At 64.2% G+C, this 56,242-nt stretch carries 53 protein-coding genes, 1 tRNA gene and 2 pseudogenes; 15 read left to right on the forward strand and 41 right to left on the reverse strand.

Going from position 1 to position 56,242, the window contains the following annotated elements; translation table 11 throughout:
- Positions 1–305: pseudogene (locus KVT37_RS14135) on the forward strand (hypothetical protein); the annotation flags it as partial.
- An 8-nt stretch (positions 306–313) separates the two neighbouring features.
- On the opposite strand, the gene KVT37_RS14140 reads toward KVT37_RS14135, so the two are convergent.
- The 12 genes and pseudogenes from KVT37_RS14140 to KVT37_RS14195 all read right to left on the reverse strand — a co-directional run bounded on the left by KVT37_RS14140 (position 314) and on the right by KVT37_RS14195 (position 13,323).
- Entirely contained in the window at positions 314–760 is a 447-nt protein-coding gene (locus tag KVT37_RS14140) for a hypothetical protein (RefSeq protein WP_217573902.1), read from the reverse strand.
- Between the two features lie 165 nt (positions 761–925).
- Positions 926–1,669 carry a haloacid dehalogenase type II gene (locus KVT37_RS14145; RefSeq protein WP_308642623.1) on the reverse strand — a complete coding sequence of 248 codons (744 nt, stop codon included), beginning with the start codon at positions 1,667–1,669 and terminating at the stop codon, positions 926–928.
- A 53-nt stretch (positions 1,670–1,722) separates the two neighbouring features.
- A complete protein-coding gene (locus KVT37_RS14150) occupies positions 1,723–2,472 on the reverse strand; it encodes an AraC family transcriptional regulator (RefSeq protein WP_217573904.1) in 750 nt (249 codons plus the stop codon).
- A 69-nt stretch (positions 2,473–2,541) separates the two neighbouring features.
- The gene (locus tag KVT37_RS14155; protein ID WP_040991643.1) at positions 2,542–2,802 is read right to left on the reverse strand and encodes a DUF2312 domain-containing protein; all 261 of its coding nucleotides are present in this window, start codon (positions 2,800–2,802) and stop codon (positions 2,542–2,544) included.
- Between the two features lie 151 nt (positions 2,803–2,953).
- Positions 2,954–6,412 (reverse strand): pyruvate carboxylase, encoded by a 3,459-nt coding sequence (pyc, locus tag KVT37_RS14160; protein WP_217573906.1) that lies wholly within the window; start codon positions 6,410–6,412, stop codon positions 2,954–2,956.
- 270 nt (positions 6,413–6,682) lie between these two features.
- Entirely contained in the window at positions 6,683–7,804 is a 1,122-nt protein-coding gene (locus KVT37_RS14165) for a branched-chain amino acid ABC transporter substrate-binding protein (protein WP_217573908.1), read from the reverse strand.
- 136 nt (positions 7,805–7,940) lie between these two features.
- Complete coding sequence (locus KVT37_RS14170; RefSeq protein ID WP_217573910.1) at positions 7,941–8,288, reverse strand: DUF6867 family protein; 348 nt, start codon at positions 8,286–8,288, stop codon at positions 7,941–7,943.
- A gap of 14 nt (positions 8,289–8,302) precedes the next feature.
- Positions 8,303–9,031: an ABC transporter ATP-binding protein gene (locus tag KVT37_RS14175; RefSeq protein ID WP_217573912.1), complete on the reverse strand. Its 729-nt coding sequence runs from the start codon at positions 9,029–9,031 to the stop codon at positions 8,303–8,305.
- 65 nt (positions 9,032–9,096) lie between these two features.
- Positions 9,097–10,221, reverse strand: a pseudogene (locus tag KVT37_RS14180) (ABC transporter ATP-binding protein); the annotation flags it as partial.
- Entirely contained in the window at positions 10,221–11,612 is a 1,392-nt protein-coding gene (livM, locus tag KVT37_RS14185; RefSeq protein ID WP_217573916.1) for a high-affinity branched-chain amino acid ABC transporter permease LivM, read from the reverse strand. The gene livM and the pseudogene KVT37_RS14180, both read right to left, overlap by 1 nt.
- A 5-nt stretch (positions 11,613–11,617) precedes the next feature.
- Positions 11,618–12,520: a branched-chain amino acid ABC transporter permease gene (locus KVT37_RS14190; protein WP_217573918.1), complete on the reverse strand. Its 903-nt coding sequence runs from the start codon at positions 12,518–12,520 to the stop codon at positions 11,618–11,620.
- A gap of 416 nt (positions 12,521–12,936) precedes the next feature.
- Complete coding sequence (locus KVT37_RS14195; RefSeq protein WP_217573920.1) at positions 12,937–13,323, reverse strand: ectoine synthase; 387 nt, start codon at positions 13,321–13,323, stop codon at positions 12,937–12,939.
- A gap of 175 nt (positions 13,324–13,498) precedes the next feature.
- Here KVT37_RS14195 and KVT37_RS14200 point away from each other — a divergent pair, with 175 nt between their 5' ends.
- Complete coding sequence (locus tag KVT37_RS14200; RefSeq protein WP_217573922.1) at positions 13,499–14,380, forward strand: LysR substrate-binding domain-containing protein; 882 nt, start codon at positions 13,499–13,501, stop codon at positions 14,378–14,380.
- On the opposite strand, the gene KVT37_RS14205 is transcribed toward KVT37_RS14200, so the two are convergent.
- Genes KVT37_RS14205 through KVT37_RS14215 form a run of 3 tightly spaced genes read right to left on the reverse strand, consistent with a single transcriptional unit; the run spans position 14,373 to position 17,646 of the window.
- Positions 14,373–15,374: a 4-hydroxyproline epimerase gene (locus KVT37_RS14205; protein WP_217573924.1), complete on the reverse strand. Its 1,002-nt coding sequence runs from the start codon at positions 15,372–15,374 to the stop codon at positions 14,373–14,375. The genes KVT37_RS14200 and KVT37_RS14205 overlap by 8 nt on opposite strands.
- Before the next feature lie 15 nt (positions 15,375–15,389).
- Positions 15,390–16,697 (reverse strand): FAD-binding oxidoreductase, encoded by a 1,308-nt coding sequence (locus KVT37_RS14210; protein ID WP_308642624.1) that lies wholly within the window; start codon positions 16,695–16,697, stop codon positions 15,390–15,392.
- A gap of 13 nt (positions 16,698–16,710) precedes the next feature.
- On the reverse strand, positions 16,711–17,646 hold the full coding sequence (locus tag KVT37_RS14215; protein WP_217573928.1) for a dihydrodipicolinate synthase family protein: 936 nt from the start codon (positions 17,644–17,646) through the stop codon (positions 16,711–16,713).
- A gap of 69 nt (positions 17,647–17,715) precedes the next feature.
- On the opposite strand from KVT37_RS14215, the gene KVT37_RS14220 reads away from it, so the two are divergent.
- Complete coding sequence (locus tag KVT37_RS14220; protein ID WP_254634024.1) at positions 17,716–18,420, forward strand: GntR family transcriptional regulator; 705 nt, start codon at positions 17,716–17,718, stop codon at positions 18,418–18,420.
- A gap of 26 nt (positions 18,421–18,446) precedes the next feature.
- On the opposite strand, the gene KVT37_RS14225 is transcribed toward KVT37_RS14220, so the two are convergent.
- Both KVT37_RS14225 and KVT37_RS14230 read right to left on the reverse strand, forming a co-directional pair.
- Complete coding sequence (locus KVT37_RS14225) at positions 18,447–18,764, reverse strand: hypothetical protein (protein WP_217573930.1); 318 nt, start codon at positions 18,762–18,764, stop codon at positions 18,447–18,449.
- A 272-nt stretch (positions 18,765–19,036) separates the two neighbouring features.
- On the reverse strand, positions 19,037–19,360 hold the full coding sequence (locus tag KVT37_RS14230; protein ID WP_217574460.1) for a helix-turn-helix domain-containing protein: 324 nt from the start codon (positions 19,358–19,360) through the stop codon (positions 19,037–19,039).
- 126 nt (positions 19,361–19,486) lie between these two features.
- Here KVT37_RS14230 and KVT37_RS14235 point away from each other — a divergent pair, with 126 nt between their 5' ends.
- Together KVT37_RS14235 and KVT37_RS14240 are read left to right on the forward strand one after the other, a co-directional pair.
- Positions 19,487–19,816, forward strand: coding sequence for a nuclear transport factor 2 family protein (locus KVT37_RS14235; RefSeq protein ID WP_217573933.1), 330 nt, complete (start codon positions 19,487–19,489; stop codon positions 19,814–19,816).
- Complete coding sequence (locus tag KVT37_RS14240; RefSeq protein ID WP_217573935.1) at positions 19,813–20,613, forward strand: SDR family oxidoreductase; 801 nt, start codon at positions 19,813–19,815, stop codon at positions 20,611–20,613. Before KVT37_RS14235 ends, KVT37_RS14240 begins: the two co-directional genes overlap by 4 nt.
- A 20-nt stretch (positions 20,614–20,633) precedes the next feature.
- Here KVT37_RS14240 and KVT37_RS14245 read toward each other — a convergent pair whose 3' ends face one another.
- Both KVT37_RS14245 and KVT37_RS14250 read right to left on the reverse strand, forming a co-directional pair.
- Positions 20,634–20,939 (reverse strand): hypothetical protein, encoded by a 306-nt coding sequence (locus tag KVT37_RS14245; protein WP_217573937.1) that lies wholly within the window; start codon positions 20,937–20,939, stop codon positions 20,634–20,636.
- A gap of 308 nt (positions 20,940–21,247) precedes the next feature.
- Positions 21,248–22,744, reverse strand: coding sequence for a CoA-acylating methylmalonate-semialdehyde dehydrogenase (locus tag KVT37_RS14250; protein WP_217573939.1), 1,497 nt, complete (start codon positions 22,742–22,744; stop codon positions 21,248–21,250).
- Positions 22,745–23,105: 361 nt separating this feature from the next.
- Here KVT37_RS14250 and KVT37_RS14255 point away from each other — a divergent pair, with 361 nt between their 5' ends.
- Positions 23,106–23,987 (forward strand): LysR family transcriptional regulator, encoded by an 882-nt coding sequence (locus KVT37_RS14255; RefSeq protein ID WP_217573941.1) that lies wholly within the window; start codon positions 23,106–23,108, stop codon positions 23,985–23,987.
- Here KVT37_RS14255 and KVT37_RS14260 read toward each other — a convergent pair.
- On the reverse strand, positions 23,984–24,559 hold the full coding sequence (locus KVT37_RS14260) for a hypothetical protein (RefSeq protein ID WP_217573943.1): 576 nt from the start codon (positions 24,557–24,559) through the stop codon (positions 23,984–23,986). The two genes, KVT37_RS14255 and KVT37_RS14260, sit on opposite strands and share 4 nt — an antisense overlap.
- Before the next feature lie 144 nt (positions 24,560–24,703).
- On the opposite strand from KVT37_RS14260, the gene KVT37_RS14265 reads away from it, so the two are divergent.
- Positions 24,704–25,144: a hypothetical protein gene (locus KVT37_RS14265; protein WP_217573945.1), complete on the forward strand. Its 441-nt coding sequence runs from the start codon at positions 24,704–24,706 to the stop codon at positions 25,142–25,144.
- Positions 25,141–27,297 (forward strand): phosphatidylserine/phosphatidylglycerophosphate/cardiolipin synthase family protein, encoded by a 2,157-nt coding sequence (locus tag KVT37_RS14270; protein WP_217573947.1) that lies wholly within the window; start codon positions 25,141–25,143, stop codon positions 27,295–27,297. The genes KVT37_RS14265 and KVT37_RS14270 overlap by 4 nt, the downstream gene beginning before the upstream one ends.
- Positions 27,298–27,320: 23 nt before the next feature.
- On the opposite strand, the gene KVT37_RS14275 is transcribed toward KVT37_RS14270, so the two are convergent.
- From KVT37_RS14275 to KVT37_RS14285, 3 genes are all read right to left on the reverse strand, one after another.
- A complete protein-coding gene (locus tag KVT37_RS14275; protein ID WP_217573949.1) occupies positions 27,321–28,583 on the reverse strand; it encodes a D-amino acid dehydrogenase in 1,263 nt (420 codons plus the stop codon).
- An 88-nt stretch (positions 28,584–28,671) separates the two neighbouring features.
- Positions 28,672–29,814 carry an alanine racemase gene (alr, locus tag KVT37_RS14280; protein WP_217573952.1) on the reverse strand — a complete coding sequence of 381 codons (1,143 nt, stop codon included), beginning with the start codon at positions 29,812–29,814 and terminating at the stop codon, positions 28,672–28,674.
- Positions 29,815–30,015: 201 nt separating this feature from the next.
- The gene (locus KVT37_RS14285) at positions 30,016–30,534 is read right to left on the reverse strand and encodes an RNA pyrophosphohydrolase (RefSeq protein ID WP_217573954.1); all 519 of its coding nucleotides are present in this window, start codon (positions 30,532–30,534) and stop codon (positions 30,016–30,018) included.
- 188 nt (positions 30,535–30,722) lie between these two features.
- Here KVT37_RS14285 and KVT37_RS14290 point away from each other — a divergent pair, with 188 nt between their 5' ends.
- Positions 30,723–31,052: a hypothetical protein gene (locus KVT37_RS14290; protein ID WP_217573956.1), complete on the forward strand. Its 330-nt coding sequence runs from the start codon at positions 30,723–30,725 to the stop codon at positions 31,050–31,052.
- A gap of 29 nt (positions 31,053–31,081) precedes the next feature.
- Here KVT37_RS14290 and KVT37_RS14295 read toward each other — a convergent pair whose 3' ends face one another.
- From KVT37_RS14295 to rsfS, 5 genes are all read right to left on the reverse strand, one after another.
- Positions 31,082–32,272, reverse strand: coding sequence for a divergent polysaccharide deacetylase family protein (locus KVT37_RS14295; RefSeq protein WP_217573958.1), 1,191 nt, complete (start codon positions 32,270–32,272; stop codon positions 31,082–31,084).
- 192 nt (positions 32,273–32,464) lie between these two features.
- A complete protein-coding gene (locus KVT37_RS14300; protein ID WP_217573960.1) occupies positions 32,465–33,796 on the reverse strand; it encodes a S41 family peptidase in 1,332 nt (443 codons plus the stop codon).
- A 1-nt stretch (position 33,797) separates the two neighbouring features.
- Complete coding sequence (locus KVT37_RS14305; RefSeq protein ID WP_217573962.1) at positions 33,798–35,132, reverse strand: murein hydrolase activator EnvC; 1,335 nt, start codon at positions 35,130–35,132, stop codon at positions 33,798–33,800.
- 144 nt (positions 35,133–35,276) lie between these two features.
- Positions 35,277–35,759: a 23S rRNA (pseudouridine(1915)-N(3))-methyltransferase RlmH gene (gene rlmH / locus KVT37_RS14310; protein ID WP_217573964.1), complete on the reverse strand. Its 483-nt coding sequence runs from the start codon at positions 35,757–35,759 to the stop codon at positions 35,277–35,279.
- Between the two features lie 62 nt (positions 35,760–35,821).
- Positions 35,822–36,199: a ribosome silencing factor gene (gene rsfS / locus KVT37_RS14315; protein ID WP_217573974.1), complete on the reverse strand. Its 378-nt coding sequence runs from the start codon at positions 36,197–36,199 to the stop codon at positions 35,822–35,824.
- A gap of 244 nt (positions 36,200–36,443) precedes the next feature.
- Between rsfS and KVT37_RS14320 the strand changes: the two genes are divergently transcribed.
- Entirely contained in the window at positions 36,444–37,295 is an 852-nt protein-coding gene (locus KVT37_RS14320) for a mechanosensitive ion channel family protein (RefSeq protein WP_217573976.1), read from the forward strand.
- Between the two features lie 24 nt (positions 37,296–37,319).
- Here KVT37_RS14320 and KVT37_RS14325 read toward each other — a convergent pair whose 3' ends face one another.
- From KVT37_RS14325 to obgE, 6 genes are all read right to left on the reverse strand, one after another.
- Complete coding sequence (locus KVT37_RS14325) at positions 37,320–37,736, reverse strand: RidA family protein (protein WP_217573979.1); 417 nt, start codon at positions 37,734–37,736, stop codon at positions 37,320–37,322.
- A gap of 102 nt (positions 37,737–37,838) precedes the next feature.
- Complete coding sequence (locus KVT37_RS14330; RefSeq protein ID WP_217573980.1) at positions 37,839–39,131, reverse strand: MFS transporter; 1,293 nt, start codon at positions 39,129–39,131, stop codon at positions 37,839–37,841.
- A gap of 250 nt (positions 39,132–39,381) precedes the next feature.
- Positions 39,382–40,014, reverse strand: a complete 633-nt coding sequence (locus tag KVT37_RS14335; RefSeq protein WP_217573982.1) for a nicotinate-nucleotide adenylyltransferase — start codon at positions 40,012–40,014, stop codon at positions 39,382–39,384.
- 204 nt (positions 40,015–40,218) lie between these two features.
- Positions 40,219–41,505 carry a glutamate-5-semialdehyde dehydrogenase gene (locus KVT37_RS14340; protein ID WP_217573984.1) on the reverse strand — a complete coding sequence of 429 codons (1,287 nt, stop codon included), beginning with the start codon at positions 41,503–41,505 and terminating at the stop codon, positions 40,219–40,221.
- An 18-nt stretch (positions 41,506–41,523) separates the two neighbouring features.
- A complete protein-coding gene (gene proB, locus KVT37_RS14345; protein ID WP_217573986.1) occupies positions 41,524–42,663 on the reverse strand; it encodes a glutamate 5-kinase in 1,140 nt (379 codons plus the stop codon).
- 2 nt (positions 42,664–42,665) lie between these two features.
- Positions 42,666–43,697 carry a GTPase ObgE gene (gene obgE / locus KVT37_RS14350; RefSeq protein ID WP_217573988.1) on the reverse strand — a complete coding sequence of 344 codons (1,032 nt, stop codon included), beginning with the start codon at positions 43,695–43,697 and terminating at the stop codon, positions 42,666–42,668.
- Between the two features lie 151 nt (positions 43,698–43,848).
- Between obgE and KVT37_RS14355 the strand changes: the two genes are divergently transcribed.
- Complete coding sequence (locus KVT37_RS14355) at positions 43,849–44,712, forward strand: endonuclease/exonuclease/phosphatase family protein (RefSeq protein ID WP_217573990.1); 864 nt, start codon at positions 43,849–43,851, stop codon at positions 44,710–44,712.
- A gap of 164 nt (positions 44,713–44,876) precedes the next feature.
- Here the strand turns inward: KVT37_RS14355 and KVT37_RS14360 are convergent, their stop codons facing one another.
- The 3 genes from KVT37_RS14360 to KVT37_RS14370 all read right to left on the reverse strand — a co-directional run bounded on the left by KVT37_RS14360 (position 44,877) and on the right by KVT37_RS14370 (position 46,643).
- Positions 44,877–45,464, reverse strand: coding sequence for a GNAT family N-acetyltransferase (locus tag KVT37_RS14360; RefSeq protein ID WP_217573992.1), 588 nt, complete (start codon positions 45,462–45,464; stop codon positions 44,877–44,879).
- Positions 45,465–45,589: 125 nt separating this feature from the next.
- On the reverse strand, positions 45,590–45,859 hold the full coding sequence (rpmA, locus tag KVT37_RS14365; RefSeq protein ID WP_040991608.1) for a 50S ribosomal protein L27: 270 nt from the start codon (positions 45,857–45,859) through the stop codon (positions 45,590–45,592).
- Between the two features lie 100 nt (positions 45,860–45,959).
- Complete coding sequence (locus KVT37_RS14370; RefSeq protein ID WP_217573994.1) at positions 45,960–46,643, reverse strand: 50S ribosomal protein L21; 684 nt, start codon at positions 46,641–46,643, stop codon at positions 45,960–45,962.
- Positions 46,644–46,918: 275 nt separating this feature from the next.
- On the opposite strand from KVT37_RS14370, the gene KVT37_RS14375 reads away from it, so the two are divergent.
- The 3 genes from KVT37_RS14375 to KVT37_RS14385 all read left to right on the forward strand — a co-directional run bounded on the left by KVT37_RS14375 (position 46,919) and on the right by KVT37_RS14385 (position 48,924).
- Positions 46,919–48,073 carry a serine hydrolase gene (locus tag KVT37_RS14375; protein ID WP_217573996.1) on the forward strand — a complete coding sequence of 385 codons (1,155 nt, stop codon included), beginning with the start codon at positions 46,919–46,921 and terminating at the stop codon, positions 48,071–48,073.
- Positions 48,074–48,210: 137 nt separating this feature from the next.
- Positions 48,211–48,300: transfer RNA gene (locus tag KVT37_RS14380), tRNA-Ser, on the forward strand.
- Positions 48,301–48,501: 201 nt separating this feature from the next.
- Positions 48,502–48,924 (forward strand): hypothetical protein, encoded by a 423-nt coding sequence (locus KVT37_RS14385; RefSeq protein ID WP_217573998.1) that lies wholly within the window; start codon positions 48,502–48,504, stop codon positions 48,922–48,924.
- Between the two features lie 193 nt (positions 48,925–49,117).
- Here KVT37_RS14385 and hutH read toward each other — a convergent pair whose 3' ends face one another.
- Together hutH and recQ are read right to left on the reverse strand one after the other, a co-directional pair.
- Complete coding sequence (hutH, locus tag KVT37_RS14390; protein WP_217574000.1) at positions 49,118–50,605, reverse strand: histidine ammonia-lyase; 1,488 nt, start codon at positions 50,603–50,605, stop codon at positions 49,118–49,120.
- A 212-nt stretch (positions 50,606–50,817) separates the two neighbouring features.
- Positions 50,818–52,653, reverse strand: coding sequence for a DNA helicase RecQ (gene recQ, locus KVT37_RS14395; protein WP_217574002.1), 1,836 nt, complete (start codon positions 52,651–52,653; stop codon positions 50,818–50,820).
- Between the two features lie 313 nt (positions 52,654–52,966).
- On the opposite strand from recQ, the gene KVT37_RS14400 reads away from it, so the two are divergent.
- Entirely contained in the window at positions 52,967–53,593 is a 627-nt protein-coding gene (locus tag KVT37_RS14400; protein ID WP_217574004.1) for a LysE family translocator, read from the forward strand.
- 199 nt (positions 53,594–53,792) lie between these two features.
- On the opposite strand, the gene kduD is transcribed toward KVT37_RS14400, so the two are convergent.
- A complete protein-coding gene (gene kduD / locus KVT37_RS14405; RefSeq protein WP_254634025.1) occupies positions 53,793–54,560 on the reverse strand; it encodes a 2-dehydro-3-deoxy-D-gluconate 5-dehydrogenase KduD in 768 nt (255 codons plus the stop codon).
- Between the two features lie 64 nt (positions 54,561–54,624).
- A complete protein-coding gene (uxaC, locus tag KVT37_RS14410) occupies positions 54,625–56,034 on the reverse strand; it encodes a glucuronate isomerase (protein ID WP_217574009.1) in 1,410 nt (469 codons plus the stop codon).
- Between the last annotated feature and the right edge of the window lie 208 nt (positions 56,035–56,242).

Here is a 56,242-nt window from a genome sequence, read left to right on the forward strand (position 1 = left end):
GGCCTCGGCGACCGCGAACAGCGCCGTGCCGGCCATGGCTATGCCGAGCAACGCTAGGTTCATCCGCATGGATCGGGCATAACCTTCCCGGAGCCGACTATCGCGTCGTCGCCAATGCCTGGCACTTCGCCTTCATGAACCCCGCCAGCGCCCCGATCCCGACATTGGATGGCGACATCAGCGCCGACCCGCCCGGCTTCGATCGCACGAAATTTCTGAAGCAACTCGGCGAAGAAATCCCGGCATTCTTCGATCGAGCGTTCTCCCTCGCACCGAATGTGATCAATAGTAGCGTATCGCCATAACAGCCGCGCTACGGCCGGGCTTCCCCCAGCACGGCGAGGACGGCCTCTTCGACACGCGAGCATTCGGTCACCAGCCAGTCGGCCATGGCCGGCCAGTTGTCCTCGGCGTAGCAGTTCACCCGCCACATCGAGTTGATGCCGAGGCCCTCGCAACTCTGTTCCGGCTTGAGCTTCAGCCGCGCCTCGATCGCCGGCTGGAACGGCTTCAGCCGCGACCAGGACTCCGTGGCACCGAACTTTTCATTGCGGCCGAAGAAGACGCCGACATGATTCTGCGCCGGCGCGACATACATCGAAAGCACCAAGGCGAAGTCCGGCAGCCCACGCTGCCAGAACCAGGGCCCACGCCGCGCCATCCTTGGCCTTTCTTCCGGATGCCGCTCGGCGAACAGCGTCCAGAAGCCGCGCTGGCGGAACTCCGAAGCGCGGCGGCCGCCGAAGTCGAACTCATTCATGGCCGGCTGCCCCGTTGCCCGGGAGTGTTTCGAAATTCGTTCTGGCGAGTCATATGATGGCGTTTCGAGAACCGTAGCGTAACGGACATTTGGGTTCGTGCGCAACGGAAGCCCGGAAAACGCCGTCAGGCGGCCAATGCGGCGATCTGGATCTCACGACCGGGATCAGTGCTTCTTATCCGCTGCGCGATGCATAGCGGCAAATTCTGCCAAGGTTGGAAAATGACCTCCGACTTTCGGCTGGGCGAGAGGACGCTTCGTTGCACCCGGCCCCTCCACCCCAAACCTGCGGTCGATCCAAACGCTGGCGAGCCCGATGCTCTCTGCCGGCGCATGATCATGAAACAGACTTTGAGCCACATGAAGGACTTCGTCCTGCTGAATGCCCAGATCCTGCTTCAGCCTGTCGAACAGGAAACGAAAATTGCCTGGATCCGGCTTGTAGCTGCCAATGTCTTCCGCCGTATAGACGGCATCGAAGCTCACACCGAGCTTACGATTGGAGGCCGCGAAACTCTGGTTGTCGACATTGGATAATACGACCAGACGAAAATGCTGTTTCAGATAGGCCAGCGCCTCCCTGGAATCCGGAAAGGCAGGCCAATCCGGCACCGAGGTGCCGAAACGTTCATGCAGATCAGCCTGCGCGGTGATCCCCCAATGTCGAGCAAGCCTTGCGTGCACTGTCGCCAACAGTGTTCTGTAGTGCAGGGAAGGGGTCTCGGCTTCCTGCCGCGTCTCTATTTCCCCATAGGTTTCCAACGCTTCGTCCCGGCTGATTTCGCGATTTGCGAGGCTCAAAAGCGGCTGAAGCGCGTTCCAGATGCCGGTTTCCCAGTCGATCAGCGTGCCATAGACATCGAATGTCAGCGCTTTGAAACGAGTGAAATCCATATCGGTGATCCTCACATCGCATCCTTAGCGCCGCGCGAGGCCGATATCTCGGCAAAACCTTCCGGATTTTAGGCGTTTCCTCCCGTTCTACCGAGTAGATTTCGGCGAACTTCGGCCGGAGTTGAATCTCGCTCTCTGCGCATTGCGCGCGTCAAGGCGCTTTGGTCGGAGTGACCACTGAGAATCGCGATATCCGCGATGGAAAGACGCGGATCGGCAAGCATCCGTTCTGCCGCATCGAGGCGCATTGCAACCAAATGCGCATGCGGAGTGGTCGCCCGCCGCTTGGTGAAGGCTTCATGCAGACGAGTTGGGCTCATCCCCGCCGCTTCCGCGATATCGGCAATGCGGATTGGGTCGGCGAGTTTTCGTTCGATGAACGCCGTGGCTCGTCTTATGGCAAGCTCTGCGCGATCTGGACGATTGGGAGGAGTGACGCGATCCAGCAGCAATGTGGACCAGGCGTGTCGAAGCGACGCGGAAAGCTCCCGCGATCCCGCCTGTACCGCCATGTAGTCGATCAGGCCGTGAATCTCCCGGCCGATCGCAAAGAATGCGGGTATGTCTTCATCCGGCTCCTGGATGCCGCGGCGGGACGGCAGGTCGAGGACAACGAAAGAGTCTGTTTGTTTGGCGTAGAACGCGTGCTGGCAACCGGCGGAAACAAAAGCGCCGGTGCTGCCCGAAACCCGTCCTGATCGGTGCCCCAGATCGATTTCGAGTGCTCCGGAAATGGGCAGGATCACTTGCGGATAGTCGTGCCGGTGCCTCTCGATTTCCCCGGAGTATCTTCGGATTTCAACAACGGTCTCGTTCATCGATACGTCCTGCGCAAGCGCGGGCACCGCCCTCGGTGATGAGACGCCGCCGGCCTCCGGCCACGAACCTTACACCATGCCGAGAGCGGCCTTGTAGAGGTCCAGGATGGATTCCTCTTCCTGGCGCTCGGCTTGGTCCTTCTTGCGCAGCCGCACGATCGTGCGGATCGCCTTGGTGTCGAAACCGGTGCCCTTGGCCTCGGCATAGACATCCTTGATGTCGTCGGAGATCGTCTTCTTCTCTTCCTCGAGCCGCTCGATGCGCTCGATGATGGTGCGCAGCTGGCCGGCGGCTACAGTCTGGCTGGTCTCGGTGATTTCGTCGGCCATTTTTCTCTCCGCGTCTTCTGAGGCCATGGCGATTCCCGCCACGGCAAATTGGAGCGGGTTCCCTGCCCGAGCGGGCGCGGCGGGTCAAGACACTTGTCGAGCGGCTGTGGACGGCTGCTGTCAGCCGCCCATCAATATCGCGCTCCGACTGTCACTTAAAGGCTACGAGCAGATCCTTCGCGTCGATCTGGTCGCCGGCCTTGACCAGCACCTCAGCGATCTCGCCGTCGCGTTCGGCGTGGAGCGCGGTTTCCATCTTCATCGCCTCGATCGACAGCAGCACGTCGCCCGCCTTGACCGCCTGTCCGGCCGCCACGGCAAGCGCCGACACCACGCCGGGCATCGGCGCGCCGACATGCGCCTCATTGCCGGGCTCGGCCTTGCGGCGCGCCTTGGCGGCGGAAGCGCCATGCGCCCGGTCCGGCACCTTGACGCGGCGCGGCTGGCCGTTGAGCTCGAAGAACACGGTGACCATGCCCTTGTCGTCGACATCGCCGAACGCCTGGCAGCGAACCACCAGGGTCTTGCCCTTCTCGATGTCGAGGAAGATCTCGTCTTCCGACTTCATGCCGTAGAAATAGGTCGGCGTTGGCAGCACGCTCACCGGGCCGTAGGTCTCCTGCGCGGCGGCGAAGTCGGTGAACACCTTCGGATACATCAGCCACGAGGCGAACTCGTATTCCGAGAGCTTGCGGTCGAGTTTCGTCTCGATGTCCTTGCGGCTCGCCTTGAGGTCGGCTGCTTTCAGCAGCGAGCCGGGCCGCACGGTGATCGGCTTCTCGCCCTTCAGCGCCTTCTTCTGCAGCGCCGCCGGCCAGCCGCCGGGCGACTGACCAAGATCGCCGCGCAGCATCGACACGACCGAGTCCGGGAAGGCGATGTCCTTGGCCGGGTTCTCGACATCGGCGACGGTGAGGTCCTGGCTGACCATCATCAGCGCCATGTCGCCCACCACCTTGGAGGACGGCGTCACCTTGACGATGTCGCCGAACATCAGATTGACATCGTGATAGGCCTGCGCCACCTCGTGCCAGCGGGTCTCGAGCCCGAGCGAGCGCGCCTGCTCCTTGAGGTTGGTGAACTGGCCGCCCGGCATCTCGTGCAGATAGACTTCCGAGGCCGGACCCTTCAGGTCGCTCTCGAAGGCGGCATACTGATTGCGCACCGCCTCCCAATAGAAGGAGATGTGGCGGATCCATTGCGGATCGAGGCCGGGATCGCGCTCGGTGCCCTTCAGCGCCTCGACGATCGAGCCCAGGCAGGGCTGCGAGGTGTTGCCGGAGAAGGAATCCATCGCCGCGTCGATGGCGTCGGCGCCGCTCTCCACCGCCGCCAGCACCGTCGCCGCCGACAAGCCCGACGTGTCGTGCGTGTGGAAATGGATCGGCAGGTCGGTCGCCTCGCGCAGCGCCTTGAACAGCACGCGCGCCGCAGCCGGCTTCAGCAAGCCGGCCATGTCCTTGACGGCGATGATGTGGGCGCCGGCCGCTTCCAGTTCCTTCGCCAGCCCGACATAATATTTGAGGTCGTATTTGGCACGCGCCGGATCGAGGATGTCGCCGGTGTAGCAGATCGCCGCTTCCACCAGCTTGCCCTCGGCGCCGACCGCGTCCATCGCGACGCGCATGTTCTCCACCCAGTTCAGGCAGTCAAAGACGCGGAACAGGTCGACGCCGCCGCTGGCCGCCTGGCGGACGAAATGCTGCACGACATTGTCCGGATAGTTGGTGTAGCCGACGCCGTTGGCGCCGCGCAAAAGCATCTGCAGCAAGAGATTGGGCGCGGCCTCGCGCACTTTGCTCAGCCGCTCCCACGGATCCTCGGTGAGGAAGCGCATGGCCACATCGAAAGTGGCGCCGCCCCAGCATTCCAGCGACAGCAGCTGCGGCAGCGCGCGCGCATAGGTGCCGGCGATGCCGACTATGTCATGCGTGCGCATACGCGTGGCGAGCAGCGACTGGTGGCCGTCGCGCATCGTCGTGTCGGTGACCAGCACCTGGCGCTGCTCGCGCATCCAGGCCGCGAATTTCTCCGGACCCTGCGCGTCGAGCCTCTGCTTGCTGCCGTCCGGGACGTGGCCGTTGAGATAAGGCACCACCGGTGCGGCCGCATTGGCCTTCGGCATCGGCCGGCCGCGCGTCTCCGGGTGGCCGTTGACGCTGACATCGGCCAGATAGTTGAGCAGCTTGGTGGCGCGGTCCTGCCGCTTCACCTGCTCGAACAGCTCCGGCGTCGTGTCGATGAACTTGGTCGTGTAGGAATTGTCGGCGAAGCGCGGGTGATTGATGATCGCTTCGAGGAAGGTGAGGTTGGTGGCGACGCCGCGGATGCGGAACTCGCGCAGCGCCCGGTTCATGCGTGAGATCGCCTCGCCGGGCGTCGGTGCCCAGGCCGTCACCTTTTCGAGCAGAGGATCGTAGAAGCGGGTGATGACCGCGCCTGAATAAGCGGTGCCGCCGTCGAGCCGGATGCCGAAGCCGGCCGCCTCGCGGTAAGCGGTGATGCGGCCGTAGTCCGGGATGAAATTATGCTCCGGATCCTCGGTGGTGATGCGGCACTGCAGCGCGTGGCCGTTGAGCCTGATGTCCTTCTGCGCCGGCACGCCCGATTGCTTCGTGCCGATGGCGAAGCCGTCGAGGATATGGATCTGCGCCTTGACGATGTCGATGCCGGTCACCTGCTCGGTGACGGTGTGCTCGACCTGGATGCGCGGATTGACCTCGATGAAGTAGAATTTGCCGGTGTCGGCATCCTGCAGGAACTCGACCGTGCCCGCGCCGATATAGCTGGTCTCGCGTGCGATCTTGAGCGCGTAGCCGCAAAGCTCCTGACGCAGCTCTTCGCTCAAGTAAGGCGCCGGCGCGCGCTCCACGACCTTCTGGTTGCGGCGCTGGATCGAGCAGTCGCGCTCGAACAGATGCACCGCGTTGCCGTGGGTGTCGCCCAGCACCTGCACCTCGACATGGCGGGCGCGTTCGATGAGCTTTTCGAGATAGACCTCGTCCTTGCCGAAGGCGGCCTTGGCCTCGCGCTTGCCTTCCATCACCTCGCGCGCCAGGTCGGCTTCGGCACGGATGGCGCGCATGCCGCGGCCGCCACCGCCCCACGAGGCCTTGAGCATCACCGGATAGCCGACCTCCTTGGCCAGCTTCTTGACCTCGTCCATGTCGTCCGGCAGCGGATCGGTTGCCGGCACCACCGGCACGCCGACCTCGATCGCCAGGTTGCGCGCGGCGACCTTGTTGCCCAGCCGGCGCATCGTCTCCGGCTTCGGCCCGATGAAGGTGATGCCGGCCGCCGCGCAGGCCTCGGCGAATTCCGGGCTTTCCGAAAGCAGGCCGTAGCCGGGGTGGATGGCATCGGCGCCGGACAGCCTGGCGACCCGGATCACCTCCTCGATCGACAGATAGCTCTCGATCGGGCCCATATCCTTGGCAAGATGCGGTCCGCGCCCGACCTGATAGCTCTCGTCGGCCTTGAAGCGGTGCAGCGAATATTTGTCCTCTTCCGCCCAGATCGCCACGGTTTTGAGGCCCAGTTCATTGGCCGCGCGGAACACGCGGATGGCGATTTCGGACCGGTTGGCGACGAGGATCTTCGTGATGGCCAAGGACGAGGCTCCATTAGCGGAAGGAAAGCAAACCGGCGCAATGATTAGCGTGAAAATGCTGCAGTGCAAACGAAATTGCGCGACAGCTAAAACGATTTAAATCGCTTGTTTGCGCCAGAACCGTCCCCCAGGCATCGATTGATCAGGCGAGGGCGACCACCAACTCGCGCCTGAGGCAGCGCCATGCGGCTGCTCGATGGCAAACCCACCCAAGAAAAATGCCCGGCGCAAGCGCCGGGCATCCATTACAAGTCGGCTTGAGTTGCCGGCTTATTTCTCGAAGTAGCTGTACTTGCCGTCGTCACCCTTCTTCCATTCGTAGATGACGTAGTCCGGACGGGTGATGTCGCCCTTGGCGTCGTAGCCGATCTCGCCGATGGCCGTCTTCCACGGACCGCCCGACTTGATCACTTCGGCAACTTTCTGCGCATCGTCGGCCGAGCCGACCTTGGCGATAGCCTGCGAGATGATCTGCACGGCGGCGTAGGAGTAGAGCGTGTAGGCTTCCGGCTCGAAGCCGGCAGCGCGGAACTTCTCCACGACTTCCTTGGCGGCCGGATTCTTGCGCGGATCCGGAGCGAAGGTGTTGAGCGTGCCGGCAACGGCGTCGCCGGCGATCGAGGCCAGTTCGTTGGAGACGATGCCGTCGCCCGAGAACAGCGGCGCCTTCAGGCCCTGGTCGGCCGACTGACGGATGATCAGGCCGGCTTCAGTGTGCAGGCCGCCCCAGTAGATCAGGGTGACGCCATTTTCCTTCATCTTGGCGATGAGGGCCGAGAAGTCCTTGTCGCCGACGTTCACGCCTTCATACAGCACTTCGGTGATGCCATTGGCGTTGAGGTTCTTCTTGGTCTCATCCGCGAGGCCCTGGCCATAGGGGGTCTTGTCGTGGATGATGGCGATCTTGGCGTCCTTGAAGTTCTTGGCGATGTAGTCGCCGGCCACCTTACCCTGCTGGTCGTCGCGACCGCAGGTACGGAAGGTGTTCCACAGGCCGCGCTCGGTGAGCTTCGGATTGGTCGCAGCCGGCGTCATGACGAGGATGCCGTTTTCGGCATAGACTTCCGACGCGGGAATGGTCACGCCCGAGTTGAAGTGGCCATCGACGAACTTGACGCCGTCAGCGACGAACTTGTTGGCGACCGAGATGCCCTGCTTGGGGTCGGAGACGTCGTCGCCGATCTCGAGCTTGAGCTGCTGGCCATTGATGCCGCCCGCCGCGTTGATGTCGGCGACAGCCTGTTCCGCGCCCTTCTGCAGCTGTGCGCCGAAGGCGGCGTTCGGGCCGGTGATCGGACCGGCAACGCCGATCAGGATGTCAGCGGCCCACGCGCTGCCGCTGAACGCGATGAACGCGGTCAGCGCAACGGCGGACAAGAGTGATTTTTTCATTGAAACGCTCCCATTTACGGAGTGGGCGTGGATGATACTTTCATGCGATGCCCACCCTTATCGCAGAAAGCATAGAATGCCGATTTTCAGGCACTTGTCACGCCGATTCGTCCCCGAGACGGCGTAATGGTGAACGTCAACCCTTCGGCTTCCAGCTTAATAAGGAAGCTCTTTCATAGAGCCAGTTGTACTGTGTGACCATTTGGTTGGTGCGCGTGTATTGATAGCCGAGAAAGCCCAAGATCATCAGCACGATGGTGTCGATGATATAGTAATGCAGCGAGAACATCGTGCCGTCGAACAGCGCGTGATGGATGAACCTGATGCCGACGCCGAGCCCGATCATATAGAAGAACAGCTGAACATAGCTGCTCCAGGTCTGGGCGGCGGCCTTGCCGGTCATCCATGCCGCCCAGCCGCCCAGCAGGCAGGTGACGAACAGGAACTGCCAGATCGAGGCTTCTTCGTAGATAATGCCCTGCATGATGAAGACCTCTCTCAGTGATGTCCGCCTTCGAGATAGGCGGCGCGCACTTCCGGATTGGCGAGCAGTTCCTTGCCGGTGCCGCTCATCGTCACATTGCCGTTGACCATGACATAACCGCGATCGGCGAGCTTCAGCGCGCCGAAGGCGTTCTGCTCGACCAGGAACACGGTCAGCCCTTGCGACTTGTTCAACTCGCGGATGGCGTCGAAGATCTGCTTGACGATCAGCGGCGCCAGACCCAGCGACGGCTCGTCGAGCAGAAGCAGCTTCGGTCGCGCCATCAGCGCCCGGCCGATCGACAGCATCTGCTGTTCGCCGCCCGACAGCGTGCCGCCGCGCTGGCCGATACGCTCCTTCAGACGCGGGAACAGCGTGAACACCTTCTCGACGTCCTCATCGTAATGCTGAAGGTTGTCGAGGCTGGCGCCCATCTGCAGGTTTTCCATCACCGTCATGCGCGGGAAGATGCGGCGTCCTTCCGGCGATTGGGCGATGCGCAGGCGCGCGATCTCGTGCGTCGGCAATTGGGTGATGTCGGTGCCGGCGAAAGTGATGGCGCCGGTGCGGGCGCGCGGCGCGCCGAAGATGGTCATCATCAGCGTCGACTTGCCGGCGCCGTTGGCGCCGATCAGAGCCACGATCTCGCCCTGGTTGACCTGCACGTTGACGCCGTTGAGCGCCCGGATGTTGCCGTAGTAGGTCTCGACGCCCTTGATGTCGAGCAACGTTGTGCCGGCCATTATTTGCGCCCTCCACGCTTGCCCGCTTCGGGCCTGGCCGCTGCTTCCTTGCCCTTCGAAGCGCTCTCGGCTTTCGCTGCTGGAGCCTTCGCGGCCGGCTTCTTCGGCGCCGCTTTCGCAGTGCTGGATTTCGCGGCCGGCTTGGCTGCGGGTTGGGGCTTGCTCGCGATCGACGCGGCGCGCGCGTCGACCTGCGCCGCCTTCGAAGCGCCTTTCGACACCGTGACCCGCTCGCCTTCGTCAGCGTGTTCGACAGTGTCGGAAACCGGACCCGCCATCATCGAAGCGGAATTGCCAGGACCATGGGCGGAGTCGGGGCCCGTATCGAGCTGCTCGATGACATCCTCGTCGCCGACTTCGACGAGTACCTCTTCCACTTCCTCGTCGTCGACGCCGAGATAGGCGGCGATGACGCGCGGGTCGGTGCGGACCGTCTGCGGGCTGCCGTCGGAGATCTTGCGGCCGTATTCGAGCACGACGACATGATCGGAGATCTGCATGACCACCGACATGTCGTGCTCGATCAGCAGGATCGACGTGCTGTTCTTGATGTCCATCAGGAGCTCGTTCAGCGCGGCCGATTCCTTCGGATTGAGACCGGCGGCCGGTTCGTCGAGGCAGAGAAGCTCGGGACCGGTGCACATGGCGCGCGCGATCTCCAGACGTCGCTGCGCGCCGTAGGGCAGGTCGCCCGCCGGATCATCGGCGCGGTCGACGAGATCGGCCTTTTCCAGCCAATGCCTGGCGAGCTCGATCGATTCGGCCGAGGCCTGACGATAGCTCGGAAAGCCGAACAGGCCAAGGAAGGTGTAGCCCGAGGCCTTCATCAGCTTGTTGTGCTGGGCCACCAGCAGGTTTTCGAGCAGCGTCATGCCCGAGAACAGGCGGATGTTCTGGAAGGTGCGAGCGACGTTGGCGCGTGCCGGGATCTCGTGGTTGGGCAGGCGCTCCAAGAGGTAGGTCGAGCCGTCGCGTTTGTTGAGCGTGATCATGCCCTCGGTGGGCTTGTAGAAGCCGGTGATGCAGTTGAACACCGTTGTCTTGCCGGCGCCGTTCGGACCGATCAGCGCGGTGATCTCGCCGCGCCTGGCCTGGAACGACAGGTCGCCGATGGCGACCAGGCCGCCGAACTTCATCGACAGATGCTCGACCTGCAGGATGAAGTCGCTCGAAGAAGGGGTCGCGTTCATCAGCCGTGGCCCTCCTTGGTGAAGGACCCTGAGACCGCTCTTCGCTCCTTGAGGAAGGCTGTCGGTTCCCGACTGCCGACGAAGCCGCGCGGCTTCCACAGCATGACGATGACCATGGCCATGCCGAACAAAAGCATGCGGTAAAGCTCCGGCGTGAAGTCGGGGCCGAACACGACCTTGAGGAAGTCGAGCTCGCGCAGGATCTCGGTGCCGCCGATCATCACCAGCGCCGCAACCGCGATGCCGCCCAGCGAACCCATGCCGCCGAGTACGACGATGGCGAGGATGATCGCCGATTCCAGGAAGACGAAGGATTCAGGACTGACGAAGCCTTGCCGGGCGGCAAAGAACGAGCCGGCAAAGCCGCCGAACATGGCGCCGGTGGCAAAGGCCGTCAGCTTGGTGGTGGTGGTGTTGATGCCGAGCGAGCGGCAGGCGATTTCGTCCTCGCGCAGCGCTTCCCAGGCGCGGCCCACCGGCAGGCGGCGAAGCCTGATGGTGACGAAGGCGGTGAGGAAGCAGAGCGCCAGGATCAGATAATAGAGGAAGATCTTGTAGTAGGCGCCGGACTGGGCGATGTGCAGCACCTTGGCGATGTAATTCGGGTCAGACACGTTGAACGACATCAGCCCGAAGAATGAGACTTTCGGAATGCCGGAAATGCCGGCCGAGCCGTTGGTCACTTCGCGCCAGTTGATGATCACCAGCCTTATGATCTCCCCGAACGCCAACGTCACGATCGCCAGATAGTCGCCGCGCAACCTGAGCACCGGGAAGCCGAGCATGACGCCCCAGAAGGCGGCCATGCAGCCGGCGGCCGGCAGCAGGATCCAGAACGACAGCCCGAAATGCGTGCCGAGCAGCGCGTAGGCATAGGCGCCGACGGCATAGAAGGCGACATAGCCGAGATCGAGCAGGCCGGCGAGGCCGACGACGATGTTGAGGCCCCAGGCCAGCATCACATAGATCAGGATCTGGATGCCGAAATTGTCGACCCATTTAAGCGAACCCTGGAAGCCGAAAGCGAGCACCATCGCGATCGGATAAAGCAGCAACACGACGATGCCGATCTTGTTGAAGTTCTGGCGCACGAAACCAGGTTCCGCCACGACCGCGGGCGCCTTGGCCTTTTCGGCCTTGGCCCGCTCCATCGCCGGTTGCGCGTAGCCGACATAGAGGAAGCGGCCGACGGCGGTGGCGATGACCACCAGGGCAAGCAGCAGCCAGCGCTGCACCAGAATCAGTTCGTTGCTGATGTTCTGATCGGTTCTTAGACCGATAAACAGAACGAACAGGCCAAGCGCGATGGCGCCGGCATAGAGCCCTTCGCGCAAAGCGCGCTGGATGGGAGGGACGACGGTGTCGCGCTCCGAAGACACGGTAGCGGCCATGAGGATCAGACCTTTTCGACTTCAGGCCGGCCCAGGATGCCGGAGGGCAGGAAGATCAGCACGATCGCCAGGATCGAGAAGGCGGCGACGTCCTTGTAGTCGATGGAGAAATAGGCCGACCACATGCTCTCGATGAAGCCGATCAGGAGCCCGCCGAGCACGGCGCCGGGGAGCGAACCGATGCCGCCGAGCACGGCCGCCGTGAAGGCCTTCACGCCCGGCACGAAGCCGTCCGAGAACACCACGACGCCGTAATACATCAGGAACAGCGTGCCGGCGACGGCGGCAAGGGCCGCGCCCATGATGAAGGTGATGGAGATGGTGCGGTCGACATCGACGCCGAGCAGTGCCGCCATCTTGCGATCCTGCTCGCAGGCGCGCTGCGCCCGGCCGAGCGCCGTTCTGTTGACAAGGTACCAGAAGACCACCAGCAGCACCGCCGTCACCAGGACGATGATGATCTGCTTCAGCGAGATGCTGATGCCGTCGATCGTGTACACCTGGCTGACCATCGGCGGGATCGGCTTGTTGCGCGGACCCTGGGTGACCTGCACGAAGTTGGACAGCGCGATCGACATGCCGATGGCGGTGATCAGCGGCGCCAGCCGGAACGAGCCGCGTAGCGGCCGGTAGGCCACCTTTTCGATCGTCCAGTTGTAGAGGCTGGTCAGCAGCATCGCCACGATCATCATGATCAGAAGCGCCACCACGACCGGCACGGAATAGAACAGCGCGCCGAGGATGAGGAAGACGATGAGGGCGGTGAAGGCGCCGACCATGAAAATGTCGCCATGGGCGAAATTGATCATGCCGATGATGCCGTAGACCATCGTATAGCCGATCGCGATCAGCCCATAGATCGATCCCAGCGTCAGCCCGTTGATAAGCTGCTGGACGAAGTACTGCATATTTATGCGGCTCCCCTGGAATGTCGCCTTTGCGGACGCATTCCTTTTCGTATTTCCCCTAGTCGTAAAGTTTCGAGCCCGGATTGCAACGTGATTTTTCAATCGCTCCGCGTGGTTTGGAAGCACGCTGTCCGATTGCCCGTTTTTTCGCACCCGACCCCTGGACTATCGCGGACCCTATCATTGGCACAACGCAATGTCTTTGACGATTCAACCTTATGATGAGCCTCCTGTCGAAGGAATCAGCGTCAAAATAAGTTGATGAGAAGAATCCTTGCGCAAATCGCGACGCTCCATTTTGGACCGCCGCACATTCCGTTGGGTCAGGATTCCGTCATGTATGACGGCCACGTGACGGCGAGCCGCCTTCCGTGCAGGGCAACCTCGCCGAAATGGAAAAGCCTTGCGGTGAGGTCTCAGTAAGCAGAGCCTCCGTCTCCATCGAGACTATGCTTTTCGGTACCCTTGAGCGGTGGATTGAAGACGCTCACCAGCACCATGTCGCCGGCGCGGTCGGCGCGCAGGAAATGATCGTCATGCGCGTCGAGCACATAGATCGTTCCCGGCTCGACGCGGTGGACGATGCCGGCCATATCCTCGACCTCGCCGCTTCCGGAAATGCAGTAGCAGGCCTCCAGATGCCGCCGGTATTGCAGCCGCGACTCGCTGCCCGCGCGCACAACCGTGTGGCATACCGTGAAGCCCATGCCGTCTTGGCTCGTCAGCAGACGATGGCTGGTGCCATTGCCCCAGTCGACGAAGAAGTCAGTTTTTTCTACATCAGCCAATTGCCTGGTGAACATTGCAGCCTTTCCACGAAGACAGGTTTGTGAAGCGGTAGCGCTTCGAGATCGGCGGCAGAGATCGACTTTTCTATCAGTGACGATTAGATTTCGTGCCGCGACTGAGATCAATGACGTAGGTGGAACCGCACTTCAAATGATGGATTTTGGCCTGATCTGTTAGAGAATTTTACAGATGGATTATCTGCCGCTGAATGCCATCCGGGCTTTTGAGGCGACCGCCCGCCATTTGAGCTTCTCAGCGGCCGGCGAAGAGCTGCATGTCACCCACCCCGCCATCAGCCACCAGGTCAGAAGGCTGGAGGAGTGGCTTGGCGTGGCGCTGTTTCATCGTGACGCGCGCAAGGTCCGCCTGACCGAGGCCGGGCTTGCCCTGCAGGCATCCGCCGGCGCGGCTCTGACCGAGCTCGGCGCCGCCTGCCGGCGCATCCGCAGGAGCGCCGGCCTGCAGTCGCTCTCGGTGGGCTGCATTCCCTCCATCGCCAGCCGCTGGCTGGTGCCCCGCCTGTCGGACTTTACGGCTCGCCATCCGGACATCGCGATCCGCGTCGCCTATGCGAAGGCCGAGGACCGGCTCAATGACGACGACAACGACGTTCTCATAACGCTGGGCGCCGATCCTTCGCCCAACGTCACCAGCCTGAAGCTGTTTTCACGCATAAGCCAGCCGGCCTGCAGCCCGCACTATCTGGCGCGCAAGGGCCGGCTCAATACGCCGGCTGAGATCGCTGCGGCGGACCTGCTGCACGACGAGACGCGCCAGGGCTGGCAGGAATGGTTCGCGAAAGCCGGGACCGGAAGGACCGACATCGGCAACGAGCCGGTCTTTGCCGATTTCAACATCCTGGCGACGGCCGTCATCGCCGGCCACGGCGTCGCCCTTTGTCCGATCGAGGTGTTTCGCGAGGAACTCAAGCGCGGCGATCTTGTCGTCGTCTCCGATATCTCGACCGATGACGACAAGGGCTATTTCCTGACGATGTCGGCTCAGCCTTCAGCGGCCGAAATCAAATTCGCCGACTGGTTCCGCGATCAGGTATCGGCGCCTGTCAGCTGACGATGAACCCATGCGCGAACGGATCGCGGTCGTCGATGAAGATGGTGTTGAACCCGGTCATCCGCGCCCAGCCGCCGATCGAAGGAATGATCGCCGGCTTGCCCGCGACGCTGACCTCTTTCTCGACCCTGCCCTTGAACAGCGAGCCGATGATCGATTCATGCACGAAGCTGTCGCCGGGCTTGAGCTTGCCCTTGGCATGGAGCTGCGCCATCCGTGCCGAGGTGCCGGTGCCGCAAGGCGAGCGGTCGATCGCCTTGTCGCCGTAGAACACGGCATTGCGCGCATCGGCCTCGGCGTTCCTCGGCTTGCCCGTCCAAAGCATATGCGACAGCCGGTTGATGCCGGGATTCTCCGGATGCACGAAGGAATATTTTTCGTTGAGACGCTGGCGCACCACCGGGCTCCAGGCGATGAAGTCGCCGGCCGTGTAATCGGCCATGTCCTGGTAGTTCTTCTGCGGCTCGACGATGGCGTAGAAATTGCCGCCATAGGCGACGTCGACGCTGATCTCGCCGAGCATTGGGCATTCGACGGTAAGGCCTTCGGCATAGAGGAAGGACGGCACGTTGGTGATCCGCACCTCCTCGACATATTCGCCGACCTGCTTGTATTCGGCGATGACCAGGCCGGCGGGCGTATCGAGCCTGAGCACGCCCGGCGTCTTCGGTTTCACCAGCCCATGCTCGATCGCCATCGTCACCGTGCCGATCGTGCCGTGGCCGCACATCGGCAGGCAGCCTGACGTCTCGATGAACAGGATGGCGATATCGCAGTCCTCGCGCGTCGGCGGATAGAGGATCGAGCCCGACATCACGTCATGGCCGCGCGGCTCGAACATCAGCCCGGTGCGGATCCAGTCATATTCGGCGAGGAAATGCGCCCGGCGTTCCATCATCGTCGTGCCCTCGAGCAACGGACCGCCGCCGGCGACGAGACGCACCGGATTGCCGCAGGTGTGGCCGTCGATGCAGGTGAAGGTTTTTTTGGCCATGATGTTCTCTTGGTTTTAGAAGCGCTGCGGGCGGAACGGGGTAAGATCGAGCGGCGGAGTCTGCCCGAGAACGAGATCGCGGATCAAGCGTCCGGTCGCCGCCGACTGGGTCAGGCCGAGATGGCCGTGGCCGAAAGCATAATAGACATTCGGCGCGCGCGCCGCACCGATCACCGGCAGAGAATCCGGCAGCGACGGGCGATAGCCCATCCACTCGCGGCCGCCGGACGGATCGAGACCGGGCAGGAAACGTTTCGCTTTCTCCAGCATCGCCTTCGAACGCGCGAAATTGGGCGGCCGCTCGATGCCGCCGAGCTCGACGGCGCCGCCGACGCGCAGGCCGGTTTCCAGCGGCGTGATGACGAAGCCGTGCCCGGAAAAGATCAATTGCCGCTTCACGTCGAAGGCCGACTTCGGCAGTGTGGTATTGTAGCCGCGCTCGGTTTCGAGCGGGATGCGGTCGCCGAGATTTTTTGCCAGGAGATGCGACCAGGCTCCCGCGGCGATCAGGAGCTTCTTCGCCGTGCGCCTCGTGCCGTCGGCCAGGACGATCGTGGCGCCGGTTGCGTCCGCTTCTAGGCGCTCGACCCGCGCACGTTCGAAACGGGCGCCGCGTCTTTCCGCATAGGCCCAGACCGCCTTGCCGAGCAGCTTCGGATCGGCGACCGTCTTCCAGCCCGGCACGAACGTGCCTTTGACGAAGCGCGGCGCTAGGCCCGGCTGCAGTGCCGCCATCTCCTCGCCCTCGACATGGCGGAAGCTGATGCCGAAACGCTGACGCTCCGCCCAGCCTGGCAGCGCGGCGCGGAACTCGGCCTCGCTCTCGTAGAATTCCAGCGAGCCGTCCTCGCGCAGCATCGGCCGCGTGCCGGAGCGGTCGAGCAGGCCCATCCACTCGGCCTCGGCAAGCTTCATCATGCCGGCCTGCGTCGCCAGGCTGGTCTCATAGTGCTTGGCCGCGCCGGCCCGCCAGAAGCGGATCAGCCAGGGCAGGAGTTTCGGCAGATAGGCCGGCGGAATGGCCAGCGGTCCGAGCGGATCGGCAAGCCATTTCGGCAATTGCCGGATCATCCCCTTATGCGCCAGCGGCAACACGTCGGAGAAGGCGAAGGCGGCGGCATTGCCGGAGCTCGTCTCCTCGCAGATGCCGGTCCGGTCAAACACGGTGACGCTGCGCCCTGCCTCGGACAGCAGGGCCGCGGCGCAGATGCCGATGATGCCGCCACCGATGATGGCGATGTCTTCCGCTTCCCCCCGTTCAAGGGGAGAAGCTGCCCGAAGGGCGGATGAGGGGCGGCGCCCCTCCTCGGAATTTTCCTGCACGTGAAGGCTGTCCTTATTCGGCTGCCACCATCTTGTCCGCCAATCGAGCAGGCGTCTGGAGCGACGGCAGCTTCGGCCGCACCGCCAGCGCATCCCGCACGATCTTCTCGACCGCCTTGCGGCGTTCGCCCGACAGCGGCTGGCGCGGCATGCGCACGCGGTCATTCGTACCGATCGCCAGCACTTCGGCAAGCTTGATGTTTTGGACCAGATAGGTCGAGACATCGAGGTCGAGCAAGGGCCGGAACCAGCGGTAGATTGCGAGCGCCTCCTCGCGGCGGCCCTGCTGCATCAGCTGATAGATGGCGACGGTCTCGCGCGGGAAGGCGGTGACCAGACCTGCGACCCAGCCGATGGCCCCCATCGACAGCGCCTCGAAGGCCAGGTTGTCGACGCCGGTGAAGAGATCGTAACGGTCGCCGAAGCGGTTGATGATCTCGGTCGAGCGGCGGATGTCGTCGGACGATTCCTTGATGGCGACGAAGCGCTTGTCGGACGCCAGCTCCTCCATCAGCTCGACGGTGACGTCGACGCGGTAGGCAAGCCGGTTGGAGTAGATCATCACCGGCAGGTCGGCGGCTTCAGCCACCGCGCGGAGGGCGGCGACCGTCTCTTGCGGGTTGGTGTGGTAGATCGGGCTCGGCACCACCATCAGGCCGTCGGCGCCTTCCTTGGCGGCGCGCCTGGCGATGCTTACGGCCTCGCGAGTGCCAGGCTCGTTGACGGTTAAAAGCACCGGCTTCTTGCCGGCGACCTTCTGCGCCGCCTTCAGCACTTCGATCTTCTCATCATGCGACAGCATCGGGCCTTCGCCGAGCGATCCGCAGACGATGATGCCGTCGCAGCCGGCCTCCATCTGCAGGGCGTAGCAGCGCTCCATCTCGGCATGGTCGAGGCGGTCGTCGGCGGTGAATTTGGTCGTGACGGCTGGGAAAACTCCGGTCCACATGGCTTGTCTCTCCTCTGATATATCACTCATATATCTATTAAGGGTTGGCCTGTCAACGCTGAATCAATTATGATATATGAAAAATATATCAGGAGCCCGTCATTGATCTCCCCACTGATATCCGCTGAGACGAACGCCGCCTTCGAGCCGGCGGCGACCAAGGCCTATCGCGCATTGGAGCACATGATCGTCACGCTCGAGCTGGCGCCGTCGAGCTTCGTCACCGAGGGCGCTCTGATCGATCGCCTGGGTCTCGGACGCACCCCAGTGCGCGAGGCAATCCAGCGGCTGGCCTGGGAAGGCCTTCTCGACATAAGGCCCCGCGCGGGCATCGCGGTCGCGCCGCTTCACGCCGGCGACTGGCTGCGGGTGCTCGACGCACGGCGCGGCATCGAGGTGGTGCTCGCCCGTTCGGCCGCCCGCTTCGTCACCCGCGAGGCCGCCGACCTGTTCCACGAAGCGGCCTTGGCGATGCAGAAGGCGGTGATCTCCGGCAACGTGCTTGCCTTCATCCAGGCCGACAAGGCGCTCGACGAAGCGCTCGCCATTGCCGCCGACAATCCCTTCGCGGCGCGCGTGGCCGCCCCCTTGCAGACGCACAGCCGCCGCTTCTGGTATCGCTACAAGGCCGACACCGGGCTTGCGGAATCGGCCGAACACCATGTGGCGCTGATCCGTTCCATCCTCGACGGCGACGAGGAAGCCGCCGCCAAGGACGCCAAGAAACTGATGGCGCTGCTGCGCGGCCACGCCGAAGTGGCCGCGACGCGTTGAGCAGGGCAGCGCCTGCTTAAGGCGTTTCAGCCGCCCGGCTGTCTGACCGCGGTGGCCAGCGTGTCTTCCCATCCGTCGCCCGCAGCCAGGATGCAGCTCTGGCCCTTAACGTCGGTCATCACCATGGTCCAGGTTCCGCTTGGCGAGACGAACACCTCGAAGATGGCGACTTGTCCGGCCACACCGTAGCCGAGCCGCTTCTCCTCGAATGCCGCTGCCAGCCGCGTGACCAGAAGGTCGTGGCCGCCGCAGACGACTTGCGCCTGCGCCGGCAATATCGGCAACGCCATCGCGACGCCTAGCGCCGCCAGCTTGATCCATCGAAATGAAAATTCGCGTGCCATGGGGCACCTCCTTCGCCTTCGCATTCCGGCAAGGGAGGCACATTCGGCCGCCTCAGTGTGCCGGAAGGCTCCAGGCCGGATTCGACGTCTTCATCACGTCACTCCTTGTGGTTTCCGGTCTGTCCTTAGGGAGATCATGACTCCCTGGATTCGATATGGTGAAGCTTCGCGTCGCAAACAAGGCGCTCTATGAAGCGCGCTGACTATCGCCGCCGACAACCCCTTCGCGGCGCGTGTCGCCGTCCCGCAGCCAAGCGCGGTGACGCGATAGATCAGCCTTCGGCAGGCTCCTTCCGAGCCGCCCACTTCAACAGGGCATCGAGCGCGGGACACAGGGCCTGGCCCCAGTCGGTCAGGCAGTATTCGACCTTCGGCGGCACCTGGTGATGGACGATGCGGCGCACGATGCCGTCGGCTTCCATCTGCCTGAGTTGCTGGATCAGCATCTTTTGCGAGATCGCGGGAATGGCCCGCTCGAGGTCGGAGAAGCGCAGCACCTTGCCGCCGAACAGATGAAACAGGATCACCAGCTTCCACCGGCCTTCGAGGATGCGCAGTACATTCTCGACGCCGCTCGCCGCGGAAGACGGCGTCAGCGGTTCCACCTTACTTTCAGGTAAGTACCTTACTTTTTCGTCGGTTCTTGTCATTTCCACAGCATATCTCATTTTAGAGACCGGACAAGCGCCGCGACGGGCGGTGGCAACCCACGGAGACAAGCCATGGCCAAAGAACTTCCCCGGTCGCTGACGAGCTATTTTGCTGCCAAGAACCGTCGCGACATCGACGGCATGCTGGTCCCCTTCTCGCCGGACGCCACGGTCCGGGACGAAGGCGAGATACATCGCGGACCGGCCGCTATCCGGGCTTGGATGGAAACGACAACGCGCAAATACCGGGTGACGGTCGAAATCGCCGACGTAACGGCCAATGGCGATGCATGGCGGGTCGCGGGCATCGTCTCGGGCAATTTTCCCGGCAGCCCGGCGACGCTCCACTACAATTTCACGCTGGCCGGCGACCGAATCGAGAAGCTGGAGATCGGCGCATGACCGTGCAGCAGAAATTTGCGGTCGATAGCCAGGAACTCGCGGGCAAGCGCGTCCTGGTCACCGGCGGCACCAAGGGTGCCGGTGAAGCCATCGTTCATAGGCTAGCGGCGGCGGGCGCGATTGTTGCGACGACCGCTCGCTCGGTGGGCGGCACATCGTCGTCGAAGCTGTTCGTGCAGGCCGATATCAGCACTTTGCAAGGTGCGGAGAAAGTTGCCGCAGCGGCCATCGAGGGGCTCGGTGGCATCGACATCGTCGTCCACAGTGTGGGTGGGTCGAAAAGCCCCGGCGGCGGATTTGCGGCGCTGTCCGACCAGATCTGGCACGACGAACTCAGCCTCAATTTGCTCGCCGCCGTCAGGCTCGACCGCTTGCTCATCCCCCAGATGGTGGAGCGAGGCTCGGGCTCCATCGTTCACGTGTCGTCGATCCAGCGCCGCCTGCCCTTGCATGAATCGACAATTGCCTACGCGGCCGCCAAGGCGGCGCTTTCCACATACAGCAAGGCCTTGTCCAAGGAGCTTGGTCCCAAAGGCATCCGCGTCAACACCGTGGCGCCGGGTTGGATCCACACCACAGCGTCGGAAGCTATGGTCAAGCGGCTGGCCATTCATGCCGGCTCGGACGAGGCAACCGCGCGTCAGGGCATCATGGATGCCCTTGGCGGCATCCCGTTCGGCCGGCCGGCGTGGCCGCAAGAGGTCGCGGAACTGGTGGCTTTCCTGGTTTCAGATCGCGCATCGGCGATCCATGGCGCCGAATACGTCATCGACGGCGGTACGATACCGACAGTCTGAATTCCGATGCCGTCAGCGATTCAAGCGCGAGGTATCGCCGCAGTGATCGTCGGGCTGTCCCAGCCCTCGCCGACCGACATCACGCAACTCTGGCCCTTGATATCGGACGCAACCACGGTCCATGTGCCCTGATCGGAAACGAAGATTTCCAGAACGACATTCGGATTGATCAGGCCGCGCCCGGCTACGCTTTCGTGGTACTTGTCGCCAAGCGCCTTGACAATATCGGCGCGCGGCGCGCATTGCGACCCCGTCTCTGCCTGAGCCGCCACGGTGGGCATCGCGCCCGCCGCGACGATCATCGTCGCCCATAGATATCGTGTCATCCGACACCTCCCGCGCCAGACGTGGACCCCGGTTGCACCGGCGCTGTTCGATCAACCTGCTCGCATGGCAGGAATGCCTGATAAGACCAAGGATGGGCGGCTGGTTCCATGAAGGCGCACACAGTTCGCAAAAGAAAAGCCCGGCGCAACGGCCGGGCTTTTCGCGTTCGATCCTGATGCCCACGCGCCCAGCGCGCAGACTGTAATCACTCAGTTCATCGTCGGGATGACGAACTCGGCGCCGTCCTTGATGCCAGCCCGCACGCCCGCAGCCGAAGGCGAGGACGTGCAACCAAGAAACCGTCCGGTCAGTTCATCGTCGGGATGACGAACTCCGCACCATCCTTGATGCCGGACGGCCAACGCGAGGTGACCGTCTTGGTCTTGGTGTAGAAACGGAAGGCATCCGGACCATGCTGGTTGAGGTCGCCGAAGGATGACGCCTTCCAGCCGCCGAACGTGTAATAGGCGATCGGCACCGGGATCGGCACGTTGACGCCGACCATGCCGACCTGGACACGGCTGGCGAAGTCACGCGCGGCGTCGCCGTCGCGGGTGAAGATGGCAACGCCGTTGCCCATCTCGTGGTCGTTGGCGAGCTTGATGGCATCCTCGTAGCGCGGCGCGCGCACCACCGAGAGCACCGGCCCGAAGATCTCTTCTTTGTAGATGCGCATGTCGGCGGTCACGTTGTCGAACAGGCAGCCGCCCATATAGTAGCCGTTCTCATAGCCCTGCATCTTGAAGCCGCGGCCGTCGACGACGAGCTTGGCGCCTTCCTTGACGCCGATATCGACATAGCCCTTGACGCGTTCCAGCGCCTGCGCTGTCACCAGCGGGCCGAAATCGGCCGCGGAGTCGGTCGAGGGGCCGACCTTCAGGCTTTCGACGCGCGGCACCAGCTTTTCCATCAGCCGGTTGGCGGTGTCGTTGCCGACCGGGACCGCCACCGAGATCGCCATGCAGCGTTCGCCTGCCGAGCCGTAGCCGGCGCCGATGAGCGCATCGACCGTCTGGTCCATGTCGGCGTCGGGCATGATGATCATGTGGTTCTTGGCGCCGCCGAAGCACTGCACGCGCTTGCCGGCCGCAGTGCCGCGCGAATAGATGTAGTGGGCGATCGGCGTCGAGCCGACGAAGCCGACGGCCTTGATGTCCGGATCGTCGAGGATCGCATCGACCACTTCCTTGTCGCCGTTGACGACGTTGAGGATACCGGCCGGGAGGCCCGCCTCGATGAACAGCTCCGCGATGCGGATCGGCACGCCCGGATCGCGCTCGGACGGCTTCAGGATGAAGGCGTTGCCGCAGGCGATCGCCGGCGCGATCTTCCACAGCGGGATCATGGCCGGGAAGTTGAACGGGGTGATGCCGGCGACGACACCGAGCGGCTGGCGCATCGAATAGACGTCGATGCCGGGGCCGGCGCCATCGGTGAACTCGCCCTTCATCATATGCGGGGCGCCGATGCAGACCTCGACCACTTCGAGGCCGCGCTGGATGTCGCCCTTGGCGTCGGCGATGGTCTTGCCATGCTCGCGCGCCAGGATGTCGGCCAGTTCGTCATAGTCGCGGGCGACCAGCTCGAGGAATTTCATCAGCACGCGCACGCGGCGCTGCGGGTTGGTGGCGGCCCACTTGGGCTGCGCCGCCTTGGCGTTCTCGACCGCGGCGCGTAGTTCCGCCTGCGAGGCGAGCGCCACCGTGCCGCGCACGGAACCGTCCATCGGCTGCATCACATCCTGCTTGCGGCCGCTGGTGCCGGCGACACGCTTGCCGCCGATGAAATGACCGTATTCGATCATGGCTTCTCTCCCTTGTTTGGTGATGATGCCATTGTCCGCCTTTGCGGCGGCGATGGCAACGCGAGGAAGATCGCAACCGTTGTGCGAAAAATAGACAACCAGACAGGAGTGTGCATTAATTGTCGCAAATGACGGGTAGCTGAAAAGAGCCGAAGCTTGCATACACCCCCCTCTGGCCTGCCGGCCATCTCCCCCGCAAGGGGGGAGATCGGATGTCACGCGCGCTTTCGCCAATCGCCAACCCTTGAGGAGAGGCGCCGTCGAGGAAGCTGCCAATCTCCCCCCTTGCGGGGGAGATGTCCGGCAGGACAGAGGGGGGTGGGCGGGAACGCGGCGTCCGCCATTGACGCGGACCATCCCCATGAACTGGGATGACGTCCGCATCTTTCTCGCCGTGGCGCGCGCCGGGCAGATCCTCGGCGCGGCGAAACGCCTGGAGCTCAACCACGCGACCGTCTCGCGCCGCATCGCCGCGCTGGAGGAGGCGCTGCGCACAAAACTCTTCCGCCGCCTGACCACCGGCAGCGAGCTGACGCCGGCCGGCGAGCGCTTCCTCGACATAGCCGAGCGCATGGAAGGCGACATGATCGCGGCGCGCTCGACCATTGCCGGCGAGGGTGACGACGTCTCCGGCACCGTGCGCATCGGCGCGCCGGACGGATTTGGCGTCGCCTTCCTGGCCAAGCGGCTCGGCGAACTCACCGCGCTTCACCGCGAGCTGACCATCCAGTTGGTGCCGGTGCCGCGCTCCTTTTCGCTGTCCAGGCGCGAGGCCGATATCGCGATCACAGTCGAGCGGCCGACCGAGGGGCGACTGGTGGCAGGCAAGCTGGTCGACTACACGCTCGGTCTTTTTGCCTCGCGGGCCTATGCCGAGGCCAACGGCTTGCCGAAGGCGCCGGCTGAGCTCGGCCGGCATACGCTGATCGGCTATGTGCCGGACCTCATCGTCAGCCCTTCGCTCGACTATGCCGCCGAGTTCAGCCCGGACTGGCGCACCAGCTTCGCCATCTCCTCGGCGCTCGGCCAGGCCGAAGCAGTGCGATCTGGCGCCGGCATCGGCATCCTGCACACTTTCGTCGCCCGCTCGATGCCGGAGCTCGTGCCCGTCGACATGGTCGCGCCCATCCGCCGCGCCTACTGGCTGGTCTATCATGAATCGGTGCGGCCGCTGCGCCGCGTCCAGCTCGTCGCCAACTTCATCACCAAGGCGGTGGAGCGGGAACGGAGTCTTTTCGTCTAATCCGCGTCGAGCACGAACGAACTCACCACCTTCTCGGCTTCGTCCGCCAGCGGCGCCCATTTGCGCGCGGCCTCCTCTGCGCTGTCAGCCGCGATCCCGCAATCGACGAAGCCGTAATGCGAATGGCGCAACGTCAGCGCGATGCGGGAATGGCCGTAGAAGCTGACATTCTCATCGGCATAGTGGAAATCCATGTCGGCTATCCGCACCGGATAGCCGTCCGGGAAATGCGCCAGCCTGTCCTGGCTGAAGCTGGCCGATTGATAGGCGACGCCGACCATGGTCTGCCAGTCGCTCATCGACCAGTCCTTCTCCATGAAGACCCTGCGATCAGGCGGATTTTCCGGCGCGTTCGGATCGTACGAATTTTCCGACACCCGGCAGGTGAGCCCGCCTTCACCGGATTTGACCTTGAGCCGTATGGTATTGTCGAAGTTGGTTTCGCTCGTCCATCCCTCCGGATAGGTCAGCGAGAAGACGTGCTCCTTGTCGTGAACGGTCTTGTCCGTGGCAAGCGCGGCCGTGGCTGAGATCAGACATGCCGCCGCCGTGGCCAGACGATAAAGTCGCATCCGCAATGTTCTCCCCAGGCGCCGCCGACCATAGCACAGCGGTGGAGAGTGCCGCCTTGCACTTGCCACAAAGTCGGCGAGTGTGGCACCAGCGCTGTGCCATGCCATGGCAGGCGAAGGGAATATCGGATCACCGGCGGAAACATGCGAGCCGTTCTTGCCATTCTGCCGCTGCTTTTTCTGTCGGACTGCGCCAATCCCTGGACAAAGGTTCCGGAAGCGGACCTGCCGAAGCCGATCCGCTACGCCATGGCGCGCCCATCGCCTTTCGTCATCGGCAATTATTGCGGTCCGGGCACGCGCACCGGCGATCTGTCGGCAAGACCGGTCGACCGTCTCGATGCCGCCTGCCAGGTCCACGACGCCTGCTACATTGCCCGCCACAATCATTGCGACTGCGACGGCGCTCTGGTCGCTTCCGCAAGGAAGATCCGCGACGACAGGACGGCGCCGCGCAAGATGCGCAACGAGGCCGAATTGCTGATCGCCACCTTCGCCTTTCCCGTCTGCCGGATCTTTCCGCAAGGCTTCCTGCCGCCGCGCGACCCGGCTGAGCTCAAGGCGATGAACGGGGCGGCCGGATGAGCGTCGGGTCAGCCATCACCAAAGCATTGCTTGGGTCGGCGCTGGCGGCGCTGGCCAATTGCGCCGGCATGCCCGGACATTCGGCCTGCGCCTTCTTTCCGGGCGACGGCGCCTGCGGCCGCCCGCCCGTCTCGGCGGACAACGGCGCCACGATCGCCACCGCGCATTACTTCGCGAACGACGGCAACAGCGCTTACGAGAAACAATTCCAGGCGCTGCTCGCCCAAAGCCGCATCGATGCGCTCGACCGCGCCAACGGCACCGGCCGCTTCGGCCGCGACTGGCGCGACGTCCAGAACAGCGGCTTCCACGATACCTACCAGGCACTGCAAAGGCTGGCGAAGCCGCTCGGCGAGACGGAGCTGGCGCCGGCGCAAGGCAAGGCGGGCGAAGGCCATTTCACCGGCCGCTGGCGCATGTCGCGGCAGACGCTTTATCTCGATGCCGCGGCGCGGGCGTCGGCGCCCAAGACCTTCAGCTTCTCCGGCCTGCAGGCGCGCTCGGTCGAGATCGTGCTGCGCCAGGCGGGGCAATACCCAGTCGACATCAGCGGCACCTGCAACGGCCCGCTGGCCATCCGCGCATCCGGCCGGTCCACTACGGTCGCCGGAGCTTCGCCGTTCCATCTCGGCCTGCCGGTCGCCGAAACCTCCGTCAGCCTGTTTCCCGACGAGACGCTCACCCGCTGCGATCTGCGCATCACTTCGACCGTAGCGCCGGCCGGCGCACCGCTGACCTTGCTGCGCGAGGAGGTGGCCGATCCCTGGATCGCGGGGCTCGACAGCCGCTATGACCGCTGCCCGGTGCCCGATTCCACGGGGCTGGAGGAGCTCGACCGCGTCTTTTATGCCAGCCGCTGGCTGTCGCAGACCTGCGCGCTGTCGCTGGGATCCCCGACCCTGCTGCGCAAGTCGCGCGACGGCTTCAACGCCAAGGTCGAAACCTTGCTCGGCAGGAGGCTGCCGGACAGTGCCTTCGACAAGGCCGATCCCGAACTGCCGCTCGATTTCTCCAACGCGCCGAAACTCCGTCTGATCTATCTGTCGTCGCTGGAGTTCAAGGCGGATTTTTCCGGCCGTGTCATGGAGCGGCTGATCCGCCATCACGCCGCACTTGGCACCAAGGTGCGCATCCTGGTGACCGACGTGCTGGAGCGCGAGAAAGACGACACCATGCTGCACCGCCTGGCCTCCGAATTCCCCAATGTCGAACTGCAGGAATATCGCTGGCAGGCCGATCACGGCGCGCCGCTCGACGAGCAGATTTCACAGCTGCACAAGACCCATCACATCAAGATGCTGGCGACGCTGGCCGAAGAGCCTGGACGCTCGCGCGTCATCATCGGCGGACGCAACATCCATGACGGCTTCCTGTTCCACAAGCCGGTCGACCTGACCCGCTATCCGGACCTGGAGCAATACGGCAAGACCGACGGCTTCTCGCTGAATTACTATTCCAACTGGAGCGATTTCGACATCGAGATCGCCGACCAGGCGACCGTCGAGACGCTGGCCGCGCATCTGTCGACCATCTGGCTGCGCGACGCCGACACCAATCTGTCGCGGCCGTTTTCCATCCCGGTTCCCGGTGGGAGCCCACGGGGCGTGGCGCGGCATTTCATTTCCGTCCCCTATGAGGACGGGCATGCGCTGGAGGCCTATTTCGTCGAACTGATCGACACCGCCGAGCATCATATCGAGATCGTCAATCCCTACCTCAACCTGACGCCCGACATCGCCCGCGCCTTTGACCGCGCGCTGGCCAAGGGCGTGAAGATCGACGTCGTCGGCCGCATCGACCTCAAGGGCGACATTGGCGGCCGCTTCCTGACCGCGCTCAACAAGCTGTTCGTCGAGAGATACGGCGATCGCATCAACATCCGCGAATTCAAGGCGCCGGATGTCGTGCTGCATTCCAAGATCATGATGATCGACGAAAGGCTGGTCGCCATCTCGTCGGTCAACCTCAACAACCGCAGCTTCTTCCATGACAGTGAGAACGGCATGGTCGTGCTCGATCCGGCCTTCTACCGGCGCATGAAGCCGGTCTATGACGATTACCTCGCCCATTCGCGCCCGGTCGCCACCAATGTCACGATCAGCTGGGCCTACCGGCTGCTGTTCAGCGACAGCTCGGTCCGGCAGGCGTTTTGAGCGAACGCCGCCCTACAAGATTATCAGACCGGCTTCAGGTATCGCTCGGGGCTCAGATCGCGCGCGTTGATCTCCGGCACCCGGTTCGACATGATGTCGGCCAGCACCTTGGCCGAGCCGCAGGCCATGGTCCAGCCGAGCGTGCCGTGGCCGGTGTTGAGGTAGAGATTGGCAACCTCGCTTAGCCCGATCAAGGGCGGCCCGTCCGGCGTCATCGGCCGCAAGCCGCACCAGAAGCTCGCCGCCTTGAGGTTCCCGCCGCCTGGGAAGAGATCGCCGACCGAATGTTCGAGCGTGCGGCGGCGCGATTCATGCAGGCGAAGATCGTAGCCTGAAATCTCCGCCGTGCCGCCGACGCGGATACGGTTGCCGAGCCTGGTGATCGCCACCTTGTAGGTCTCGTCCATGACGGTCGACACAGGCGCGGCATCGGCATTGCCGATCGGCACGGTGATCGAATAGCCCTTCACCGGATAGACCGGAATCGGCCGCCCGAGCGTGCGCATGAATTGCGCCGAATAGCTGCCCATCGCCATCACGAAGGCGTCCGCGGATTTCCATCCGGTATCGGTGAGCACATTGGTGAGGCGGTTGCGGTTCCTGACGATTTTCCGGATGGTCGAGCCGTATTCGAAGGTGACGCCGCGCGCCACGCAGAGTTCGGCGAGCCTGTCGGTGAACATCTTGCAGTCGCCCGTCTCGTCGCCGGGAAGCCTGAGGCCGCCGACGAATTTCTCGCGCACGGCGGCAAGCGCCGGCTCGGCGCCGATACAGCCGTCGCGGTCGAGGATCTCGTAAGGCACGCCGTATTTCTTCAGCACCTCGACGTCGCCGCCGGTGCCGTCGAGCTGCTTCTGCTTGCGGAACAGCTGCAGCGTGCCTTTGGTCCGTTCGTCGTATGTGATGCCGGTCGCTTCGCGCAGCGCCTTCAGCGTGTCGCGGCTGTATTCGGCAAGCGGCACCATGCGCGACTTATTGAGCGCGTAGCGCTCGGCGGTGCAGTTGCGCAGCATCTTGAGCAGCCACGTCCACATATTCGGGTCGAAGGCCGGCCGCACCACCAGCGGGCCGTATTTCATCAGCAGCCATTTGACGGCTTTGACCGGGATGCCGGGTCCAGCCCAGGGCGAGGCGTAGCCGGGTGACACTTCTCCGGCATTGGCGAAGCTGGTCTCGAGCGCCGGCCCGGGCTGGCGGTCGTAAACAGTCACTTCGTGGCCGGCCTCTGTAAGGAAGTAGGCGGTGGTGACACCGATGACGCCGCCGCCCAACACGATGACTTTCATTCTATCTCCCTCAAAGGCCGGTTGCGCCGAGGCGCTTTGGCTGTTTTATCTGTGTGCCGGATTTTGCGGCGCCCGCCAAGGGGCGTGGTCAGGCGCCGACGTAGCGGCGGTGAAAGCGCGCGCCGAGGCTGGTCAATATCTCGTAACCGATGGTGCCGGCGTGGCCGGCCGCGTCGTCGACGCTTTGCAGCGGACCGATGAGCTCGACCAGATCGCCCTCGCCGAGCCGGCCGGCCGGAAGCGCCGAGATGTCGAGGATGATCGAGTCCATCGACACGCGACCAATGAAAGGCAGCCGCATGCCCTCGAACCAGGCGGCCGAAGCGGCGCGCCGGTGCCAGCCGTCGCCATAGCCGAGCGAAATGGTCGCCAGTCTGAGCGGCCCGTCCGCCTGATGGGCGTGGCCATAGCCGATGCCGGCGCCGGCGCCGACTTCCCGCGTCTGCGCCACCTTGGCTTGCAGCCTGATCACCGGCAGCATCGGATTGAGTTCCTTTGGCGTTGGGTTGACGCCGTAGAGCGCCGCGCCGGGACGAGCCAGATCATAGTGATAGGCCGGTCCGAGAAAGATGCCGGAAGAGTTGGCCAGGGAGGCGAGGGCTGAGGGCAGCATCTTGCGCAGCCGCTCGAATTCGCGCCGCTGCTTCTCGTTCGCCGCCACCTGCGGTTCGTCGGCGCGGGCGAGATGGCTCATCACGAAGCGGATGTCGATGCCCTCGAAGGTGCCCGCCTCGCTCGCGACCGCCTCGACCTCCGCCGGCGCCATGCCGAGCCGAGCCATGCCGCTGTCGACCTGGATGGCGGCAGGTAGAGTCCGTCCCAAGCTTCGCGCGATCTCACGCCAGGCCTTGAGCTGCGCAATGCTGTTGATGACCGGGCAAAGCGCTGCCGCCGCGGCTTCCGCTTCCGAACCCGGCGGCAAGCCGTTCAGCACGAAGATGTCGGGCCTCAGGCCGATCGCCTTGCGCAGCGCGATACCTTCGCCGAGCAGCGCGACGAAGAAGATATCGCAACCCTCCTTCGCCAGCGCCGCGGCCACTTGCGCGGCGCCAAGCCCGTAGCCGTCGGCCTTGAGCACGCCGGCGCAGCGCACGCCATTCAGCCGCGCCTTCAGCCGGCGATAGTTTTCACGGATGGCGCCAAGGTCGATGGTCAGGATCGCGCCGGCGGCCGCCTCGCTGACCGGCTGGCTGCGGGCGGATCCGATCAAAGCGCGGCTGGTGTCGTCCATGGCGACCCCCATCATTACATCAACAATCAATAGAATTCTGTCGTCGATGCAGCAACTGCCTGAGTCTGTCGAGATTCAGGTCAGGCCGAGTCGAAAATGACGGGTTCCGAGAACCGGAGCGGAGCGTACTTTTCGTACGTGAGCACCGGAAGCGCAGGAAACCGCCATTTGCAGGCCGGCCTCACCTGAATATCGGCAGACTCACCCTGCCAGGTGCTGGAAGGCCGCCACCACCTGCTCATAGACCTTGCGCTTGAACGGCACGATCAGTTCGGGCAGTTCCCGCATCGGCCGCCAGGCCCATTCATCGAATTCGGCCGTGTGGCCGCCGGGCGGCGGATTGATCGCGATCTCGCTTTCGTCGCCCTCGAAACGGTAGGCGAACCATTTCTGCGTCTGGCCGCGATAGCGGCCCTTGAAGGCGACGCCGACCAGATGCGGCGGCAGGTCGTAGTTGATCCAGTGCGGCGCCTCGGCAAGCAGCGACACGCTGCGCATGCCGGTTTCCTCGTAGAGCTCGCGGCCCGCGGCCTCGATCGGCTCCTCGCCCTTGTCGATGCCGCCTTGCGGCATCTGCCAGAGCTGCGTCGTGCCGGCAAACTCGCTGTCCGGTTCGGCGATGCGGTGCCCGACCCAGACCAGGCCGGCCTTGTTGAGGATCATCAGCCCGACGCAGGGACGATAGGGCAGCGTTTCAGGATCGATTGTCTTTTTGGACATCACTCAGGTTTCCAGCCGTTTTGAGAATCGCTCCGGCGAGGCAGATGGCGGGGCAGTTTCGAGAACGGAGCGAAGCGTACTTAAACTAGGCTTGCACCGGAAGCGCGGAAAAACTCGGAGCGGGCTCCAGCCGGCAATCACTGGTGATCCAGTTGCCGCCGTCCCACCCCAATGTCAAAATACGTCCCATGAAGAATATCCAAATCATCGATGGCGCTCTGAACGCTACCTTCAGCATATTTCAGGCGACGGAGGAGGAATTCGCCGCCATTTTCCCCAACGGACAAGATATGGAATTGGCTGAAGATCTCTTCGAACGGCTAGGCGACGAAGAGGCTAGCCGTGTGCTGGCCCCGCTTTGGAATCGTCCCATCCTGAAGCGCGATGCACTCGGAATCCATGGGACGCTATTCTACAATGATCATGAACGTCGACACATCCCGCGATCAAAGCGTGAAGTCGATTGGGACAGTGGGCTCAACGAAGCCCAGAGAAAACTCTTCTCTCGCCATCGCTGAAATCGTTACCAGCTGATTTGGTTAAGCCATCACCCTTTTTGTGGATCGATGGCCACCGCCGAGATCGGCACGATCTCGATGCCGCGCTTCTTCGCTTCGGCAATCCAGGACGTCACCGTGTCGACAGTGATATCGAAGGCCGAACCGATGCCGACCGCGCTGCCTTTGGCGCGCGCCGTCGCTTCCAGGCTGTCCAGTTTCTTCAGGATCTCGCCGCGATCCTGCACGGCATCGATCGCCATGTCGCCGGCGACGAACGGTACCCCGTCCTTCAGCGCCAGGTCAGGCGCTACGCTGCGCGAGGATGAGCCGTCATCGATATAGGCAAGTCCCCGTTTGCCGAGCTCGGCCATGAAAGGTTCCATCGCCGAGGCGTCGGCCGAAAAGCGCGCGCCCATATAGTTCATGACCCCGGTATAGTTGGTCGTGCGCGACAGCGCCCAATGCAGGCTCTTCAGGTTCTCGTCGGGGCTCGCCAACACCGTCAGCGTGTTGCGGCCGGGATTGACGTTCGGATAATCGAACGGCTCGAGCGGCACCTGCATGACGATCTCATGCCCGCTCTGCCTTGCCGCCTGCATCCAGCGGCCGATGCTGTTGCCTTGCGGCGCGAAGGCCAGCGTCACTTCCGCCGGCAGCTTGGCGATCGCGGCCTGCGTGCCGGTCTGCGAGACGGCGAGCCCGCCGATGACGATCGCCACGCGCGCGCCGCGCGCGCCCGACCACGGCCGCGCATAGACGTCGAACGGCCGCCTGCCGTCGGCGGAGCGCATCGGCAGCGGACCGGTCTCGCTGGTCTCGATCAGCGCCCTGTCCGGGATATGGGCGACCTTGAGGTTCTGGCCGAGCGTCGACGGATCGCGGATGACGATCGCCGCCTTCGGCGGGCCGTCGCCTTCCTCGGTCTGGACGTGGATGATCTGCGGTCCGCCGCTCTTCATCGGTGTGCTGGCCTGCGGCGCGGCCGCCGCAACCGGGGCCGGGGCCGGCGCTGGTGCCGCCGCAACAGGCGCGGCGGTCACCTTGGGGGTCGAAACGGCTACCTCTTGCGGCTTGCGGAACGGTTTTTCGCGCAGCGCGATCGCGCCGGAGACGCCGATCACCCCGAGCACGGCCAGCGCCGCGACGAGAGAGCCGGAGCCGATGCCGCGCGAAGCAGGCCGCTTGGGCTGGAGCGACTGTCCGAGCGGGCGTTCGATGTCCTTACCGATGTCAGCCAACTTATGTTCCCAGCACGCCGCTTGAAGTGAATGTCACGCTTTACGTGAAATCCTGCGCAATCCTCGGCGCGATACTCCAGACCGTGGCGCCCCAAGCTCGGTCCCCGAATCAAACTGCCGGAACCTCGCGGTCCCGGCAGCATTGCATTGCTTCGTTCAGCCGGCCAGAGCTTTACCCCGGCCGTGACGGCCTTACTGGTTCAGCACGGCCTTGTCAGGGTTCGGCGGGAAGGACGGGTCGGTCTTCTCGCCGCGCAGCAGCTGCTCGGCATAGATCAGCTGCAGGTCGTCCTTCGGATCCGGCGGCACATAGGCGGCCGAGCCCGAGCCGGTCGCGCTCTCGTCGGCGCCCTTGATGTGGCCCTTGAGGTCGGATTCGCCGCGGGTCAGGTCGCGGCCCTGCAGATCCGGCGGCAGCGGCTGGTCGACCTTGATGTCGGGCGTGATGCCCTTGCCCTGGATCGATTTGCCCGACGGCGTGTAATAGAGCGCCGTCGTCAGCCGGAGCGCGCCATTCTCGCCGAGCGGGATGATGGTCTGCACCGAGCCCTTGCCGAAGGACTGCGTGCCGACCACCGTGACGCGGCGCAGGTCCTGCAGCGCGCCGGCGACGATTTCCGAGGCGCTCGCCGAACCGCCATTGACCAGCACGATCATCGGCTTGCCGCCGATGTCGTCAACCTGCTTCGGCTTGGCGTCGAAGCGGGTGACGTCCTTCGGATCGCGGCCGCGGGTCGAAACGATCTCGCCGCGCTTGAGGAAGGCGTCCGACACGCTGACCGCCTGGTCGAGCAGGCCGCCCGGGTTGAGGCGCAGGTCGAGCACGTAGCCCTTCAGCTTGTCGTTCGGCACCTGCTTCTTGATGTTCTCGATGGCGTTCTCGAGGTCGTCATAGGTCTTTTCGGTGAAGGAGGTGATCTTCATGTAGCCGATGTCGTTCTCGACCCGGAACTTCACCGCCTTGACCTTGATGATGTCGCGCACCACCGTCAGCTCGATCGGCTTGTCGGCGCCCTGGCGCAGGATGGTGAGCTTGATCGGCGTGTTGACCGGGCCGCGCATCTTCTCGACCGCGTCGTTGAGGGTCAGGCCGCGAACCTCCTCGCCGTCGATCTTGGCGATGTAGTCGCCGGCAAGCACGCCCGCCTTGGCGGCCGGGGTGTCGTCGATCGGCGTGATCACCTTGACCAGGTCGTTCTCCATGGTGACCTCGATGCCGAGGCCGCCGAACTCGCCCTTGGTCTGCACGCGCATGTCCTGCGCCTGCTCGGCATTCATGTAGGAGGAGTGCGGATCAAGCGAGGCCAGCATGCCGTTGATGGCGTTCTCGACCAGCGACTTGTCGTCCGGCGGCGTCACATAATTGGCGCGCACGCGCTCGAAGATGTCGCCGAAGATCGCCAGCTGCTTGTAGGTTTCCGAACCCGCAGCGTTCGCCGCCGAACCCGGTGCGCCGTAGACCAGGCTCATTGCCGATGCGCCCATCAGCGCGCCGGCAAACAGAAGCGACAGTTTCCGCATCATTTCACGTCCTTCCAGAGAATCGATCCGCCCACCATGGGGCCGGATCGACGGGTTTTCCATCCTTGCGGAACTCGACATAGAGTTCCGACGCCGAATTTTCATTCCGCGAGGCCGAGGTGCTAGCCACCCGGGCCTCTCCCATCGCGCCGATCGGCTCTCCTGCGAGCACCGACTGTCCGGTCGCGACGCTGATTCTGCTCATCCCCGCCAGAACGACATGATACCCGTCGCCCGCATTGAGGATCAAGAGTTGACCATAGGAGCGAAACGGCCCCGCATAAAGCACGTTTCCATCCGCCGGCGCGGTGACGATGGCCCCCGATTGTGTCGCAACCATGTCGCCCTGCATCGCCGCGCCATTGCCGTCATCGGCACCGAAACGCCGTTTGATCTTGCCGATGACCGGCAGCGCGATCTGGCCTTGCAGCGCCGAAAACGGCGCCGATCCGGCGAGGCGGTTGGCCTCCGGCACCGGCAGCGCGGCAAGCTCGGTCGTCGAGGCCGTCGTGTCGCTGTCTGTCGCCTTCCGCTCGCCCGCCTTGACCTGGTCCTGCGCCTTGCGCGCCTTGTCGGCTTCGAGCGAGGCGATCAGGTCCTTGAGGCTGCTCGCCTTCGCCGCCAGGTCCTGCGAGTGCCGTTGCTCGGCCGCGATCGCCGTCTGGGTGTCGGCCTGCAGCTTTTTCTTGGCCTCGAGCAGCATGGTGAGCCGCTTCTTCTCCGCCGTCTGGTCGGTGACGGCGGTGGCGAGTCGCGCCCGTTCGGCCTCGATCGAGGCCGTCACTCGTGTCTGTTCCTTGAGATCGGCCATCAGCCTTTCGGTCTGCTGACGCAGTTCCGGCACCACCGCGCCGAGCAGGATGGCGCTGCGCACCGACGACAGCGCATCCTCGGGCTTGACAAGGATCGCCGGCGGCGGATTGAGCCCCATGCGCTGCAACGCGCCGAGCACTTCGGCCAGCACGTCGCGGCGCGCCATGAGCGAAGCGCGCAGCTTCGTTTCCTCGGCCTTCAGCCCTTCGAGCTTGGCGCCGATATCCTCGATGTCCTGGCCGAGCTTCTGTTCCGTCATCGCCGACTGGATGAGCGCAGCGGTGATCGAGGCATAATCCTTGCGCACCGAAGCGATATCGGCGGCAAGCTTGGCCAGCCGCTCCGACGACAGCGTGATTTCCTTGGAGACCTGCTCGTACTCGGCCCGGCTCTGATCCGGATCGGGCGCGAGGTCGAGCGAATTTTCGGCCGCCCGGACCGGACCGAGCGCGACCACGGCGGCGGCAAGCGTCAAGCCGCAGCGGCTGCGCCAGGTGCGCGTTCTCGAATTCCAGCCTTCAGACATCAGGCCTCGACTCTATCCGCCGCTTCGTTAACGAACCATCAACCATGTTGGGAGCGCCCTACTCCAGCAGTGATGTTCAGCCTTTGAGGCGAAAATCCGAGCCGGGACAAGCAATCCCCAGCTTTTGGAGATGGCAAGCGCCATTCACGAGCGATGATACGGGTGGCCGGCCAGGATAGTGGCGATGCGATAAAGCTGCTCGCCCAGCATCACGCGCACCAGCTGGTGCGGCCAGGTCAGCGCGCCGAAGGACAGCACCAGGTCGGCCTGATCGCGTAAGGATTTGTCATGGCCGTCGGCGCCGCCGATGGCGACGACCAGCGCCTTGCGGCCGCCGTCGCGCAACTGGCCGATGCGTGCGGCCAGGTCCTCCGAGGAGACAGACTTGCCGCGTTCGTCGAGCAGGATGAGGACGGCGCCGGCCTGCAGCTGGGCCTGCAGCTTCTGGGCTTCCTCGCGGCGGCGCTCATCGGCGCTCTGCCCGCGGCTCTCGGGGATTTCGACGATGCCGGCGAATTCCAGCCCGACCGCGGGCCCGCTTTTGGCGAAGCGCTCGAAATAGCGGTCGGCGAGTTCTCTCTCGGGGCCGGTCTTCATCCGGCCCACGGCATGAACGGTGATCTTCATCCTCGCCCCGGCGAGCTTGTCCTAACGCGTACCGTGACGGTTCACGGCACGCGGATCAAGGCTCAGTGCAAGGTCTCTTCCTCGAGGTCCGGCGCCTGCCACATCTTTTCGAGATTGTAGAATTCGCGGACTTCGGGGCGGAAGACATGGACGATGATGTCGCCCGAATCGATCAGGACCCAGTCGGCGCCCGCCAGCCCCTCGACGCGCGCCGTGCCGAGGCCGGCATCCTTCAGCGCCTTGAGGAGGTGATCGGCGACAGCCGAGACATGACGGTGCGATCGGCCCGAGGCGATGACCATATAGTCGCCGAGGCTCGATTTTCCCTGGATGTCGATTGAGACGATGTTTTCGGCCTTGGAGTCTTCCAGACTGGCAAGGACTGTTTCGATGGCGAGGGACGCGGCGGCGTTTCCGCTGATCCCTGCCGGCGAAGGCATGACGTCAGCCTTCTTCCGCAGTGCTGTTCTCAGTGTGTTTCCTTTCCCAACAAGAACAACCAAATCACCATGCAAATCAGGTGACACCACTTAGATAGGCAGAGTTCCATTGCAGTTTCAAGACGACGGCCCCTTTTACCCGGGCCGCGCCTAGTCCCGGATCGCTGCTTTAGCAGAACCTAAAAAGCGGGAACTGATCCTGGACGCGTGGGTTATCGGCTGACCGACCAACGGGATCCCCGCCATGCCCACCGACCCGCAAAGCGCCCTCATCACCATCCAGGCCGGGCTCGCGCAGCTCTCTACGCTGATCGTTTCCTATTCCTTCTCGGCCATCGGCGCCGTCATTCTTCTGGTTGTCGGCTATTTCGTCGCCGGTCTTGCCGAGCGCTCGATCCGTGCCGGCCTCGGCCATATCCACGGCTTCGACGCGACCTTGCGGCACTTCTTCTCCAAGATCGTGCGCTACGCCATTCTGATCCTGGTCACCATCATGGTGCTCGGCCAGTTCGGGGTGCAGACCGCGTCCATCATCGCGGCAATAGGCGCCATCGGTCTCGCGATCGGGCTGGCGCTGCAGGGCACGCTGCAGAACATCGCGGCCGGCATCATGCTTCTGGCGCTCCGGCCCTTCCGCATCGGGGAATATGTCGAGGTCGGGCCGATTGCCGGCACGATCGAGGAGATCGGCCTGTTCGCGACCAAGATGCGCTCCGTCGACGGCGTCTATGTGCTGGCGCCCAATTCGACGCTGTGGAACCAGCCGGTGCGCAACTTCACCCGCAACGGCGTGCGCCGCACCGACGTGAGCTTGAGCATCGGTTCCTGGAACGACATCGACCGGGCGCAAAAGACGCTGCTGTCGATCGCCGGCGCCGAAAAGCGCATCCGGCGCGAACCGACGCCGATCGCCTTCGTCGCCAGCCTCGGCGACACCACCGTTTCGCTTACCTTGCGCTACTGGACTTCCGCCGCCGACTATTTCTCCACCCAGATCGACACGACCAAACGCGCCAAGCAGGCTTTCGACAGCGAAGGCATCTCGATCCCGTTGCCGCCGCCGGAAGTGCCGGCGCCGGAGGCACGCAAGCAGTAGCAGGGCCGCCGGCGGTGGCGACTTTCAATCCGCCGGAAATTTGAATCGATTTCGGGGTATCTCCGCTATTGCCGCGATTTCTATTTGCAAGTCCGGATGATAGAGGCGCACGATCTGGACGGTTGTCGTCACCGGATAGGGCTCCGAAAAGAATTCCTTGCGGACATCTCCCGATGCCATGAACTGATCGATATCGGTTGCGTATTGGGTCAGCGACACGATATCGGCCATCTCCCCACCGACGGCAGCCAGCACGGCCTTGATGTTTTCGAGCGTTTGCCGCACCTGGGCCCGCATGTCGCCCTCCCCGACCACCTGTCCCTCACGGTCGAGCGAAACTTGGCCCTTCAGGTGAACGAGTTGGCCGCCTTCGTGGATTTTCACCATGGAGAACGCGCCAAATGGCTTCCACACGGTTGCGGGATTATAGCTTTTCGCCATCTCAGTTCTCATTTGTTGTCTCTAGGCTAGAGACAACATAGGCAAATATTGAAGGCAAATCCCTCGTGTTGGATTCCGCCCAGTTCGCGATCAAGCGGGTTGTCAATCTTTCGCGTGTCGTATCGGCTCATCCGGCGCGAAGGCGAGTTCCACCGGCAACGGCGTCTGCGCCGACATCGGCGCGAAACTGCCGCTTGTGGCCGCGGGTGTCGGCCGGCCCGCCAGCACGCGCCACAGCACGAACAGGCAGAACACCGAAGCGATGACGATGCCGACATAAATGAAGGTCGCGGTGCCGAAGACGGCGGAAAGCGCGGTGACGATGCCCGGCACGATGAAACCGGCCAGCGACCAGGCAAACAGCATCGAGCTCGACAGCGCCAGAAGCTCGTCCTTGGCGGCGCGGTCGGCGGCATGCGCGCTGGAAAGCGCGTAGATCGATTCCGACGCGCCGTCCCAGATCAGATAAATCACCACCAGCGCCATCAGCGCGCCGCCGTCGAAGACGATGGCAAGCACGCTGGCGACGACGGCCAGCGCCGCCGCGCCCGCCAGCACATAGCGCCGGTCGGTGCGGTCGGAAATCCACCCGAGCGGGATCTGCAGGATCAGCGTGCCGACCGGCATTGCCGACAACAGCAGCGCCACATCCGCCTGGCTGTAGCCCTTGGCCGTGGCGTGGATCGGCGCGAAGCCGGAAACGATCATCGACAGGCCGCCGACCGCCAGCATGCCGGCGACGCCGACAGGCGAGATGCGCCAGGCGCGGCGCAGCGCAACCGAAGCGGCCTGCGGCGCCGGCGGCTGCGCAAGCCGCGTCATCCCGACCGGCAGGATGGAAAGCGCGGTGAAGGTGATGCCGATCAGCGACGCGGCGGCCGTGTGGATGTCGACCACGGCGAGCGTCGCATAGCCCACGCCCAGCCCGGCGATATAGGCGACATAGAACACCGCCATCACCCGGCCGCGGATCGCGTTCGGCAAGGCGTCATTCAGCCAGCTCTGCGCGACGATGAACAGACCGCAGATGGCGAAGCCGTAGAGGGCCCGTGCGGCGATCCACAAAAGCGGGATCGGCCCGGCGCCGATCGCCGCGTTGGAAAGCGCAATCAGCGCCGAAAGCACCATGAAGGCGCGGGCATGTCCGACCCGCTTGACCAGCGGTCCGGTCAGGATACAGCCGGCCAGCCCGCCGGCCGAAAGCCCGGTGACGATCAGCCCGGCCCAGGTCGGGTCGAAGCCATCGGCGCCGAGGCGCACCGGGATATAGGCGAACATCAGCCCGTTGCCGATCGCGATCAGCGCCATCGAGACGATGACGCTGGCAATGGCGATCAGCGGCGCCGACTGCGCGGCGAGACCGGGATCGGTCGTGGCTTGGTTCTGCTTCTGCATGCTTGCGCAGCTTGGCCGATCGGCAGGCGAAAGGCCGCCGTAAAAACGACATGGCGCGCCTTCCCTTCCCCCCTGGGGGAAGGTGGATTGCCGCGAAGCGGCAAGACGGATGAGGGGTGTTCCAGCGGAGAGAGACGCTGGCGATTGTGGCCTTAGACGAGCGCGTTGGCCAAGCTGGAGCACCCCTCATCCGTCTCGGCGCTCCGCGCCGATCCACCTTCTCCCACAGGGGGAGAAGGGAAAATAAGGGCTACCCCTTCGCCGCCTTGCGGATCGCCGTCGATGACAGCGACGAACGCGGGCCGTGGATGAAGGTCCAGGCCGGCGCCGGCATGCGGGCAAGCAGCGGCGCGTCGCCCTCGTCGACGCGGGCATAGTCGAAGGTCTTGGCGACCACCGACGACAGGAAGGAGAGCGTCGCGCCCGGGCGGTCGATGACCGCGATCGGGAAGGTCAGCACGATCTCGCGCCAGCGCTGCCAGCGGTGGAAATCGCGCAAGGAGTCCGCGCCCATGATCCAGACGAAATCGACCCCCGGATTGCGTGCCTTTATCAGCGCCAGCGTATCGGCCGTATAGCGAATATGATGCGCCGCCTCGAAGGCTGTGACCTTGATCCTGGGATTCCTGGCGATCTTTTCGGACAGCTCGATGCGCTCGGCGAGCGGCGCAAGTTCCCGCGCGCTTTTCAGCGGATTGCCGGGCGTCACCATCCACCACAGCTGGTCGAGGGCGAGCCTTCTCAGCGCGATCTCGGCCACCAGCGCATGACCGGCATGCGGCGGATTGAAGGAGCCGCCGAACAGGCCGACGGTCAGGCCCTTGGCGGCGTGTGGCATGCGAAGATAGGGCGCGGGGATGGACTGCTCGGGTTGGGAAAGCATGGTGCTAGGCACCCCCCTCTGCCCTGCCGGGCATCTCCCCCGCAAGGGGGGAGATTAGCAGCTCCACCGATAGCGCCTTTCTTCCAACGTTGGTGATTGGCGAAAGCCGGGGGGACGTCTGATCTCCCCCCTTGCGGGGGAGATGTCCGGTAGGACAGAGGGGGGTGCCTGGGCGCAAGCTTCAGGCCTTTGGAACGAAAAGCTTCAAGGCCTCACCTGTCCCGACCCGCGCACGCGGTATTTGAACGAGGTCAGTTGCTCGACGCCGACCGGTCCGCGCGCATGCATCTTGCCGGTGGCGATGCCGATCTCGGCGCCCATGCCGAACTCGCCGCCATCGGCGAACTGCGTCGAGGCGTTGTGCAGCAGGATCGCCGAGTCGATCTCATTGAAGAATTTTTCGACCGCCTGGGCGTCCTCGGCGATGATCGCCTCGGTATGGTGCGAGGAAAAGGTCTCGATATGTTCGATCGCGCCGGCAACGCCGTCGACCAGCTTCACCGCGATGATGGCGTCGAGATATTCCGTCACCCAGTCGGCATCGGTCGCAGGGCTGGCGTCGGAGAAAGCTTTCATCGCCTCGCCATCGGCATGGATCTCACAGCCGGCGGCGCGCAGTGCTTCGAGGATCGGCACCAGATGCGTGGAGGCCACCGCGCGGTCGACCAGCAAGGTCTCGGCCGCGCCGCACACACCGGTGCGCCGCATCTTGGCGTTCACGGCGATCTGGACCGCCATGTCGAGCTTGGCCGAGCGGTCGATATAGAGATGGCAGATGCCTTCGAGATGCGCGAAGACGGGCACCCGCGCTTCGGTCTGCACGCGCCCGACCAGGCTTTTGCCGCCGCGCGGGATGATCACGTCGAGATTGCCGCCGAGACCTTTGAGCATTTCGCCGACGGCCGCGCGGTCGGTGGTCGGCACCAGCTGGATGGCGTCTTGCGGCAGGCCGGCTGCCTTCAGCCCTTCGACCATGCAGGCATGGATCGCGGCCGACGAATTGAGCGAATCCGAGCCGCCGCGCAGGATGACCGGATTCCCCGCCTTGAGGCAGAGTGCGCCGGCGTCGGCCGTCACGTTGGGGCGGCTTTCATAGATGACGCCGATGACGCCGAGCGGCGTGCGCACGCGCTCGATATGCAGCCCGTTCGGACGGTCCCATGCGGCAATGACATTGCCGACCGGATCCTCGAGCGCGGCGATCTCGCGAATGCCCTCGGCCATCGCCTTGATGCGCGACGGCGTCAGCTTCAGCCGGTCCATGAACGAACCGGACAGCCCGGCCTCCTCGCCATTCGATATATCAATGGCGTTGGCTTCCAGAATGGCCTGTTCGTTGCGCAGGATGGCATCGGCCATGGCGACGAGCGCGGCGTTCTTGGCCTTGGTGGAGGCTACGGCCAACGGTCGGGCGGCGGCGCGGGCGTTGCCGCCGATATCGGCCATCAGCGCCACAGTGTCTTCCCCGGATTTTTCATGCAGCTTCAGCATGGCTCATCCTCCGCCGGATCATTCCTCGGCCAATACTTGGTCGCCGGCAACGCTTACCACCAAATCGTCGCGATGGATCATCGCCGATCGGGCCTCGTAGCCGAGCACATTTTCGATCTCGGCCGTCTTCAGGCCTGCGATCCTTACGGCATCGGCGGCATCATAGGCAACAAGCCCCCGCGCGATCTCGCGGCCTTCGGGCGACAGGATCGCCACCGTGTCGCCGCGCGAGAAATTGCCGCTGACCAGCTTCACGCCGGCCGGCAGCAAAGACTTGCCCGACTTCAGCGCGCCGATGGCGCCGGCATCGACGGTGAGCCGGCCGGCCGGCTCGAGCTGCCCGGCGATCCAGGTCTTGTAGCCCTTCACCGGATTGGCGCTCGGCTTGAAGAAGGTCGCGCGTTCGCCCCGCTCGATCGCCATCAGCGGCGACAGCCTGGTGCCGGAGGTGATGATCATCGCCGTGCCGGCGGCGTTGGCGATCTTGCCGGCATCGAGCTTGGTGCGCATGCCGCCGCGCGACAGCTCCGAGGCCGCCGCCCCCGCCATCGCCTCGATGTCGGGCGTGATACGGTCCACCACAGGAATGAATTTTGCTCCCGGATCCTTGGCCGGTGGCGCGGTGTAGAGCCCGTCGATGTCGGAAAGCAGCACCAGCAGATCGGCGCCCATCATCGTCGCCACCCGCGCCGCCAGCCTGTCATTGTCGCCATAGCGGATTTCCGAGGTCGCCACCGTGTCGTTCTCGTTGATGACCGGTACCGCTTTCATCTTGAGCAGGGTCGAGATGGTCGCGCGCGCGTTGAGGTAGCGGCGCCGCTCCTCGGTGTCGCCCAGGGTCAAAAGGATCTGGCCCGATTTCAGCCCGTCCTTGCCGAGCGCATCCGACCAGGCGCCGGCGAGCGCTATCTGGCCGACGGCCGCCGCCGCCTGGCTCTCCTCGAGCTTCAGCGCGCGTTTGCCCAGCCCAAGAATGGTGCGGCCGAGCGCGATGGCACCGGACGAGACGACCAGCACTTCCGCGCCGGCATTGGCAAGCACGGCGATATCGTCGGCAAGCGAGCTCAGCCAGTCGCGCTTGAGACCGCTCGCGCGGTCGACGAGCAGCGCCGAACCGATCTTCACGGTGATACGCTTGTAGGACTTCAACGACGTCATGGTTATTGCTGCCAACGCGTCTCGACGGGGGCAGGCACGGCGTCGCGGGCCTCGGCGACCACCGCCATCAGCGCGCGCAGCACCGCCTCGACGCCTTCGCCGGTGACGGCGGATAAAAGCATCGGGGCACGGCCGGCGGCGCGTTTCAGCGAAGCCACCTTCTTCTTGCGCGCATCCGGATCGAGGATATCGACCTGGGAAAGCGCGACGATCTCGGGTTTCTCGGCCAGACCATGGCCATAGGCTTCGAGCTCGGCGCGCACGGTCTTGTAGGCCTTGCCCGCATTTTCCTCCTGCGCCGAGACCAGATGCAGCAGCACGCGCGTGCGCTCGACATGGCCGAGGAAGCGGTCGCCGATGCCGACACCCTCATGCGCGCCCTCGATCAGGCCGGGAATGTCGGCAAGCACGAATTCGCGGCCGTCGATGCGGGCGACGCCAAGCCCGGGATAGAGCGTGGTGAACGGATAATCGGCGATCTTCGGCTTGGCGGCGGTCACCGCGGCAAGGAAGGTCGACTTGCCGGCATTGGGCAAGCCGACAAGACCGGCATCCGCGATCAGCTTCAATCTCAGCCAGATGCTCAGTTCTTCGCCCGGCAGGCCGGGATTGGCGCGGCGCGGCGCCTGGTTGGTCGAAGTCTTGAAATGCTGGTTGCCGAAACCGCCATTGCCGCCCTTGGCAAGCAGGAAGCGCTGGCCGACCACGGTCAGGTCGCAGATCAACGTCTCATTGTCCTCGGCGAAGATCTGCGTGCCGGCCGGCACTTTCAGTGTGATGTCGGCGCCCTTGGCGCCAGTCATGTTGCGGCCCATGCCGTGCATGCCGGTCTTGGCCTTGAAATGCTGCTGGTAGCGGTAGTCGATCAGCGTGTTCAGTCCGTCGACGGCTTCCGCCCAGACATCGCCGCCGCGACCGCCGTCGCCGCCGTCCGGACCGCCGAACTCGATGAATTTCTCACGCCGGAACGAAACCGATCCGGCGCCGCCGTCGCCGGAGCGGATATAAACCTTGGCCTGGTCGAGGAATTTCATCGTCGTTTCGAGTTTCTGCTATTGCGCTTGCGGGATTGCTCTAAACCAAGGGAGAGCCTAGCGCGAGGCCGATTTGCGACTAAAGCGCCGGATGCCCTTTTGCCGAGGACGCGGTAGCACTGTGTGGGGGCGTGACGGGAGGGGCGCGGGAATGAAGATCGTTTCCTACAACATCCAATATGGCATCGGGCTCGACGGCAAATACGATGTCGGCCGTATCGCCGACGCGGTGCGCGGCGCCGACGTCATCGCGCTGCAGGAAGTGACCCGCAACAACCCGCGCAACGGCGGCCGCGACATGGTGACCGAGATCGGCGAGGCGCTGCCTGATTATTTTGCCGCCTATGGCAGCAATTTCGAGGTCAATATCGGCTCGCGGCTGGAGAACGGCCGCGCCGTCTCGACCAGCTTCCAGCTCGGCAACATGGTGCTGTCGAAGACGCCCATCCATCTGTCGCGCAATCTCCTTTTGCCGCGCAGCCGCAGCCTCGAGACGATGAATTTCCAGCGCGGCGCGCTCGAAGCGCTGATCGAGACGCCGCTCGGCTTCATCCGCTTCTATTCCACCCATCTCGACCACCGCAGCCCGGTCGAGCGGCAGAATCAGATCCGCTTCCTGCGCCAGCGCCTGCTGAACTACACGCTGGAAGGCGGCGGCCTGTCGGGCATTCCCGAGATCGGCCTGCCGGACCTGCCCTATCCGGAAGCCTTCATCGTCATGGGCGACTTCAACATGCTGCCGGGCTCGCCCGAATATGTCGAACTCGCCGGCCGCCCGGACCACGAGTTCGGCATGCCGCTGACCGCCGATCTCGCCGTCGATGTCGCCCAGCGTCTCGCCGCCGCCGATTTGATCACCTGGGTCGATCCCGACCGCCCCGGCGACAAAAGCCGCCACAAATGCATCGACTACATCTTCACCAGCGCCTCGCTGGCCAGATCGCTGCAGCGCCTGTGGTCCGACAGGGACGCCGTCGGCTCCGACCACCTGCCGCTCTGGGCTGAGTTGGGCTGAGATTCTATCCTCACAAGCACCCAAGATGGGTCGAGATTCAGGTCAGGCCGAGCCGAGAGCGGCGACTTCCGAGAACCGGAGCGGAGCGTGCTTGAAGCACGTGAGCACCGGAAGCGCAGGAAGCCGCCACTCGCAGGCCGGCATCACCTGAATATCGGCCCATCTTAGAAATGGACCCAGTTCCTGAGGCTCGTCCACGTCTTGCGATCCAGCCGATAACGCTCGACCGGCACCTGGCCGGCGACGATCGAGTTCAGCATGCCCTGGCCGGCATACTGGAAGCCGCATTTGTGGATGACCCGGCGCGAGGCCGGGTTGATCACCCTGGTCGAGGCATGCAGCACCTGGATCGAGGTGTTCTGGAAAGCGAGATCGACCAGCGCGTGCGCGGCCTCGGTGGCATAGCCGCGCTTCCAGTAGGGCTCGCCGATCCAGTAACCGAGCTCCAACCCGCGATCGGTGGTGTTCAGGCCGGCGCAGCCGACGAAGGTGCCGGTGCCGGCAAGGGTGAGCGCATAGACGATGCCGGCGCGGCGCGATGCCGCCATGGCGAGGAAGGTGCGGCCCTCGGCCTCGCCATAGGGATGCGGCATGCGGGCCAGCATTTCGGCGACATGTCGGTTGTCGGCCAAAGCAACGAGCTGATCGAGATCGCTGTCGCGCGGCGCGCGCATGACCAGCCGCTCGGTGGCGAGCACCGGGCAATCGATCGCGTAACTTTCGTCTTCGGTATCTTCCGCTTCGGCAACCATTTTAGTCCTCCAGGGCAAGAAAAATGAAAAAGGAGAGAGGGCAAGCCCATCTCTCCTGATCCTTTTCCTGGCCTGGCCAGACACCGGTTCCCGAGATGGGCGCCGGTGTTATGGTGCGGAACCGGCTACTCCGCTGCTTTGGTAATCGGGTTCACCGATACGTAGGTTCGGCCGTTGGCTTTTTTGTTGAAGGTGACTGCGCCGGCTTCGAGCGCAAAAAGGGTGTGGTCCGTGCCCATGCCAACATTGGTGCCCGGATGCCACTGCGTGCCGCGTTGGCGGATGATGATGTTGCCGGCGACGACGGCTTCGCCGCCGAACTTCTTCACGCCCAGACGCTTGGAGTGCGAATCGCGACCATTGCGCGACGAACCGCCAGCTTTCTTGTGTGCCATTTGACTAACTCCGATGCGCCCTGAGGCGCTTGAATGGTCTTATGAACGCGTTCGCGTTCCGTTTCAAGTCCCGTACCGGCGACGATCGCCGCCGGAAAAATTACTTCTTCGCCAGCTCCTTGGCCTGCTCGCGCCAGTCCTTGATCTGGTCGGCGCTGAACGGCATGTGCTCGTCGATCTTGGCGACATCCTTGTCGCTGAGCTTGGCGAGCTGCGCGAAGGTGACGATGCCCTGCTCGGCGAGATCCTTCGCCGCGACCGGGCCGATGCCCTTGATCACGGTCAGGTCGTCCGGCTCGCCCTTCGGGGCCTTGAACAGCGGCGCGGCCTTTGCCTCTTCGCCGGCGGCGGCTTCAGCCTTGGTTTCCTTCTTGGCCTTCGGCTCCTTCGGAGCGGCCTCGGCGGCGACTTCAGCCTTGGCCTCTGCCTTGGCTTCCGGCTTCGCGGCGGCCTTCTTCGCCGGCTTGGCGCCACCCAGCAGGATCTCGGCGATCCGCACGGTGGTCAAAAGCTGGCGGTGGCCGATCTTGCGGCGCGAATTCTGGCGGCGGCGCTTCTTGAAAGCGATGACGGTACGGTTCTTGCCCTGCTCGACGACTTCCGCCGTGACCAGCGCGCCATCGACAAACGGTGCGCCGAAGGTGACATTCTCGCCCTCGCCATGCGCGAGCACATTGCCGATCTCGACGATATCGCCGACCTTGGCTTCGAGTTTCTCGATCTTCAGGAGATCGTTGGCGGCGACGCGATACTGCTTGCCGCCCGTTTTAATGACTGCGAACATTTTTTGCCTTTCGCTGTTCGGTCGGCCTTGATGAACCGCTTCAGGCGGTTCGGCCGTCTTTTTGTCAGTCTGCGGGTTCAAAAAACAAGCGGCGCGGAAGAGCCTCCACGCCGAATGCGGGCTGTCCCTAACCGAAGGTTGCGCCAGAGTCAAGGCAAGCAGCGTCAAGGCAAGCAGCCGGCTATCGGCTTGTTGTCGAGACTGTTATTGGCGCTCTCCGCACGGTCATGGCAACATCGCGCCCCGAGGAAGCAGACATTTCCGGGGGGAAGAGGATGCTCAGGCGGTTGCGGGCTTGGCCGGTTCTGTTTGTGCTGTGTGTTGCCTGGCTCACGCCCGCATCGGCCAAGCCGAACGCGGTCGCGGCGGACGTCGATGCCGCCGTTACGACCTGGATGGCCGATCATCACATCGCCAATGCGGAGGTGGCCGTCGCGCTGCACAAGGACATCGTCGGCGCCTTCGACCATGGCTGGAAGGCGACGGACCGGCAGCCGGTCGCCAGCCTCTCTAAGGCGATCACCGGCATCTGCATCGCCGGCCTCGTCGACCACAAGCAGTTGTCGCTCAACGAGCCGCTCGGCACGGCCCTTGCCGGCTATTTCGCCCGCAAGCACAAGGGCAGCGAGCCGAAGGACCCGCGCTTCAAGACGATCACCATCGAGCAACTGCTCACCCACCGCGCCGGCCTGAAGAAGAACGCCTTCGACGACAAGAACGACCATTCGCTGGCCGCTTCCTTCCGGACCGCGACCCGGACGATGCTCGACTTCGATCCGGGCAGCACGATTTCCTACAGCGATAGCGGCTATCTGGTCCTGGGCTATGTCGCCCAGTTCATCGGCGGCCGGCCCTATCCCGTCACTTGCGGCAAGGTTTTTACGAGGCTGGGCATGCCGGTAAATGCCGGCGTCATCGACGACACCCTGGTTTCGCGCTCGCCGAACGGTGGCTGGGACATCTCGGCCGATGACTACGCCAGGTTCCTCTACGCGTTCGACCCGCAGTCCGGCGCCCTTGGCCCGAAGACACGGCAATGGCTCGACACGCTCCCCGGCGATCCCGGCTACGCCAAGGGACAGAAATCGCCGCCGGCCCAGGCGCCTTGCCCGCGCTTTTCCGGCAAGCCGGCCTATGGCTTCGGCGTCTGCATGAGGCGCACGGCACGCGGCACGCAGTATTATCACGACGGCCTGTTGCATCATCATCTGCCCGACTATCCCAAGACCGGCGGCTCGTTCTTCTTCGTCAACGAGGCGGGCTATGCCGCGGTCGTGATCTTTTCCGGCGAGAATGACGGCAAGACTTACGCGGCGCTGGAAAAGACCGTGATCGCGGCGATGACCGGGAGCGCCGCCTATGATGTCCCTGGGGCGCCACCTTCCAAGGATACGGCGCCCGCGGACGGCAAGACCGCGAAGAAACCTTGAGCGCGTTGCTGGGGCGAAACGGTCGCCTCGACTAGGCTTTTCGAAGAAGCCGGAAATCGCGCGAATAGGCCCTTGTAACTGGAGCAGCCAGCCGTTATCTAGTGCGCCGCGCCGGCAACGGCCGACCATGACCTCGCGGAGAGGTGGCAGAGTGGTCGAATGCACCGCACTCGAAATGCGGCATACTCGCAAGGGTATCGGGGGTTCGAATCCCTCCCTCTCCGCCATCCTGCTTCGCTCTTCGAGCTTCGCAGGATCAGCATGGTCTTCCGCGCGAAGCAGGATGGCCTCCGCAGCAGCGTGAAGCAGCACACACTCGCGTGACAAGAATCCGCTATGGTCGATAGAATATGGTCTCGAAGGGATCATCCCGCGGAGGACCGTTCGATATGCGCTCTGGGCGGAATGCAACGGTGTCAGGTCACTCTTTGGACTGGCTGTCGGCCGGGCGAACCACAGCGCTTGCCTTGGCAATTGCGTTTTCCGTTTCGCCTTCGCATGCGGCACAGCATCGTTTGCCGAGCGGCTACAAATGGGGCCGCTGCCTGCTTGTGGTTGACGGTGAGACCCGCATATCCGGAAGATGCTCCTATCAGATCGAGAAGGGTGGCGATTTCAACATCCAGGGGCCGAAGCAGGTTTTTGCCGGCATCGACTACCCGGACCCGAATAGCGGCGCAGGTGAAATGTCCAAGGATTACTGGGCGGCTGTCTATAAGGACGGTGACACTTGGGCCGGCTATTCGAACGCGGCAATTGACGAAACCCACGGCGACGAAAGATGGGAAAATCTTAGCCGCGAAGGCGCATGCTATACCGCGAAGGACGTCAAGATCTGCCTTTGGCATTAATGGATGTCGCCCAGAAGTGTGCAGCGGTTCTGGGACAACGACATGCATCAAAACAAAGACTTAAAGCACGTCGTTCGATTCCGTTTCAGCGCGACGCGCTTTAGCCGGCTCGAGTCGATCGTCTGTTGAGACCGCAGATCGATTGGCGAGTGCCTGATAGCAGAGTTGGCTCGGATCCCTTCCGCTATCGCTTCTACCCGGCCACATCGGTCTCGCGGATGAAGCCGCGCAGCCCTTCCATGTCCCAGGACAGCGGGCGATCGTCATCATAGTGCGCGATGCGCTGGCGCACGGCTTGGTAGATCGCATCGGTGCCTGGTGCCCGCGCGGCCTTGCCGGACAGGAAATCATGCGCCTGCGCGGCGGCCATAAGTTCGATCGCCAGGATGTATTCGGCGTTGTCGATGACGGCCAGAAGCTTGTTGGCCGCCACGGTCGGATGGGCGAGGAAATCCTCCTGCAGGCCGGATGTGACGCCGCCATCCGTCGCCGCCGGCGCGGCGAGGCGCCGGTTGACGTTGCTGAGCGACGCGGCCGTGTACTGCGCGATCATGAAGCCCGAATTGCAGCCGCCTTCGGCGGCGAGGAATGCCGGCAGATTGTTGACCAGCGGATTGACGAGGCGATCGATGCGGCGCTCGCTCATCGCCGCGACCTGCGCCAGCGCGATCGTCAGAGCGTCGGCGGTCTGCCCGAGCGCCGGCGCGACCGGATGCGCCTGCGAAAACACTTTCGGATCATCGGGCGTGCCGGCCACGGCTGGGTTGTCAGTCACCGAGGCCAGCTCACGGTCGACCAGCAGTGCCGAGCGTTCCAGCACCTCGCGCGCCGCGCCATGCACATGCGGCACCGCGCGAAGACTGAGCGCATCCTGCGTGCGGCTGCCCTGCGCTGCGGCGATCAGCCCGCTGCCGTCGAGCAGGCGCCGCAGCGCGGCGCCCACCGCCTCGATGCCGGGCGACGGCCGCATCGCCAGCACGGTCTCGTCGAAGGCCGCCATCTGCCCGCCGGCGGCTTCCAGCGTCAGCGCGGCCGCCGCATCGGCCCAGGCCAGCAGACGCTCGGCGCGAACCAGCGCGATGCTTGTGAGGCCCGTGGCGCATGCGGTGCCGTTGACGAGGCTCAAGCCTTCCTTGGCGCCCAGCACCAGCGGCTCCAGGCCGATCTCGGCCAGCGCCTCGCGGCCGCTCATTTTGCGCCCGGCAACGGTCGCTCTGCCTTCGCCGATCAGCACCAGCGCGATATGGGCGTTGTGCGTGAGATACCCGGCCGACCCGCGGGACGGAACGTCCGGAACGCAGCCGCGCTCGAGCAAGGTGAGCAGGTTGCGCACGATCTGCGGCCGCACGCCCGAATGGCCATGCGCGAAATTCGCCACCTGCACGGCAATGACGGCGCGGATGCCCCGCTCGGGAACCAGTTCGCCGACGCCGCAGGCGTGGCTCAGGATAATGTTGCGCGACAGCTTCTCCTGCAGGGCCGGCGCCACCACCTGGCTTGCCAGCGCCCCGACCCCGGTGTTCACGCCATAGGCGCGAATGCCCTTTTCGACGAGGCTTGCCACGATGCGGTTCGCATGCGCGATGCGATCCCAGGCGGCAGGCGCCAAGGCCAGATTTTCGCCGTCGCCGACACGCGCGATGTCGCGCCAGCTTGCGGCATTGTCGATAATTATCGTCATTCGTGGAATCCACCCGGGCTGATAGCCGTCGAAAACTTGCCGCCGGGTCCCAATGTCCCGGCAGCGTCGTACCTAACGCCTCTCGAGCCCGGCCTTTGTCGGATTTTCGCCGCGGCGGTGGGACAAAAGTGAAAAATTCGAGTGTGCTGGCTCATCCCGATCGGCATCAAGCGCCTGAGCCTTGTCGCTCAAGCCCGGCGGCAGCGCCTGACCTAAGCCGATTGATGCGCCGCGATCGTGCTCAAGAAAATTTCGCCGAACTCCTTGAGCTTCGCGGCGCCCACGCCATTCACCTCGGCGAACTCGTCGAGATCTTGCGGCCGGCGCTCGGCCATGTCGATCAGCGTGCGGTCGGAAAACACCACATAGGCCGGCACCTGGCGTTCCTTGGCGAGCCGCAGCCGCAGTGTCTTGAGCGCGGCCAGCAGCGATGCATCGACGCCCTCGCCACCCGCGGCGGAGCTTTGCGCGGCGCGCTTCCTGCCGCGCGCCAGACGGTCCCGGCCTTCGACGCGATACTCGAAGGTAACCTCGCCACGGCCGAGCGCGCGGCCGCTTTCCGAAATGACAAGCCCGCCATGGCCTTCCGGATCCGGCACCAGGAAGCCGCCGGCGACCAACTGCCGGATCAGCGATAACCAGACCGGCTTCCTGTGGGCGATACCGGTCCTGAAACTGGCAAGCCTTTGATGGTTCCGCGCCAGCACCTTCTCGGTCTCATGACCGAGCAGGATATCGATGACATGGCCGGCGCCGAAGCGCTCGCCAGTCTGCGCGACCGCCGCAAGGATCATGCGTGCCTCCGCGCTGCCGTCGGCGCGCGGCGCCTGGTCGAGGCAGTTGTCGCAATTGCCGCAGGCCTGCGCTTCCTCGCCGAAATAACCGAGCAGGACCTGGCGCCGGCATTGCGCCGTCTCGCAATAGCCGATCAGCGTGTCGAGCCGGCGATGCGCCCGTCTTTTGTGCTCGGGTGAGGTATCCTCGTCGTCGATGAACATGCGGCGCGTGCGGATGTCGCCGGCCCCGTAAAGCATATGCGCCTCCGCCGACCGTCCATCGCGGCCGGCGCGGCCGATCTCCTGGTAATAAGCTTCCAGGCTGCCGGGCAGGTCGGTGTGGAAGACATAGGCGACGTCGGGCTTGTCGATGCCCATCCCGAAAGCGATGGTCGCCACCATGACGACGCCGGACAAGCTCATGAAGGCGTTCTGGTTGGCCTCGCGCGCCTCCTTGCTCATGCCGGCATGGTAGGGGAGCGCCCGCACGCCGTTCTTCTCCAGGAAGGCCGCCATTTCCTCGGTCTTGCGGCGCGACAGGCAATAGACGATGCCGCTCTTGCCGGGGTGGCGCTCGACGAAGCGCAGCAGCTGGCGCTTGCTGTCCTGCTTGGTCTCCATCGCCAATTTGATGTTGGGCCGGTCGAAGCCCAGCACCAGGGTTTCGGCGCGGCCGGCAAACAGCCGTGCTTCGATGTCGGCGCGCGTCGCCTCGTCCGCCGTGGCCGTCAGCGCGATGATCGGCACATCGGCAAACAGCCCGCGCAGCCGCGACAGGTCCTCATATTCGCGCCGGAAGGCCGGGCCCCATTGCGAGATGCAATGCGCCTCGTCGATGGCGATCAGGCCGACGTCGAGCCGCGACAGCGCTTCCAGCATCCGCTCCGTCATCAGCCGCTCCGGCGCCAGATAGAGCAGCCGTGTCTGCCCCGACGCGACGCGGCGCCAGGCCGCGACATTGGCATCGCGGTCGAGCGAGGAGTTGATCGTGTCGGCGGCCACCCCGGCAAGCCGCAAGGCGGCGACCTGATCCTGCATCAGCGCCACCAGCGGCGACACCACGATGGTGAGGCCGCCTTTGACCAGCGCCGGAACCTGATAGCAGAGCGACTTGCCGGCACCCGTCGGCATGACCGCCAGCACATGGCGCCCGGCGAGCAGCGCCTCGATGACGGCGGCCTGCCCGGGACGAAAATCGTCGAAGCCGAACACGTCCTTCAGCACGCGCCGCTGCTGGTCCCCGGCCCGCAGGCTGGCGGCCTGTACCGGCATCAGCCCGACACCGGACAGAGGTTCGCTTTCGGAAAGATGTGAAGAGCAGACAAAAGTGATTCACCGCGTGATGCCTTGGAGTAGCGCAGCCGCCATTCGGCCACAACCGCGCATGGAGCAATTCCAGGAAAAGTGCGTAACGGTTTTCCGTCCGGAATTGCGCAAGAAACAAGTACAAGGGCTGGAAAGCTGCCGCCTCGCGCCAAATGCCGTCATCGAAAAGCTGTCGCTGGCACAGCGGCTGGAGAGTTCCAGGTGCTACGGTCCGATGCCGTCCGCCGCGGGCAGCGGCCGACACAGAAGGAGCTTTCGCATGATCGACCCCGCCACACTTCTCACCTACATCGCGGTGGTGTTCGGCTTCGTCTTCATCCCGGGACCGGCGACGCTGCTGACCGTCGCGCGGGCGACGAGCTCGGGCACCAGGGTCGGCATTGCCACCGGCGCCGGTGTCGCGGCGGGCGATGTGATCCACACCGTCATGGCCATTGTCGGTATCTCGGCCATCATCGCCGCCTCGGCGACGCTGTTCAGCGTCATCAAATATGTCGGCGCCGCCTATCTCGTTTACCTCGGCATCCGCGCCATCCTAGAAAAGGCGCCGGCCGACCTGGCCGGCAGGACGCTGCCCATCTCGGCCGGCAAAGCCTTCCGGCAGGCGATCCTGACCGAGGTGCTGAACCCGAAGACCGCGCTGTTCTTCCTCGCCTTCCTGCCGCAATTCGTGCACCCGCAAAACGGCTACGTCGTGCTGCAGCTAATGATGCTCGGCATCATCTTTGTCCTGCTCGGGCTGTTCAGCACGGTCGTCTTCGCTGTCAGCGCGGGCGGTCTGGGCTCCTTCCTGCGCCGCAATCCGGCGGTGCTGAAATGGCAGGGCAAGGTGGTCGGCGGCATCTATTGCGCACTGGGCGTGCGGCTGGCGCTGCAGCAGCGGTGAACCGCGCCGCCAACCCCAGCCGTTAAGCCAATCTTCACCGTGTTGCGGCACGTTTGCCCTCTGCGGCAATGTTTCGAGTACCGCGGCGGCGCCACAAGCGCCCAGGCAACAAGCCCGCGCTTTACGGCGCGGGCTTTTCGTTTCTGACGAACAGATTTCTCAGCCGAGGAAATCGGCCCCCGTCATTGGCGGGAAACGGTCACCGCGCCAGCCAGCCGCCGTCGACCGGCACCACCGCGCCATGCATGTAGTCCGACGCCGGCGCCAGCAGGAACACGGCCGCATCGCCGATGTCGTCGGGCCGGCCCCAGCGACCGGCGGGAATGCGTCCGAGGATGGCGGCGCTTCGGTCGGGATCGGCGCGCAGCGCCTCGGTGTTGTTGGTCTCGATATAGCCCGGCGCGATGCCGTTGACGTTGATGCCTTTGGACGCCCATTCGCAGGCGAGCAGCCTTGTGAGGCCGAGCACGCCGTGTTTCGAGGCGGTGTAGGAGGCGACGCGGATGCCGCCCTGGAAGCTGAGCACCGAGGCGATGTTGACGATCTTGCCGCGCCGCCCGGGTTCGGCCAGCACACGCTTGGCAAAGGTCTGGCAGAGCCGGAAGACGGTCTTGAGGTTGACGTCCATCACCTCGTCCCAGTCGGCCTCGCTCAGATCGACCGCGTCGGCGCGCCGGATGATGCCGGCATTGTTGACCAGCCCGTCGATCGGACCGCTCTCATCCCAGACGCGGTCGAGCATCGCGGCGGCCTCGGCCGGATCGCCGAGATCGGCCTTCACCGCTTCAAAGTTGCCGCCCGCGGCCGCGACTTTGCCGGCCGTGTCGTCCATCGCCGAGCGGCCGACGCCGACGACCAGGCCGCCGGCGCGCGCGATCGACACGGCGATGCCCTGGCCGATGCCGGTGTTGGCGCCGGTGACGAGGATGCGCTTGCCGATGAGGCTGAAGGCGGAAAGATCGCTCAAGCTCAGCCCCTTCGCTTGCTGGCGATCGTAGGATCGATCGCTCCGCGCATGTGACAGCGCCCCTTCACAGGCGATACGCCTTCTTGGCAAGTGTATAGGCCAGTTCCCCGGCCAGCTCATGCGCCTCGTCCTCGCGCAGCCGATGCTCGGCCACCAGCCGCGCTAGGAAGGCGCAGTCGACGCGGCGGGCAACGTCGTGCCTGGCCGGGATCGACGGAAAGGCGCGCGTGTCGTCGTTGAAGCCGACGGTGTTGTAGAAGCCGGCCGTCTCGGTGGTCATCTCGCGGAAGCGGCGCATGCCTTCCGGGCTGTCATGAAACCACCAGGCCGGACCGAGCCTGAGCGCCGGGTAGACGCCGGCGAGCGGCGCCAGCTCGCGCGCATAGCTCGTCTCGTCCAGCGTGAAGAGGATGATCGTGAGGTCGCGCTCCAGCCCGACGCAGTCGAGCAGCGGCTTCAGCGCCGTCACATAGTCGGTGCGGGTCGGGATATCGAAACCCCTGTCGCGGCCGAATTTCTGGAAAACAGCAGGCGAATGATTGCGCCAGGAGCCCGGATGGATCTGCAGCACCAGGCCGTCGTCCAGGCTCATCTTGGCCATCTCGGTCAGCATCTGGGCGCGGAACAGGCGCCGCTCGCGCTCATCCTGCGAGCCGCCGCGGACGCGGTTGAACAGCTCTTGCGCCGCCGCGTCGGAAAGATTGGCGGTCTCGGCGGTCGGATGGCCATGATCGGAAGAGGTCGCGCCGAATTCCTTGAAATAGGCGCGCCGCTTTCGGTGCGCGTCGAGATAGCCGGCCCATGTGCCGGTATCGCATCCGGTGATTTCGCCGAGGCGATCGAGATTGTCCGAGAACCCTTCTAAATCGGGATCGACCACGGCGTCCGGGCGATAGGCGGTGACGACGCGGCCCTTCCAGCCGCTGTCGCGGATCATCCGGTGCCATTCGAGGTCGTCGAGCGCGCCCTCGGTGGTGGCGATGACCTCGATGTTGAAGCGCTCGAACAGCGCGCGCGGGCGATAGTCGTCGCGCTCAAGCAGCGCGGCGATGGCATCGTAATGACGGTCGGCGGTGGCGGCGTTCAGCGGCTCGTCGATGCCGAACAAATGCTCGAGCACATGGTCGAGCCAGAGCCGCGTCGGCGTGCCGCGAAACAGGTAATAATGCTCGGCGAAGCGCCGCCAGATCGCGCGGCCGTCGGTCTCGACCGGCAAGCCGTCGAGCGTCGGCACGCCGAGCTCTTCCAGCCGCACGCCCTGGCTGAACAGCATGCGGAAAATGTAATGGTCCGGCACGATGAGCAACTGCGCGGGGTCCGGAAACGGCTCGTCGAGCGCGTACCAGCGCGGGTCGGTATGGCCGTGCGGGCTGACGATGGGCAGGTCCTTCACGCCGGCATAAAGGGCACGGGCCAATGCGCGCGAACTCGCCTCGGGCGGAAACAGCAGATCGGGATCGGTCGGCGCGATCATCGAAAAAAGCGGTTCCTCCAATGCATGTCGCCCGGAAGCGTGCAGCGGTATCGGCAACGACTTGCTCGGCAAAGACCTGAAGCGCGTCGCCGGAATCCGTTTCAGCGCGACGCGCCTTTAGGGCTGGGTATCGGTACGGTCGGCCAGGAATGATGTCAACGCCAGGGAGAGCCTTCACCTTCTTGCAGCGCTGGGGAACAGGTGATAC

The sequence above is a fragment of the Mesorhizobium sp. GbtcB19 genome (genome assembly GCF_019091085.1).
GTDB lineage: Bacteria > Pseudomonadota > Alphaproteobacteria > Rhizobiales > Rhizobiaceae > Mesorhizobium.

Coding starts and splice junctions, on each gene's coding strand:
- KVT37_RS14260 (WP_217573943.1), bottom strand. CDS start 24,559: ATGCGACTTTATCGTCTGGCCACGGCGGCGGCATGTCTGATCTCAGCC.
- KVT37_RS14170 (WP_217573910.1), bottom strand. CDS start 8,288: ATGCAGGGCATTATCTACGAAGAAGCCTCGATCTGGCAGTTCCTGTTC.
- rsfS (WP_217573974.1), bottom strand. CDS start 36,199: ATGCCTTCGCCGGCAGGGATCAGCGGAAACGCCGCCGCGTCCCTCGCC.
- KVT37_RS14285 (WP_217573954.1), bottom strand. CDS start 30,534: ATGTCCAAAAAGACAATCGATCCTGAAACGCTGCCCTATCGTCCCTGC.
- rlmH (WP_217573964.1), bottom strand. CDS start 35,759: ATGAAGATCACCGTTCATGCCGTGGGCCGGATGAAGACCGGCCCCGAG.
- KVT37_RS14175 (WP_217573912.1), bottom strand. CDS start 9,031: ATGGCCGGCACAACGTTGCTCGACATCAAGGGCGTCGAGACCTACTAC.
- KVT37_RS14235 (WP_217573933.1), top strand. CDS start 19,487: ATGGCCAAAGAACTTCCCCGGTCGCTGACGAGCTATTTTGCTGCCAAG.
- KVT37_RS14155 (WP_040991643.1), bottom strand. CDS start 2,802: ATGGCCGACGAAATCACCGAGACCAGCCAGACTGTAGCCGCCGGCCAG.
- obgE (WP_217573988.1), bottom strand. CDS start 43,697: ATGAAATTCCTCGACCAGGCCAAGGTTTATATCCGCTCCGGCGACGGC.
- KVT37_RS14300 (WP_217573960.1), bottom strand. CDS start 33,796: ATGATGCGGAAACTGTCGCTTCTGTTTGCCGGCGCGCTGATGGGCGCA.
- KVT37_RS14255 (WP_217573941.1), top strand. CDS start 23,106: ATGAACTGGGATGACGTCCGCATCTTTCTCGCCGTGGCGCGCGCCGGG.
- KVT37_RS14275 (WP_217573949.1), bottom strand. CDS start 28,583: ATGAAAGTCATCGTGTTGGGCGGCGGCGTCATCGGTGTCACCACCGCC.
- proB (WP_217573986.1), bottom strand. CDS start 42,663: ATGACGTCGTTGAAGTCCTACAAGCGTATCACCGTGAAGATCGGTTCG.
- KVT37_RS14305 (WP_217573962.1), bottom strand. CDS start 35,132: ATGTCTGAAGGCTGGAATTCGAGAACGCGCACCTGGCGCAGCCGCTGC.
- KVT37_RS14325 (WP_217573979.1), bottom strand. CDS start 37,736: ATGGCGAAAAGCTATAATCCCGCAACCGTGTGGAAGCCATTTGGCGCG.
- KVT37_RS14245 (WP_217573937.1), bottom strand. CDS start 20,939: ATGACACGATATCTATGGGCGACGATGATCGTCGCGGCGGGCGCGATG.
- uxaC (WP_217574009.1), bottom strand. CDS start 56,034: ATGATCGCGCCGACCGATCCCGATCTGCTGTTTCCGCCCGAGGCGAGT.
- KVT37_RS14290 (WP_217573956.1), top strand. CDS start 30,723: ATGAAGAATATCCAAATCATCGATGGCGCTCTGAACGCTACCTTCAGC.
- KVT37_RS14220 (WP_254634024.1), top strand. CDS start 17,716: ATGATATATGAAAAATATATCAGGAGCCCGTCATTGATCTCCCCACTG.
- recQ (WP_217574002.1), bottom strand. CDS start 52,653: ATGCCGGTACAGGCCGCCAGCCTGCGGGCCGGGGACCAGCAGCGGCGC.
- KVT37_RS14200 (WP_217573922.1), top strand. CDS start 13,499: ATGGATTATCTGCCGCTGAATGCCATCCGGGCTTTTGAGGCGACCGCC.
- KVT37_RS14165 (WP_217573908.1), bottom strand. CDS start 7,804: ATGAAAAAATCACTCTTGTCCGCCGTTGCGCTGACCGCGTTCATCGCG.
- hutH (WP_217574000.1), bottom strand. CDS start 50,605: ATGACGATAATTATCGACAATGCCGCAAGCTGGCGCGACATCGCGCGT.
- KVT37_RS14320 (WP_217573976.1), top strand. CDS start 36,444: ATGCCCACCGACCCGCAAAGCGCCCTCATCACCATCCAGGCCGGGCTC.
- KVT37_RS14375 (WP_217573996.1), top strand. CDS start 46,919: ATGCTCAGGCGGTTGCGGGCTTGGCCGGTTCTGTTTGTGCTGTGTGTT.
- KVT37_RS14335 (WP_217573982.1), bottom strand. CDS start 40,014: ATGCTTTCCCAACCCGAGCAGTCCATCCCCGCGCCCTATCTTCGCATG.
- KVT37_RS14355 (WP_217573990.1), top strand. CDS start 43,849: ATGAAGATCGTTTCCTACAACATCCAATATGGCATCGGGCTCGACGGC.
- KVT37_RS14250 (WP_217573939.1), bottom strand. CDS start 22,744: ATGATCGAATACGGTCATTTCATCGGCGGCAAGCGTGTCGCCGGCACC.
- rpmA (WP_040991608.1), bottom strand. CDS start 45,859: ATGGCACACAAGAAAGCTGGCGGTTCGTCGCGCAATGGTCGCGATTCG.
- KVT37_RS14150 (WP_217573904.1), bottom strand. CDS start 2,472: ATGAACGAGACCGTTGTTGAAATCCGAAGATACTCCGGGGAAATCGAG.
- KVT37_RS14190 (WP_217573918.1), bottom strand. CDS start 12,520: ATGCAGTACTTCGTCCAGCAGCTTATCAACGGGCTGACGCTGGGATCG.
- KVT37_RS14330 (WP_217573980.1), bottom strand. CDS start 39,131: ATGCAGAAGCAGAACCAAGCCACGACCGATCCCGGTCTCGCCGCGCAG.
- livM (WP_217573916.1), bottom strand. CDS start 11,612: ATGGCCGCTACCGTGTCTTCGGAGCGCGACACCGTCGTCCCTCCCATC.
- KVT37_RS14215 (WP_217573928.1), bottom strand. CDS start 17,646: ATGTGGACCGGAGTTTTCCCAGCCGTCACGACCAAATTCACCGCCGAC.
- KVT37_RS14270 (WP_217573947.1), top strand. CDS start 25,141: ATGAGCGTCGGGTCAGCCATCACCAAAGCATTGCTTGGGTCGGCGCTG.
- KVT37_RS14370 (WP_217573994.1), bottom strand. CDS start 46,643: ATGTTCGCAGTCATTAAAACGGGCGGCAAGCAGTATCGCGTCGCCGCC.
- KVT37_RS14140 (WP_217573902.1), bottom strand. CDS start 760: ATGAATGAGTTCGACTTCGGCGGCCGCCGCGCTTCGGAGTTCCGCCAG.
- KVT37_RS14195 (WP_217573920.1), bottom strand. CDS start 13,323: ATGTTCACCAGGCAATTGGCTGATGTAGAAAAAACTGACTTCTTCGTC.
- KVT37_RS14360 (WP_217573992.1), bottom strand. CDS start 45,464: ATGGTTGCCGAAGCGGAAGATACCGAAGACGAAAGTTACGCGATCGAT.
- KVT37_RS14240 (WP_217573935.1), top strand. CDS start 19,813: ATGACCGTGCAGCAGAAATTTGCGGTCGATAGCCAGGAACTCGCGGGC.
- KVT37_RS14400 (WP_217574004.1), top strand. CDS start 52,967: ATGATCGACCCCGCCACACTTCTCACCTACATCGCGGTGGTGTTCGGC.
- KVT37_RS14340 (WP_217573984.1), bottom strand. CDS start 41,505: ATGCTGAAGCTGCATGAAAAATCCGGGGAAGACACTGTGGCGCTGATG.
- KVT37_RS14205 (WP_217573924.1), bottom strand. CDS start 15,374: ATGGCCAAAAAAACCTTCACCTGCATCGACGGCCACACCTGCGGCAAT.
- KVT37_RS14225 (WP_217573930.1), bottom strand. CDS start 18,764: ATGGCACGCGAATTTTCATTTCGATGGATCAAGCTGGCGGCGCTAGGC.
- KVT37_RS14265 (WP_217573945.1), top strand. CDS start 24,704: ATGCGAGCCGTTCTTGCCATTCTGCCGCTGCTTTTTCTGTCGGACTGC.
- alr (WP_217573952.1), bottom strand. CDS start 29,814: ATGGACGACACCAGCCGCGCTTTGATCGGATCCGCCCGCAGCCAGCCG.